The organism is Acinetobacter sp. ME22 (assembly GCF_022012315.1).
GTDB classification, from domain to species: Bacteria; Pseudomonadota; Gammaproteobacteria; order Pseudomonadales; family Moraxellaceae; genus Acinetobacter; species Acinetobacter brisouii_A.
Genome location: NZ_JAKLTL010000002.1, coordinates 346,029 through 403,699, shown reverse-complemented (window position 1 = coordinate 403,699; position 57,671 = coordinate 346,029). Strand labels below are relative to the sequence as shown.

Annotated in this window: 57 protein-coding genes (2 of these 57 cut by a window edge); 21 read left to right on the top strand and 36 right to left on the bottom strand. The window is 41.1% G+C overall.

All coding sequences use genetic code 11. The features are described 5' to 3' along the window. A protein-coding gene (locus LVY74_RS04635; protein WP_237814030.1) for a hypothetical protein crosses the window boundary here: on the bottom strand, positions 1-326 show its 5' portion. The gene continues 43 nt to the left of window position 1, outside the view; only the first 326 of its 369 coding nucleotides appear in the window; the start codon lies at positions 324-326; its stop codon lies off the left edge, out of view. Positions 327-597: 271 nt separating this feature from the next. On the opposite strand from LVY74_RS04635, the gene LVY74_RS04630 reads away from it, so the two are divergent. The 5 genes from LVY74_RS04630 (at position 598) to LVY74_RS04610 (ending at position 4,443) form a co-directional block, all read left to right on the top strand. Then, complete coding sequence (locus LVY74_RS04630) at positions 598-855, top strand: hypothetical protein (protein WP_237814029.1); 258 nt, start codon at positions 598-600, stop codon at positions 853-855. 154 nt (positions 856-1,009) lie between these two features. After that, positions 1,010-1,621 carry a hypothetical protein gene (locus tag LVY74_RS04625; protein WP_237814028.1) on the top strand — a complete coding sequence of 204 codons (612 nt, stop codon included), beginning with the start codon at positions 1,010-1,012 and terminating at the stop codon, positions 1,619-1,621. Between the two features lie 142 nt (positions 1,622-1,763). Continuing rightward, complete coding sequence (locus LVY74_RS04620; RefSeq protein WP_237814027.1) at positions 1,764-2,918, top strand: hypothetical protein; 1,155 nt, start codon at positions 1,764-1,766, stop codon at positions 2,916-2,918. A gap of 24 nt (positions 2,919-2,942) precedes the next feature. Further along, the gene (thiM, locus tag LVY74_RS04615) at positions 2,943-3,761 is read left to right on the top strand and encodes a hydroxyethylthiazole kinase (RefSeq protein ID WP_237814026.1); all 819 of its coding nucleotides are present in this window, start codon (positions 2,943-2,945) and stop codon (positions 3,759-3,761) included. Between the two features lie 61 nt (positions 3,762-3,822). Then, positions 3,823-4,443 (top strand): LysE family translocator, encoded by a 621-nt coding sequence (locus tag LVY74_RS04610; RefSeq protein ID WP_237814025.1) that lies wholly within the window; start codon positions 3,823-3,825, stop codon positions 4,441-4,443. Positions 4,444-4,476: 33 nt separating this feature from the next. On the opposite strand, the gene LVY74_RS04605 is transcribed toward LVY74_RS04610, so the two are convergent. Both LVY74_RS04605 and LVY74_RS04600 read right to left on the bottom strand, forming a co-directional pair. Next, positions 4,477-4,842 carry a 5-carboxymethyl-2-hydroxymuconate Delta-isomerase gene (locus LVY74_RS04605; RefSeq protein ID WP_237814024.1) on the bottom strand — a complete coding sequence of 122 codons (366 nt, stop codon included), beginning with the start codon at positions 4,840-4,842 and terminating at the stop codon, positions 4,477-4,479. Between the two features lie 13 nt (positions 4,843-4,855). Continuing rightward, on the bottom strand, positions 4,856-6,571 hold the full coding sequence (locus tag LVY74_RS04600; RefSeq protein ID WP_237814023.1) for an AAA family ATPase: 1,716 nt from the start codon (positions 6,569-6,571) through the stop codon (positions 4,856-4,858). 308 nt (positions 6,572-6,879) lie between these two features. On the opposite strand from LVY74_RS04600, the gene mdh reads away from it, so the two are divergent. Next, the gene (mdh, locus tag LVY74_RS04595) at positions 6,880-8,052 is read left to right on the top strand and encodes an iron-dependent methanol dehydrogenase (protein WP_151710852.1); all 1,173 of its coding nucleotides are present in this window, start codon (positions 6,880-6,882) and stop codon (positions 8,050-8,052) included. 180 nt (positions 8,053-8,232) lie between these two features. Here the strand turns inward: mdh and LVY74_RS04590 are convergent, their stop codons facing one another. Continuing rightward, positions 8,233-9,414, bottom strand: coding sequence for a helix-turn-helix domain-containing protein (locus LVY74_RS04590; RefSeq protein ID WP_237814022.1), 1,182 nt, complete (start codon positions 9,412-9,414; stop codon positions 8,233-8,235). 147 nt (positions 9,415-9,561) lie between these two features. Here LVY74_RS04590 and exaC point away from each other — a divergent pair, with 147 nt between their 5' ends. Beyond that, positions 9,562-11,073, top strand: a complete 1,512-nt coding sequence (gene exaC / locus LVY74_RS04585; protein ID WP_237814021.1) for an acetaldehyde dehydrogenase ExaC — start codon at positions 9,562-9,564, stop codon at positions 11,071-11,073. A 298-nt stretch (positions 11,074-11,371) separates the two neighbouring features. On the opposite strand, the gene tsx is transcribed toward exaC, so the two are convergent. Further along, positions 11,372-12,223, bottom strand: a complete 852-nt coding sequence (tsx, locus tag LVY74_RS04580) for a nucleoside-specific channel-forming protein Tsx (RefSeq protein WP_237814020.1) — start codon at positions 12,221-12,223, stop codon at positions 11,372-11,374. 325 nt (positions 12,224-12,548) lie between these two features. Here tsx and LVY74_RS04575 point away from each other — a divergent pair, with 325 nt between their 5' ends. The 3 genes from LVY74_RS04575 to LVY74_RS04565 all read left to right on the top strand — a co-directional run bounded on the left by LVY74_RS04575 (position 12,549) and on the right by LVY74_RS04565 (position 15,163). Continuing rightward, positions 12,549-13,451, top strand: a complete 903-nt coding sequence (locus LVY74_RS04575; protein WP_237814019.1) for a 5'-methylthioadenosine/S-adenosylhomocysteine nucleosidase — start codon at positions 12,549-12,551, stop codon at positions 13,449-13,451. 62 nt (positions 13,452-13,513) lie between these two features. Beyond that, entirely contained in the window at positions 13,514-14,293 is a 780-nt protein-coding gene (locus LVY74_RS04570) for a 5'-methylthioadenosine/S-adenosylhomocysteine nucleosidase (RefSeq protein WP_237814110.1), read from the top strand. Between the two features lie 153 nt (positions 14,294-14,446). After that, on the top strand, positions 14,447-15,163 hold the full coding sequence (locus LVY74_RS04565; RefSeq protein ID WP_237814018.1) for a glutamine amidotransferase: 717 nt from the start codon (positions 14,447-14,449) through the stop codon (positions 15,161-15,163). Positions 15,164-15,406: 243 nt separating this feature from the next. On the opposite strand, the gene LVY74_RS04560 is transcribed toward LVY74_RS04565, so the two are convergent. From LVY74_RS04560 to paaA, 16 genes are all read right to left on the bottom strand, one after another. Continuing rightward, a complete protein-coding gene (locus LVY74_RS04560) occupies positions 15,407-15,895 on the bottom strand; it encodes a hypothetical protein (protein ID WP_237814017.1) in 489 nt (162 codons plus the stop codon). A gap of 209 nt (positions 15,896-16,104) precedes the next feature. Further along, positions 16,105-16,767 carry a response regulator transcription factor gene (locus tag LVY74_RS04555; RefSeq protein ID WP_237814016.1) on the bottom strand — a complete coding sequence of 221 codons (663 nt, stop codon included), beginning with the start codon at positions 16,765-16,767 and terminating at the stop codon, positions 16,105-16,107. A 160-nt stretch (positions 16,768-16,927) separates the two neighbouring features. Then, complete coding sequence (locus tag LVY74_RS04550) at positions 16,928-18,340, bottom strand: aldehyde dehydrogenase family protein (RefSeq protein WP_237814109.1); 1,413 nt, start codon at positions 18,338-18,340, stop codon at positions 16,928-16,930. A gap of 33 nt (positions 18,341-18,373) precedes the next feature. Then, positions 18,374-19,972 (bottom strand): GMC family oxidoreductase, encoded by a 1,599-nt coding sequence (locus LVY74_RS04545; RefSeq protein ID WP_237814015.1) that lies wholly within the window; start codon positions 19,970-19,972, stop codon positions 18,374-18,376. A 255-nt stretch (positions 19,973-20,227) separates the two neighbouring features. Then, complete coding sequence (locus LVY74_RS04540) at positions 20,228-20,830, bottom strand: gamma carbonic anhydrase family protein (protein ID WP_237814014.1); 603 nt, start codon at positions 20,828-20,830, stop codon at positions 20,228-20,230. A 15-nt stretch (positions 20,831-20,845) separates the two neighbouring features. Further along, positions 20,846-21,787 (bottom strand): phenylacetic acid degradation operon negative regulatory protein PaaX, encoded by a 942-nt coding sequence (gene paaX / locus LVY74_RS04535; protein WP_237814013.1) that lies wholly within the window; start codon positions 21,785-21,787, stop codon positions 20,846-20,848. Between the two features lie 35 nt (positions 21,788-21,822). Continuing rightward, positions 21,823-23,112, bottom strand: a complete 1,290-nt coding sequence (gene paaK, locus LVY74_RS04530; RefSeq protein WP_237814012.1) for a phenylacetate--CoA ligase PaaK — start codon at positions 23,110-23,112, stop codon at positions 21,823-21,825. A 43-nt stretch (positions 23,113-23,155) separates the two neighbouring features. Continuing rightward, on the bottom strand, positions 23,156-24,373 hold the full coding sequence (gene pcaF, locus LVY74_RS04525) for a 3-oxoadipyl-CoA thiolase (RefSeq protein WP_237814011.1): 1,218 nt from the start codon (positions 24,371-24,373) through the stop codon (positions 23,156-23,158). A 12-nt stretch (positions 24,374-24,385) separates the two neighbouring features. Beyond that, positions 24,386-25,927: a 3-hydroxyacyl-CoA dehydrogenase gene (locus tag LVY74_RS04520; RefSeq protein WP_237814010.1), complete on the bottom strand. Its 1,542-nt coding sequence runs from the start codon at positions 25,925-25,927 to the stop codon at positions 24,386-24,388. Position 25,928: 1 nt separating this feature from the next. Then, positions 25,929-26,720 (bottom strand): 2-(1,2-epoxy-1,2-dihydrophenyl)acetyl-CoA isomerase PaaG, encoded by a 792-nt coding sequence (paaG, locus tag LVY74_RS04515; RefSeq protein WP_237814108.1) that lies wholly within the window; start codon positions 26,718-26,720, stop codon positions 25,929-25,931. 4 nt (positions 26,721-26,724) lie between these two features. Further along, entirely contained in the window at positions 26,725-27,498 is a 774-nt protein-coding gene (locus LVY74_RS04510; RefSeq protein ID WP_237814009.1) for an enoyl-CoA hydratase-related protein, read from the bottom strand. A gap of 11 nt (positions 27,499-27,509) precedes the next feature. Beyond that, positions 27,510-28,571: a 1,2-phenylacetyl-CoA epoxidase subunit PaaE gene (gene paaE, locus LVY74_RS04505; protein ID WP_237814008.1), complete on the bottom strand. Its 1,062-nt coding sequence runs from the start codon at positions 28,569-28,571 to the stop codon at positions 27,510-27,512. A gap of 23 nt (positions 28,572-28,594) precedes the next feature. Next, the gene (paaD, locus tag LVY74_RS04500; protein WP_111891460.1) at positions 28,595-29,095 is read right to left on the bottom strand and encodes a 1,2-phenylacetyl-CoA epoxidase subunit PaaD; all 501 of its coding nucleotides are present in this window, start codon (positions 29,093-29,095) and stop codon (positions 28,595-28,597) included. Between the two features lie 20 nt (positions 29,096-29,115). Further along, complete coding sequence (gene paaC, locus LVY74_RS04495) at positions 29,116-29,868, bottom strand: 1,2-phenylacetyl-CoA epoxidase subunit PaaC (RefSeq protein ID WP_237814007.1); 753 nt, start codon at positions 29,866-29,868, stop codon at positions 29,116-29,118. A gap of 15 nt (positions 29,869-29,883) precedes the next feature. Next, positions 29,884-30,174 (bottom strand): 1,2-phenylacetyl-CoA epoxidase subunit PaaB, encoded by a 291-nt coding sequence (gene paaB, locus LVY74_RS04490; RefSeq protein ID WP_111891464.1) that lies wholly within the window; start codon positions 30,172-30,174, stop codon positions 29,884-29,886. 31 nt (positions 30,175-30,205) lie between these two features. Then, complete coding sequence (gene paaA, locus LVY74_RS04485) at positions 30,206-31,144, bottom strand: 1,2-phenylacetyl-CoA epoxidase subunit PaaA (protein ID WP_237814006.1); 939 nt, start codon at positions 31,142-31,144, stop codon at positions 30,206-30,208. 265 nt (positions 31,145-31,409) lie between these two features. On the opposite strand from paaA, the gene paaZ reads away from it, so the two are divergent. From paaZ to LVY74_RS04470, 3 genes are all read left to right on the top strand, one after another. Beyond that, positions 31,410-33,524, top strand: coding sequence for a phenylacetic acid degradation bifunctional protein PaaZ (gene paaZ, locus LVY74_RS04480; protein ID WP_237814005.1), 2,115 nt, complete (start codon positions 31,410-31,412; stop codon positions 33,522-33,524). 82 nt (positions 33,525-33,606) lie between these two features. Then, positions 33,607-34,311 carry a CoA transferase subunit A gene (locus LVY74_RS04475; protein WP_237814004.1) on the top strand — a complete coding sequence of 235 codons (705 nt, stop codon included), beginning with the start codon at positions 33,607-33,609 and terminating at the stop codon, positions 34,309-34,311. Between the two features lie 12 nt (positions 34,312-34,323). Continuing rightward, a complete protein-coding gene (locus LVY74_RS04470; RefSeq protein ID WP_237814003.1) occupies positions 34,324-34,977 on the top strand; it encodes a CoA transferase subunit B in 654 nt (217 codons plus the stop codon). Between the two features lie 68 nt (positions 34,978-35,045). On the opposite strand, the gene lpxA is transcribed toward LVY74_RS04470, so the two are convergent. The 12 genes from lpxA to rimO form a co-directional block, all read right to left on the bottom strand. Continuing rightward, on the bottom strand, positions 35,046-35,834 hold the full coding sequence (gene lpxA, locus LVY74_RS04465) for an acyl-ACP--UDP-N-acetylglucosamine O-acyltransferase (protein WP_237814002.1): 789 nt from the start codon (positions 35,832-35,834) through the stop codon (positions 35,046-35,048). A 7-nt stretch (positions 35,835-35,841) separates the two neighbouring features. Continuing rightward, positions 35,842-36,318, bottom strand: coding sequence for a 3-hydroxyacyl-ACP dehydratase FabZ (gene fabZ / locus LVY74_RS04460; protein WP_237814001.1), 477 nt, complete (start codon positions 36,316-36,318; stop codon positions 35,842-35,844). Between the two features lie 2 nt (positions 36,319-36,320). Continuing rightward, on the bottom strand, positions 36,321-37,391 hold the full coding sequence (gene lpxD, locus LVY74_RS04455) for a UDP-3-O-(3-hydroxymyristoyl)glucosamine N-acyltransferase (RefSeq protein ID WP_237814000.1): 1,071 nt from the start codon (positions 37,389-37,391) through the stop codon (positions 36,321-36,323). A gap of 3 nt (positions 37,392-37,394) precedes the next feature. Next, complete coding sequence (locus LVY74_RS04450) at positions 37,395-37,883, bottom strand: OmpH family outer membrane protein (RefSeq protein WP_237813999.1); 489 nt, start codon at positions 37,881-37,883, stop codon at positions 37,395-37,397. A 45-nt stretch (positions 37,884-37,928) separates the two neighbouring features. Further along, positions 37,929-40,376, bottom strand: coding sequence for an outer membrane protein assembly factor BamA (gene bamA, locus LVY74_RS04445; RefSeq protein ID WP_237813998.1), 2,448 nt, complete (start codon positions 40,374-40,376; stop codon positions 37,929-37,931). Positions 40,377-40,415: 39 nt separating this feature from the next. Beyond that, positions 40,416-41,771, bottom strand: coding sequence for an RIP metalloprotease RseP (gene rseP / locus LVY74_RS04440; protein WP_151777851.1), 1,356 nt, complete (start codon positions 41,769-41,771; stop codon positions 40,416-40,418). Beyond that, positions 41,771-42,970: a 1-deoxy-D-xylulose-5-phosphate reductoisomerase gene (gene ispC, locus LVY74_RS04435; protein WP_237813997.1), complete on the bottom strand. Its 1,200-nt coding sequence runs from the start codon at positions 42,968-42,970 to the stop codon at positions 41,771-41,773. Before ispC ends, rseP begins: the two co-directional genes overlap by 1 nt. Further along, positions 42,971-43,795, bottom strand: a complete 825-nt coding sequence (locus LVY74_RS04430) for a phosphatidate cytidylyltransferase (RefSeq protein WP_237813996.1) — start codon at positions 43,793-43,795, stop codon at positions 42,971-42,973. Positions 43,796-43,798: 3 nt separating this feature from the next. After that, positions 43,799-44,551, bottom strand: a complete 753-nt coding sequence (gene uppS / locus LVY74_RS04425; protein WP_151777854.1) for a polyprenyl diphosphate synthase — start codon at positions 44,549-44,551, stop codon at positions 43,799-43,801. Between the two features lie 3 nt (positions 44,552-44,554). Then, a complete protein-coding gene (gene frr, locus LVY74_RS04420) occupies positions 44,555-45,109 on the bottom strand; it encodes a ribosome recycling factor (protein ID WP_151710007.1) in 555 nt (184 codons plus the stop codon). A 72-nt stretch (positions 45,110-45,181) separates the two neighbouring features. Beyond that, the gene (gene pyrH, locus LVY74_RS04415; protein WP_151710006.1) at positions 45,182-45,910 is read right to left on the bottom strand and encodes a UMP kinase; all 729 of its coding nucleotides are present in this window, start codon (positions 45,908-45,910) and stop codon (positions 45,182-45,184) included. A 58-nt stretch (positions 45,911-45,968) separates the two neighbouring features. Next, complete coding sequence (gene rimO / locus LVY74_RS04410) at positions 45,969-47,312, bottom strand: 30S ribosomal protein S12 methylthiotransferase RimO (RefSeq protein ID WP_237813995.1); 1,344 nt, start codon at positions 47,310-47,312, stop codon at positions 45,969-45,971. Between the two features lie 360 nt (positions 47,313-47,672). On the opposite strand from rimO, the gene glnL reads away from it, so the two are divergent. From glnL to LVY74_RS04380, 6 genes are all read left to right on the top strand, one after another. After that, the gene (gene glnL / locus LVY74_RS04405) at positions 47,673-48,782 is read left to right on the top strand and encodes a nitrogen regulation protein NR(II) (protein ID WP_151710004.1); all 1,110 of its coding nucleotides are present in this window, start codon (positions 47,673-47,675) and stop codon (positions 48,780-48,782) included. Continuing rightward, entirely contained in the window at positions 48,769-50,262 is a 1,494-nt protein-coding gene (glnG, locus tag LVY74_RS04400; protein ID WP_237813994.1) for a nitrogen regulation protein NR(I), read from the top strand. The genes glnL and glnG overlap by 14 nt, the downstream gene beginning before the upstream one ends. Positions 50,263-50,388: 126 nt before the next feature. After that, on the top strand, positions 50,389-51,168 hold the full coding sequence (locus LVY74_RS04395) for a tetratricopeptide repeat protein (protein WP_237813993.1): 780 nt from the start codon (positions 50,389-50,391) through the stop codon (positions 51,166-51,168). Between the two features lie 96 nt (positions 51,169-51,264). Then, positions 51,265-51,909, top strand: coding sequence for a TetR/AcrR family transcriptional regulator (locus tag LVY74_RS04390; RefSeq protein WP_151710001.1), 645 nt, complete (start codon positions 51,265-51,267; stop codon positions 51,907-51,909). Positions 51,910-52,015: 106 nt separating this feature from the next. After that, complete coding sequence (gene argF / locus LVY74_RS04385; RefSeq protein WP_151710000.1) at positions 52,016-52,936, top strand: ornithine carbamoyltransferase; 921 nt, start codon at positions 52,016-52,018, stop codon at positions 52,934-52,936. Positions 52,937-53,085: 149 nt separating this feature from the next. Continuing rightward, the gene (locus LVY74_RS04380; protein WP_237813992.1) at positions 53,086-53,337 is read left to right on the top strand and encodes a DNA-binding protein; all 252 of its coding nucleotides are present in this window, start codon (positions 53,086-53,088) and stop codon (positions 53,335-53,337) included. A gap of 44 nt (positions 53,338-53,381) precedes the next feature. Here LVY74_RS04380 and LVY74_RS04375 read toward each other — a convergent pair whose 3' ends face one another. Both LVY74_RS04375 and LVY74_RS04370 read right to left on the bottom strand, forming a co-directional pair. After that, on the bottom strand, positions 53,382-54,074 hold the full coding sequence (locus LVY74_RS04375; RefSeq protein ID WP_237813991.1) for an LrgB family protein: 693 nt from the start codon (positions 54,072-54,074) through the stop codon (positions 53,382-53,384). Between the two features lie 12 nt (positions 54,075-54,086). Then, positions 54,087-54,506 carry a CidA/LrgA family protein gene (locus tag LVY74_RS04370; RefSeq protein WP_237814107.1) on the bottom strand — a complete coding sequence of 140 codons (420 nt, stop codon included), beginning with the start codon at positions 54,504-54,506 and terminating at the stop codon, positions 54,087-54,089. 116 nt (positions 54,507-54,622) lie between these two features. Between LVY74_RS04370 and LVY74_RS04365 the strand changes: the two genes are divergently transcribed. Further along, positions 54,623-55,531, top strand: coding sequence for a LysR family transcriptional regulator (locus LVY74_RS04365; RefSeq protein WP_237813990.1), 909 nt, complete (start codon positions 54,623-54,625; stop codon positions 55,529-55,531). On the opposite strand, the gene LVY74_RS04360 is transcribed toward LVY74_RS04365, so the two are convergent. Then, a complete protein-coding gene (locus LVY74_RS04360) occupies positions 55,528-56,142 on the bottom strand; it encodes a superoxide dismutase (protein ID WP_237813989.1) in 615 nt (204 codons plus the stop codon). The genes LVY74_RS04365 and LVY74_RS04360 overlap by 4 nt on opposite strands. A 352-nt stretch (positions 56,143-56,494) precedes the next feature. Between LVY74_RS04360 and LVY74_RS04355 the strand changes: the two genes are divergently transcribed. After that, on the top strand, positions 56,495-57,671 hold the 5' portion of the coding sequence (locus LVY74_RS04355) for a TonB-dependent siderophore receptor (protein ID WP_237813988.1). 1,058 nt of this gene lie beyond the right edge of the window; 1,177 of the gene's 2,235 nt are visible here — the first part of the coding sequence; its start codon is at positions 56,495-56,497; its stop codon lies off the right edge, out of view.

Sequence of the window (57,671 nt, the reverse complement as noted above, 5' to 3'; positions counted from 1 at the left end):
AGTTCAGCAATCCTCACCGCCTTTGCTGCATCTGTTGCTTCTACAGGTTGACGTGATACACGCAATGCCAAAGCCGCATAAAATTGAGCAAGTCCTCGCTGTTCAGGTGTTTGTGCTGTTTTTTGTAATTTATCAGCAGATTGAACCATATCAATAAATTCTTGACCATTTTGACGTTGAGCCATCACTTGAGTCGCAATTTCTGCTTTTTCCTGACAACTTTTTCCAATATTTTGTTTCAATTCCACATTCAATTCAGCATAACTACTTTTACAACACAGCATAATTGCCAATCCCCAAATGATTTTTTTTAAAGTAGCCAACATACATTTAATCCTATTCTTTTGTTTAGCTTGTGGTTGCCTATCATAAGGTATATTTATATTTTTTTGATTATCATATTTTAACCAATTGAAATTTATATTAATTTAAAAACCAAATGGTATATACATTGCAATGACATATTCATTTACATTTTATAAAAAAGCTTAATTATTGTTCTTTTTAAGTTTTTCCTGATCGTACATTTTTACACAATCTAGCTTAAATAATTTATGGCAAAGTAGAGTGAAGTTGTTTGCAAGGAGGTCAGTCTATATGACAATTAAAGATCAAATTTACCGTGCAGAAAATTTAAAAGCGCTTCATTGCCTGCACCAAGCAGGAATACAACATCGCGTCATTGCTCTATTCATGACCAGTGAAGGATTACCCTTGAGTGAACAAGATGTTACCTTTCTCATTAATTTGTACGATGACTGTGGCAAAGTCAAAGTCCCTCAGAAAAAAATTCAAGCCATGATTATTGCCAAAAAACTCGGGCAACATGATGACACACTTCCCTGCCCTGTCTAAATCACCAGCCAGTCCTTGACTGGCTTTTTTGATTTCACTTCAATGATCCATACTCAATCTTGATTCACAATCCCTGATTGATTAAAATCTTCATACTTTATTCACAATCAATCTAAGATTAAGATTTTTATAAAAATCTTATAAGAAATACTCAATGATAAAAATGATCTTTTCAAAAAAGCAAATCGTTGGAATTATAGGCACACTCTTGACCATGATTGGCGTGTTTCTACCAGCTTTTAGTATGAATACTTTTGACGATTTAACTTTATTCAATCACGGCAAAGGCGATGGTGTTATCATTTTAGGGGTATGCATCTTTGCACTTATCCTGCTTTTATTTCGTAAATTTATTGCTTTTATATTGGTAACACTGATTTCTTCTACCATTATTGGAATGAAACTATATAAATTCGATCATCTTGTTCATGATATAAAACGAGATACGATACAAGCACTTAATGGAAACCCCTTTGAAATATATGGCATTTCTATCATTAATTCGGCTCAATTAAGATATGGCTGGATGATCTTATGTGCAGGGTGCTGTATTTCACTCGGTACAATTTTTATTCGCAATAAAAAACAGCGTACTGCGCCCCAATTATCTGATACAAATATACCTAATCAAAGTATCGTTCATGCTGCTTTTGAAATGAATGCACAACCCTACAACGAAACGAAAGCCTGCCCATATTGTGCTCAGTCGATCCGTATTACTGCTATCAAATGTAAATACTGTGAAAAAATGCTTGAAGAAACCTAAAACGATTGAACGCTCTTACAAAGCATCATTCAGCTAGCCCCAAAAGCTGACTTTCAGTATTTACTGGCAGGCTTTTGCAGATATTTTTCTGTATAAGCGGTGTATAATTTCGGGTTCAGCCTTTCCAAATGGATAAATTGCCTTGTTCCAGATCTTAAATAAACAGCTAGATGCCAGTACACTGTGCCCTTTATGTCAAGCTGCAATGTTTTGGGTTGAAGCGGAACAATTTGATCAGGACGTTCAATTCCATCAATGTAGTCATTGTGAACATCGGGTTTTTCCAACAGGAAAATTTAGTTGCCAGTGCCCACGTTGCCTGCAACAGCGTAAAAAAATTCTCAAAGAAACACGCCAGCAAGAACATCAAAAATATCGAAAAAAAGAAGTATTAGCGCCTTCGCTAGAACAACTCAGCTTTTTACAGAAACTATTCCTACTTGCTTTGCTTGATGATCAAGTTCGTGAAGATTCTCAGCATGATGAATACATTCATTGGGAAAAAATTAAGTTTTTTAATATTTCACCTAACTATCATTTTCAGCATCAATTGGTCAAACAGCTCCAAAAAGAACAAATATTGATGACGACAACAGCTATTGATGAACCCACAACCTTTTATATCAATGTTCGTTTAGATGGTTATAGTGAACCCAGTTTATTTAGTATTGTGCAGCAATTGCGGCATTGGTTCTATTTCAACTTAACGCTTGGGATTCCTTTTAAAAGCGGTGAAGAAGTTAAAGCTGTCTTATATGAAATGCTGTATCAAGAGATTATTCAGTTTATTCAGTCCATCTGTAAAATGTGGCAAGTGCAATTCAGTTCACATGCCTCATTCCAACAGCTTTGTTATCGACTATTAGATCACCTTTCTGTCGAACAGATTTTTTACTTGGCACATACTGCATTACTTTATTTATATGAACAAAAAGCACTTGCTGCGCGTAATGATGGATTTATCAATACGCATCGTTTAAAAAAGACCATGTTGCAGTATCGGGAGCGTGCTATTGCAGAAAAGTGGGAAACACCAAGCTTTATGCGTCCAGAGCATTTAGCTCTGAGTAAAATGAGTCAAATTTTATATTATCGTTTTCTCAACTACGATCAACGAATTTTCAACCAACCTGTTTGGCATCTTTGGAAAAAAATTCAGCCCCGACTCAATTTTTATTCAGATAAGCGCTGTATGCATTGTGGCTCTAATGAACTTGATGTCGAATATGATGCTGGGGATTATGTCACGCTGACCTGTCGTAAATGCCAGCATCAAGATCACTATTTCACACATTAAAACTCAGTATTTACAGGATTTTTTATGCTTGAACGCACCTTACTGATTGAACAGATCACAGACGCTTGGCAGAAATTACAACAAACTGCCCCACTGGTTCAGTGCATGACCAATCAAGTTGCCAGTAATTATGCTGCAAATGTTTTACTTGCCTGTGGCGCATCCCCTGCAATGATTGACAATCCATTTGAAGCAGAAAGTTTTACTCAAATTAGTTCAGCACTCAGCATTAACTTGGGCACACCGACTGAGCAACAAATGCAAGCCATGCAAATTTCAGCACAAACGGCGCAAGCACATCAAAAACCGTGGGTGCTCGACCCTGTCGGTTATAGCCCGATTTTAAAATGGCGCAGTGATATGACAGATACGCTGCTGAAGTGTCATCCAACCGTGATTCGTGGCAATGCGTCTGAAATCAGTACCTTGGCAGGAAACCAAAGTTCATCTAAAGGTGTGGACAGTACGCTCAGTAGTGATGCGGTTTATACGCAAGCTCAAAATCTTTTACAACACTGTGACTGCGTTGCCATTTCGGGTGCAAGTGACTACATTTTGAGTCATGAAAGCACTCAAGTGATTAAAATCAATGGTGGTTCAGCCCTACAACCCAAAGTAACAGCAACAGGTTGTGCTTTAGGCGCACTGATTGCAGCTTATTGTTCAGTCACTTCACCAATGCTTGCTTGTGTTGCTGCACATGTCCATTTTGCGATTGCAGGTCAATTAGCAGCTGAACGCGCACCGCTTATTGGACAATTTGCTGTCGCATTTCTAGATGAGCTGTTTAGTTTAAATGCTGAAAAAATTGCTAAATATGCTGATATTGAGTTGTTAAGCTAGAAAACTGAACCATTCTCAGTATTTGTGTGTAGAATTTGGGCAAAATAACAGGAACAATAAAATGCCCTCATTCCAATTAGTCAGTACATTTCTTGTCACCACATTAATTTTTGCCTATTTACCTGGCCCCGCGATGTTGTATACAGCCGCGCAAACGCTGGCTCGCGGACGTAAGGCTGGGCTTATGGCATCTCTCGGGATTCATTTGGGTGGTTATACCCATATCGTGATTGCTGCAACAGGTCTAACGGTTTTATTTCATGCGATTCCAATCGCTTATACGCTAGTCAAAATTGGTGGTGCGTTGTGGCTGATTTGGCTTGGATTAAAAATGCTACTTGCTCGCAGTTCAAAATCATCTTCAGATTTACAGGGAAATCAGCAACAACGTGCTTTTTCTGAAAGCATTTGGGTTGAAATCCTCAATCCCAAAACGGCTATTTTTTATCTCGCCTTTTTGCCGCAATTTATTGATACGCAGGCAACATTTCCAATCTGGTTACAATTTTTGATTCTTGGAACAATCGTCAATTTGGCTTTTAGTTCAGCCGATGTGGTTTGTGTATTTTGTGCAGATTTCATTCTGAAAAAATTTAAAACATCTTCACGTAGTCAACAGATTTTTCGCTATTTAAGCGGCAGCATTTTGATTGTTTTAGGCTTGCGGTTAGCACGAGATTAAAAAAGGGTGAAATCTATTCACCCTTTTTCGTGATTAGTATTCAACAATTTGCTTTGCATATTGATTTTTTGGCATTTCCAAAATTTCAGCACAGACCTGTACCGATAAAGTATAAGCTTCATAATCTTTAAAACTCAGCAAGGCTTGTAGCAAAATCTGACTCAGATGTTGCTTCTGCTCTTCAGTTCGCCCACTCAACACTGACAGTTGCGCATGAATATAGCCTTGTGAATCATCATTATCACCGATCACAAAAACCTCATCTTTGTGAATACGTGATTTAATATCTTTGGCTTCAAACAAACCTGTTTGAATCAGTTGATGATTGACATGTTTAAGCAGTTTTTCTTGGCTTAAGTTATGAATATTGCGTGAATATCCGATCACTAAATGTGGCATATGCTTGTCCTTATTATTCAATAAACAATAACGCTAATCTCACTTGATCATAGCCCATTTTGGGTTGTGTTGCTTCAACGATTGGACGTAACTTAATCGAACCATCATCATTAAAATTTTCAGAACGTTGTCCTTTTTTCAAGCGTTTATAAATTTTACGGACTTGTTCGACCACTTCATCACCAGGATGTGCCACTGAAATATCTAAACCTTGTTCTTTATGTAAACGTGCCAAGTGGTTAATAATCGTGGCAGGCGTTAAACCACGTTCTTGTGCAATATCTGAAATATCATAACCATTTTCAAACAGCTCTTTGGTTTCTTCCAAAGTACTGGTCGCATAATTATTTTTATCCCCATTCTTTGCAAACTTACGTTCATTACGTGCGATTTCACTCGGATTGAGCGTGCCGCCACAGTGACGAATAAAGGCTTGATGCTGCGCAGCTAAATCCGTATTGGCAAAATGCTGCTCTGCTTCTTCAGAGAGTTCCTGAAAACGCCGATCTGCTTTAATCGCCAAACGATCCAACTCCAAAGCTTGATCATTAAACCCAGTTAAACGTAAGCCTTCAAGGGATTTTAAACGGGACAATGCCACATAGCCTTGACCCTTTTCAAAGGTATGACTCAAGTTAATTTCAGCAGCTTCCAAAGTCATACCCTGACTTTTGTGAATGGTGATTGCCCATGCTAAACGCAGTGGAATTTGCTGAAAACTGGCGATAATTTTACCCGCATCATTTTCAACAGACCATGTTTCAGGCTCAACCAGTAAAACAGAACCATCGGTTAATTGAACTTTTGGCAGCAATCCATGTTCATCATCTTCCTCAAAGCCAATGACTTCGCCCAAGCTTCCATTGATGTAACCCATGTCAAAATTATTTTTAACAAACATCACCTTAGCGTGTTTTTTTAAGGTTAATTCTTCTGGTGCACGTACTGAAGATTTCAGTGTTTCGAGGAGTTTTTCATTACCATCAAGTACTGCATTGAACTGATGGCTTTCTCCGTCAATCGCATTTAAATGTTGAAAATTCAAATGATCAACGTCCATATTGTGCGTATACAAACGGGTAAACGTCTCGCCAATATCTTTCTTACGAACACTGGTTAACGCATCAAAGTGCTGGTTTTGTAAATTTTGTGCACGAATCGCGTTTAAAATTTGGTTTAGAGTTTCATCATCTTGGCGGTGCTGCTCGGTTAAGTAACAAATTCGAAATTTTGCTTCAACCCAAGCCTCTGACATAAAACAGAATTTATCTCGATTGCGTTCTTCATTTTTGCCTACAGGTGGCAACTGGAAAAAGTCACCCGCAACAACGATCTGTATCCCCCCAAAGGCTTGATCATTTTCTTTAAAATATTTCAAAACCTGATTGACCAAATTGAGCTGTTTGGCATGCAGCATCGAAATTTCATCAATAATCAACACTTGGGTATTTTCCAAATGCTCTTTGAGATATTTACGCTCTTTCATGCGTTTTAAGTCATCATCACTTAGGCTATCTTTAATGCCAATGCCTGCCCAAGTATGAATTGTCATACCATTCATATGCGTTGCTGCAATCCCTGTTGAAGCCGTAATTGCAACGGGCACTTTTCTTATTTTAAGATATTGAATATATTGATTAAGTGTATAGGTTTTACCTGCACCTGCTGAACCTGTTAGAAAAACATTTTCGCCTGCTTTTAAAAGTTTCAGTGCCGTTTCTTGTTTCATAAGCCTATCAAAATTCCAACAATCTGATATAGCTTAACCAGTTTCCAAACATAAGGGAAATTTCCCGTTTGACCAACCCAATTATTACTTTAAAAATCCACTAAAAATCTGAGTTTTTTAGTCAGTTTTTTTAATTTAAAATAAATATTCTCATTTAATTACAATATCTTAATCAAAAAACTGTTTTTAAAAAAAGTTGGTAGGTATTTGGTAGGTAGGAAATTTTTAAGGAGCTAACAATACTAAGCTCATGGTGAACATGATCGCCTAGAAAAACACAATGGAATAATGGAAGAAGGAATCGCTCCATGGCTTTTAAAAATATTGCTGACCAAACTAACGGTTTTTACATCCCTTGCGTATCTTTATTTGGACCAGGTTGTGCTAAAGAAATTGGCACAAAAGCTCAAAACCTAGGTGCAAAAAAAGCATTAATCGTAACTGACCAAGGTTTATTTAAGTTTGGTGTAGCTGACACGATTGCTCAATATTTAACAGACGCTGGCGTAGAAAGCCACATCTTCCCAGGTGCAGAACCAAACCCAACAGACATTAACGTTCACAACGGTGTAAAAGAATACACTGACAATGGTTGTGACTTTATTGTGTCATTAGGTGGTGGCTCTTCACACGACTGTGCTAAAGGTATTGGTCTTGTTACAGCGGGTGGCGGTCATATCCGTGACTACGAAGGTATCGACAAAAGTACTGTTCCAATGACTCCGCTTATTGCAGTCAACACAACAGCAGGTACTGCTTCAGAAATGACTCGTTTCTGTATCATTACCAACACTGATACTCACGTTAAAATGGCGATCGTTGACTGGCGTTGTACTCCACTTATCGCGATTGACGATCCTAAGTTAATGCTAGCAAAACCAGCAAGCTTAACTGCTGCAACAGGTATGGATGCATTGACTCACGCTGTTGAAGCTTATGTGTCTACTGCTGCAAACCCAATTACTGACGCTTGTGCTGAAAAAGCAATTGCAATGATTAGCGAATGGTTAAGCCCTGCTGTTGCAAATGGTCAAAACCTTGAAGCGCGTGATGCAATGAGCTATGCACAATACCTTGCTGGTATGGCATTCAACAACGCATCTTTAGGATATGTGCATGCAATGGCTCACCAATTAGGTGGTTTCTACAACCTACCTCACGGTGTATGTAATGCGGTACTTCTACCACACGTTTGTGAATTCAACCTAATTGCTTGCCCTGATCGTTATGCACGTATCGCGCAATTAATGGGTGTAAATACTCATGGTTTAACTGTTACTGAAGCTGCGAATGCTGCAATTGCTGCAATCCGTCAATTATCTGCATCAATCGGTATTCCTTCAGGTTTAACTGAACTTGGCGTAAAAACTGAAGATCTTGCGATTATGGCTGAAAATGCTCAGAAAGATGCGTGTATGTTGACTAACCCACGTAAAGCAACACATGCTCAAGTAGTTGATATCTTTAAAGCTGCTTTGTAATTTTGATGATTTAAATCATAGGCTGTAAGTTTTCTCCATGTAGGCTTCTCACAAGGTTCACTTTGTGAGAAGTTTTTTTATTGTTATTTTTAGGCAAAATAAAAATGCGATGCAAAACGCAACACATAAATATTATAATTTTTATGACTACAATCAGTTTTTTATATTTTTTAATTTAAATTAAGCATCCTTATATTTTTCCAATACTTGATGTGCTGGATGTGACTCAGGTAGCAATTCAATTAAGCGCTCCACTGCATCAATCGCATCAGGCACATGTGCAATATGTTTCAGCAACGTATCAGTATTTTTTGCTTTAAAAATTGCATCACTTAAACGCGACTCTAAACAATCCCGCCAAGCACATAAAAATGGACTTTCAGTTTTTGCTAAGAATACGCCTGTATACAAGCGTAAAGCCGATTCTAAATAACCCGCGTCGAGCGCCTGCTCTGCTTGTAAGAAATCTGCCTCAACTTGCGCAAGCAAGCGATATGGACGCGATCCGAGCATGCCACCAAGTAAATCGCGCAACTGAGACATCTCGGCTTTGAGCGTCCCCATACTGACCTTACGTTCGCCATACAAAGCATTATGCAATTTATCTAGATTTACACCCTGCGGACAGAGTGCCAAAATGGTCATAATTTCAAACTGCCGCGGTGTCAGCACCAAGACCTTACCATTAAACAAGACCTGTGAAACTGAAAACGCACGAATATATAAGCGATGCTTTTGCTGCTCAAGAAGTGCAGATTGAATAATCGAAGCACAACGTTCAACAGCGAGCACACCTAAAGTATTATGATTTTTCCAAGTGGTTGATAAATCAACAACTCCCAAGAGCTGATGTGAATATGGATCAACGATTGGTGTCGCATAGCATACCCAATCATGCACCGATTCCATGTAGTGCTCACTTGAGAACACACAACATGACTGCTGAGTTTTCAAAGAAAGTGCTAATGCATTTGTCCCTACTGCATCTTCACTCCATTTACCACCAGACACAAAATGTACCTGCTCGGCTTGATCCTGCATTTCACGACTTGCTGCTGTCCAAACAATGGTACTACCAACATCACCAATCGCCAGCACCATTGAAGATTGCTGTGCAACATGGCGTAATTCAGCCTCACAACGCTGTAAAGCCGAAGTTAAGGTCGTCATACCCTTAAATGAGGTATTTTCAACCAGTGGCGCAGCCGTGCGCTCTCTAGGAATGCACGCAGAAATGCTTCGTTGCCAAGAGCTCATAATGCTCTGACCGATTTCTTGAGCTTGTTGAGGTGACCATGTGAGGCTCTGCCTTAACTGCTCAATCGCACCGCGATGGTGCGATAAGTCTTTCTTCGTAAACATTTGTATATCCCTTGTATGTTTGGAATATTCCAACCTTTTTCCAACCTAATTTATGATTATTATTATATCCGTAATGTACCAGAAGTACTTTATCAGAAGCAGTATGCTTTTGTTAGATGATATAAAATAAAGCAAAGGAATTTTCACATGCGCTATATTGATCCTAATCAACCTGGTTCAAAAGTTCAATTTAAATCTCAGTATGAAAATTTTATTGGTGGTGAGTGGGTCCCACCTGTAAAAGGCGTGTATTTTGAAAATAGTTCTCCAGTCGATGGTAAAGTTTTCACAACTGTTGCACGTTCAACTGTTGAAGATGTTGAGCTTGCGTTAGATGCTGCACATAAAGCAAAAGCTTCATGGAACAAATCATCTCCTACAACTCGTTCTAACTTGTTGCTTAAAATTGCAGATCGTTTAGAAGAAAATCTTGAAGTTCTTGCAGTAGCAGAAACTTGGGACAACGGTAAGCCAATTCGTGAAACATTGGCAGCAGATATTCCACTTGCAATTGACCATTTCCGTTATTTTGCAGGCTGTATTCGTGCACAAGAAGGTGGCATTTCTGAGATCGACGAAGATACCATCGCTTACCACTTCCATGAGCCACTCGGTGTTGTTGGTCAAATCATTCCTTGGAACTTCCCAATCTTGATGGCAGCATGGAAAATTGCACCAGCATTGGCGGCAGGTAACTGTATCGTCATGAAACCTGCTGAGCAAACACCTGCAAGTATTTTGGTTCTTATTGAATTGATCCAAGATATTCTTCCACCAGGTATCCTGAACATCGTGAGCGGTTTTGGTGCAGAAGTGGGTCGTCCACTCGCAACTAGCCCACGTATTGCAAAAATTGCATTCACAGGTTCTACTGCTGTAGGTCAATTGATCATGCAGTACGCAACTGAAAATATCATTCCTGTAACGCTTGAACTTGGCGGTAAATCACCAAACATCTTCTTTGAAGACGTTATGGATCAAGAAGATGACTACCTAGACAAAGCACTTGAAGGTTTTGCAATGTTCGCATTGAACCAAGGTGAAATTTGTACCTGTCCTTCTCGTGCACTTGTTCAAGAAAGCATCGCTGACAAATTCTTGGAAAAAGCAATCGAACGTGTAAAACGTATCAAAACTGGTCATCCACTTGATACAGATACCATGATCGGTGCTCAAGCTTCTGTTCAACAGCAAAACAAAATTTTGGGTTGCATCGAAACAGGTCGCAGCGAAGGTGCTCAATTGTTGACAGGTGGTTCTCCTCGTCATGATGTTGAAGGTGGTTTCTATATTGAACCAACAATCTTCAAAGGCGACAACAGCATGAAGATCTTCCAAGAAGAAATCTTCGGACCTGTATTGTCTGTAACTACTTTCAAAGACTTTGATGATGCAATGAAAATTGCAAACGACACCATCTATGGTCTAGGTGCAGGTGTATGGTCTCGTTCAGCGCACACTTCTTACCGCGCGGGTCGTGCAATTGAAGCGGGTCGTGTATGGACAAACTGTTACCACATCTACCCTGCTCACGCAGCGTTTGGTGGTTACAAACGTTCAGGTATCGGTCGTGAAAACCATAAAGACATGTTGAACCATTATCAACAAACTAAAAACTTGTTGGTGAGCTACTCAACTAAAGCGTTAGGTTTCTTCTAATTTAGCCTTTTGTAGCGTATTGCTACACTCTACAGCGAACCCTCGTTCGCTGTATTTTTTATTCAAAGCTGACCTAGATACATGCAATCATGGATTGTTTGATTTAGGTCAGCTTTTTTATTTGAAAAAACAAACCAACCAAAGATGATCATACATAACTCATTTTCTGACTCTTTATTTACAAGCGTTAGATTCATAGAACATCTTCAAGCACAAATCACATTGTAACCATGCTTCAAAGCAATAAAAAAACTGCAAGGAAAACCATGCAGTTTTAATCTAAAATCTAGCAATCTAACTAAAACTGATAACCTGCTGCGACATAGTAAGCCCATCCTGTGTTTTTAAGATGTGTTCCCCATGAAGTTGTTGCGCCATCATCCCATTGACCGCCATTATGGAAATAACGTGCCGCACCAAAGAAACGCAAATGTTTCATATTATATGAAAAGACATGTGTCGATACAAAAGCCTCATTGGTACGATAACTTCCCTCAGTCTCATCACCCAACTTTGAACCAAAATCATAGTTACTGAAGGTGAAGTAGTTTAAAGTTGCCCCATTTTCAAATGTATGTAACGGATAGAAAAATTGTACCTGTAAACGCCCACCATCATCAGATGAGTAGGCATTAGCTGCGCCATAGTTTTCCCATTGCTGTTTCGCATAGAGATTTACATTCATACCCAATTTAGTATGCGTATCGATTGATGTACCGACACCATAATATAAGGTATTTTGACGTGTATCAGAGGTTGTTCCTGCATCTACAATCCAGTCAGCAGTCAAGAACCAGTCTTTAAAAGGTCCTACAGATAAATCTTTCCCTGTTAAACGATTAAAAGAGAGTTTTGGCTCCTGTTCCGAAAATAGTTTAGAACTGTCTTTATCCCAAACCCCTTTTACATTACGGTTACCACCAAAATATTTGGGCGCATCAAAATAGCCATATAAATCTATAGGCCCTTTTTGACCAAAATACTCAAGCTCAAGGTAACCATTTTCGGCTGGGTTTGGCCCAAACATGGTGTTATTACTATAGATTCCCCAAAGTGTGGTATTCACAAAATCTCCAGCATTGACAGCTTGTGTCCCACATACAGTCAATGTGGCAAGAACTGCACAACTCAGCGCCTTAATTGAACCCATACAAATCACTCCTCTGTATTTAATCTATTCAAAATATTTTTAAATCATGCCAATTCAAATCAAGTGCATGTAATACAAAGATATTTTTAATAGCAATTTATATGCCACGTTGTTATAAAAATCGTATGTATAATTGAATTGCAATTCATTCTTATTATTTTCTTAAAACCTCAGCATCTATGATGAGTGAAAATCTGTCTCAATATGAATTTATTCAATAAAAATTAAAATATGAGAGATTAAGAATAATTTAGATTATTTTTTAGACTCAAACTTTGGCATATGACTTGCTTAGTCATAAGACTTTATAAATCTGGATGTTTTGATGAAAAAGCTACTGATTACTTTATTTCTATCGTTAATGTTCAACACTTACACTTTCGCAGCAGCTAAAGTCGATACTTTACCTCGTATTGCAATTATTTGCGCATTCCAACCTGAGATTCCCGAATTACGGGCAGCATTAAAACATGCAAAAGTACACACGATTCATCGCACACAATTTATTACAGGGCAACTTGGTGACAAAAATGTTGTGTTGTTCTTGTCAGGCATGTCTATGGTCAATGCTGCCATGAGCACTCAAATGGCACTAGATAACTTTAATGTAAAAAACATCGTATTTTCAGGGATTGCTGGTGGTGTTAACCCCGCATTGAATATTGGTGATGTTACAGTACCAGATCAATGGGCAGAGTATTTAGAATCCATTATGGCACGTGAAGTCAATGGTACATTTAAGGCTCCGAGCTTTCTTACGACGCCCTATCCAAACTTTGGCATGATGTTCCCTCAAAATGTTCAAATTGCCAATGGCGACAAAGCACCTGAAGAAAAATTCTGGTTTCAAGTCGATTCACATATGATGTCGCAAGCAAAACAAATCTTAAGTCAAAGTAAAATCACACAATGTACAGAAGATAAACAATGCTTAACTCATGCACCTAAAGTGGTATTTGGTGGCAATGGGGTTTCAGGTCAATCCTTTGTCGACAACACTCAACTACGCCAATTTGTGTTTAATACCTTTCATGCGAATGTTGTCGATATGGAATCTGCGGCTGTAGGACATGTTGCATATACCAACAATAAGCCATTTATTGTATTCCGCGCGCTTTCTGACTTGGCAGGTGGCGGTGAAGGTGAAAATGAAGAAGGGACATTTATGGCGCTTGCTGCTAAAAACTCAGCTCAACTGGTCATTCAATACGTTAAAAATTTTAAATAATTTTCCTCTTTTGGACATAAAAAATGAAATTAATACAACCTAGCCTTTTTGCTGCAAGCCTAATGTTGGCAACACAAATTTATGCTCAAGCCCCGATTGTCATTCAGGGTGCTTTAGACATAGAAACTGATCACATGGTGAGTAAACTCACTCATGTAAAAACCAAAACCTATGGTGGATGGCAATTTTGGGAAGGTCAATACAAAGGTTACCCTATCGTGATTTCTCGTACGCGTATGGGAATGACCGATGCAGCAGCAGCGACAACGCTCGCAATTGAACACTACCACCCTGCTGCCATTATCAACCAAGGCACAGCAGGTGGACATGATCCTGAGCTTAAAGTTTTTGATATTGTTCTAGGGAAACAATCAGAAAATATTGGTGCGTTCATTACACCTAAAAAAGCATTGGGTGAAGGGTCTAATTCTTTGGCTTGGAATAAGCCCTTTAATGTTCTACCCAATGATAACTCCGATGCCGAGGCAACTCGCCACCTTACTTTTGCAGGTGACGCTCAACTGATTCAAGCAGCAAATAGCATCAAAACTACATATACCAAAGGACATGTTGTTGAAGGTGTTATTGGCTCAGCAGATACATGGAACAATGAGTTAGACCGCATTAAGTTTTTCCATGACAACTACAAAACGTCTGTAGAAGAAATGGAAACTGCTTCAGCAGCACAAGTTGCATCATTTTATAAAGTTCCATTCCTCGGTATTCGAATTTTATCGAATAATGCCACCAATAATGGTGGATACAATCCCAATACAGGCGAAGCATGCCAAGATTATGCTTTAGATGTTGCAACAACTTATTTAGCAACACAAAAGAAATAATCTTTCTTTCAGAGCTGATGAGTCATCGTGATTCATCAGCCAGTTAAATGACTGACTTTTGATTAACTTACTCTTCTTTTTTTGTAAGTTATGCTTGCCATCTCAATTTAAAAAATGAAATGCTGTGAACCAATAAAGTGATGTGTGAATAAAATGACTCTAATTAACCCCCAGTTGCCCGAAACAGTTTATGCCATCCAGCATCTTGCCTTTGAAGATTTAGGTGCTCTAGAGGATGTCTTCTATCAATATGGTTATCGCGTACGTTACTTTGATGCTGGCGTAGATGATTTAACAACAGCACTTGCTTACGATGGCTTAGTTGTGATTTTAGGTGGGCCGATTGGTGTCTATGAGCAAGATGATTATCCATTTTTAATTGATGAAATCTCAGGACTCAGAGAGCGCCTTGCAGCCAACAAACCAACATTGGGAATCTGTTTAGGCGCACAACTGATTGCTCATGCTCTAGGTGCTTCTGTTTATGCTGGACATACGAAGGAAATTGGCTGGAGTTCTCTCACTTTATCTCAAGCTGCCAATAATCTATTAACAACACTGGGAGATACGGCTGTTTTACATTGGCATGGGGATACCTTTGACTTACCCGCCCAAGCTGAACTGCTAGCAAGCTCTGCGCTTTACCCAAACCAAGCATTTAAAATTGGACAGAACATTTTAGCTTTGCAGTTTCATATTGAGGTGGCAGAAGAAGATTTAGAAAAATGGCTAATTGGTCATACCTGTGAGCTACGCAAAGCCAATATCAATATTCCATTGTTACGAGAGGACAATCAAAACTATGCTCCTGCACTCATGTCAAAATCAGCAGGTGTGTTAAAAGATTACCTTATCCATTTGACTCTATAAAAACACAAGGGAGAACATGGCACATTATTCTCCCTCTATTTTTACAATTTATCTGCTCTACAGCCTATGTATATCGTAACAACAATCATCTTAAGCTTGCTAGGTTACTATCTGTATCAATATAAACTCAATGACCCTACTAATGACTGGATCGAATACCTGCTTTATCTACTGCTGATCATGATTTGTGTAATCCTCTGCAAAGTATTTAAACAAATCTGATATTTTGTTGATGACAGCCACTCAAAAAATACGGATATAGTTGATAGCACTAGATGCAAAAATATCGGGTAAATCCATCAAAACACTTGATAAATGCGACGCCAAAAAGCCGACAAAAAAGCCATAAACCAAAGTTTGAGTATTTAAGAGATCTCGGCTAATTTTGATTTTAAGCAGTGGGACACGATAAAAAATGTGTTGAATTGTTTTAGGGTTAGATAATGCCAATGCAATACAGAACCAGCCAATATAACTTAAGGTTGGTGCTTGATCAAACATTAGCCATGAGTAACTCTTTAAGTCATAATCATAAGACAACCATGTTGCATGATTTGAGTACAAATAAGTTATGATTTTAACAGGTAATAATCCCAGATCTAACCACCAAAAAAACCATAAAAAGTTTTTCAGTACAAAAAAACTAAACCCAACTTCATTAAAAATATAATCAATATTTTGCTTATGCTCATCCATCGTAATTTTTGTTGGTTTGTCTTTAGGTGCAGACATTTAGATCTCTCAAAATCTTCATTTTGATCAGTTTAAAGCATCTTATAGATTGATGTGTATATCCAGCATGAAATCTTATAGTCAAATGATTAACTTTCGTTAAATTTAAGCCAGTCTTACTTGCTAGATGATGATACGAGCCCGCCGCACAACACAATTTCACAGGCAGACAAATCTATCACTAAAATCCAAATCTTGATTTGGTCAAGTTAACTCAGATGCATGATTTTACTAATTAGCTCTTGTTTACTACCGACATGCATTTTCTGGAAAATATGCTGAATATGGGTTTTAATGGTCGGTAAACTCACAAAAAGCTCATCTGCAATACTCTGATTTTTCTTGCCTTGCATGATCAGCTCAATGACTTGCTGCTCTTTTTTGGTAAATTCCTGAACAATTCGCTGACACAAACTTTTTTGTGGGCTTTCAAAGGTTTGTGAAAAATGATAATTCGCCAGTGAATAGAAACTTTGCAAAAGTTGCAATTCTTGGACAGAAAACGGCTTTTGATTGACTCGAATCAAACTCAACCCTTTCACAGGAACTTGGTTAATCTTAAAAAACAGCTCAACATTGTCCACCAATTGGCTTTCGTTTAAGAATTCTTGATATTCGGCAGTGATCGGCTGCTGACTCAGCACCACCATATTGTCTTTGTGTGCGTAATGGCGACCAAAAAACAGAGGATCATGCAAATAATCCTTATTCAGGTATGAATCAACCGTTGTTTTAGGAAGATTCTGATAATAATAAGAATGTGCAAAAGAAGGCGATGCCATCTCATAGGAAAAGAAGCTGTCCACAGGCATGACCTGTGCAATAGAGGTCGTAAAGTTGTCCACAAAAGCGACCCAATGTCGAAAATCCATGATAATCCCTCATCTGAAGTTTCAAGTGGGTAAGTTAACGCACACATCCTGATCCAATTAATCCTAAACGAAATCAAGATGTGCGTTGCAGCATGTTCAATTCATGCCCATGCTGAACGATCAGTCAAACATCATACTTCAACTAATCAAAAAAAATCTGCTAATTTTTTGGAATATGAATCGCCTGTTTATGGGTAAATTCCAGCAAACCATCTAGACTAAATGAACAACCCAAGCCTGACTGTTTCCAGCCACCAAACTCGGCATAAGGAGAAACGTCAGAATGGCTATTGATCCAGACTGTTCCTGTTTGTAACTGGCTGGCTATGGCAGCAGCCTGTTCAATGTTACTCGACCAGACTGATCCACCCAGACCATAACTCGATTGATTGGCACGTACAATCACGTCATCCAAATCTGAGAATTTTACAATTGGCAAAATTGGCCCAAACTGTTCAGTCGCAAAAATTTCACTGTCTTCAGACATATCTGTCAAAATCAGTGGACGTAAGAAGTAGCCTTTTTCAGGCACAGTAATTTGCTGTTTATTGGCAATCTTTGCACCATCTGCCAAGGCTTTTTCCAGTAAACCTTGTACTTTTCGGTACTGATTGACATTTTGCACAGGGCCTAGCGTGGTTTCAGGGTTTAAACCATCTCCCAAAATTTGGCTGTCGGCAATTTCCGCCAATTTTGCTACAAGACGATCATAGACACTTTCATGCGCATACACCCGTTTAATACAGGCACAGGTTTGCCCTGCATTGAAAAATGCACTCATAAAAATTTTCGGTGCAATTTCGTCAACATCCACATCATCTAGTACCAATGCGGCATCATTACCACCCAGTTCAAGTACCACATGACGGAGCTGCTCAACTGAAGCCGCCAAGATCTTTTTACCTACAGGCGTTGAACCTGTAAAGGTGACCTTGGCAACATCAACATGGTTGGTCAGTTGCGACCCGACCTCACCTGCCCCTAGCAACAAATTACAGACCCCTTTAGGCACATGGCGGTTAATAATCTCGACCAGCCGAATGGTACTTAACGGCGTAAATTCTGAAGGTTTGTTAATGACACAGTTCTTGGTTTTCAGTGCAGGAATCATATGCCACACCGCAATCATAAATGGCCAGTTCCACGGTGTAACCGAAGCGACAACACCGAGTGGACGATGATAAACCTGCATATGTTTGCCATTTTCATCGGTATGTTTTAATACTGGAATCTCAAGCTGATTGGTGATCTTCGTCCAGTACACTGCCAGATCCACTTCAAGTTCTGCCAAGAACAAAGGTTTGCCCTGTTCCTGTGTAATGAGTCGGGCAATATTTTCCTTATCTGCCTCGATATCATTGGCAATCTGCTCGAGCATTCGGCTGATTTCAACATCACTGGTGTTCTGCCAAGTTTGAAAGGCGGTAACTGCGCCACTGACAGCATCATCTACCTGTTGAGCACTGGCAGAAGCACAGCTTGCAATTACATCTAATGTCGCAGGATTCAGTACATCAAATGACTTCTCCAAACCTTGTATGTGTTGTCCCTGATAAATCATCGTATTGAGCATATATTCATCCTCTAAAAAGCTCATGTGTCCCGCTTAGGTTTGTTGAATCAATAAATCGACAGCACGTTCTGCTACGGCAATGGTCGGTGCATTGGTATTGCCACTCGGTACAGATGGAAAAACCGAACAATCAATGACGCGTAAATTGTTGATACCATGTACTTTCAGGTCTAAATCAACCACCGAATCCTGTTCATGTTGTCCCATACGGCATGTGCCCACAGGGTGATAGGTGGTTTTACAAGTACTACGCACAAATTCTTCGATCGCTTGGGTGTCGTTACGATCGGCTGTCGGTGAAAACACATCATCGACATACTTCGACAAGGCAGGCATTTTCATTAAGTCCATACCGAATTGCGTCGCCCGAATCATGCCTGCCACATCATAATCGTCATGTAACAAATTACCTTGTACTTTCACCATATCTTCAGGATTTTTGCTACTTAGGCATACTTTGCCACGTGAGCGTGGGCGCAAATGACAGTTTTTAAATGTAATACCATGGGTCTTGCCCTGACCTAAACCGCTTGGATCATCCCATGTATCCAGTCCAGGTAAAAAATGTGCCTGAATGTCTGGACGGCCTTCATTGTTGGTGTCGATAAATGCGCCCGCTTCTAAAATATTGGAAGACACCACACCTTTTTTAAACATCAACCATTGCAGACCATTCTCGAGTTTTTTAAAACCCAGATCTTCACCATACAGTGAAATAGGTTGTTTGATGGTGGCATTGACCGAGACATGCATGTGGTCATGGTAGTTATGCCCGACAGGCAGATTTTTAATGGTTGGAATACCAACAGACTGTAGATGCTGCTGTGGTCCAATCCCTGAAAGCATCAGAATTTTCGGAGATCCCAAAGAACCTGAACTGACCACCACAGTTTTACGGGCTTTAAAGGTTTGCTCAGTGCCATTGATGATGCATTTCACCCCAACAGCGCGATCATTTTCCACAAGCACCTGCGCAACCAGAGCATTCAACTGTACGGTTAAATTGGGGTTATCTTTGACTCGATTCAAATAGGTTTTTGAAGTACTGGCGCGCTCTCCTTTATGAGTCGTGGTTTGGAAGAATCCAACACCCTGCTGAGACTTTCCGTTGAAGTCGGTGACATAATTCAAACCCAGTTCTTGCCCCGCCTGAATAAAAGCGCGACTGAGTGGATGGCGATAGTGGTTATCGCTGACATGTAAAGGCCCTTGTGTACCGTGATATTCGCCTGACAAGGTTTCATTATTTTCGGCTTTTTTAAAATACGGCAAGATCGAAGAAAATCCCCAACCCTCACAGCCATATTTTTGTTCCCACTCATCGTAGTCTTCCTTGTGACCACGCAAATAAATCATGCCATTGACCGAACTACTTCCGCCCAAAACTTTCCCTTGAGCACAGGACATCCGACGATTATAGGTACTCGGGTCTGGCTCAGTAGTGTATTGCCAAGTTTTGGTGGCAATCACCTGCTGTACACCCGCAGGCATACGAATAAAAATACTGTTGTCATTTCCGCCTGCTTCAAGCAACAAGACCGTTCCTTTTTTATGTTCAAGCAAGCGTGAAGTCACAACGCATCCTGCTGAACCTGCACCACACACAATGTAATCAAACTCATTTTGACTCATTCCATCACTCCGTGATTTTTATGATACATTTTATTAATTAAAATATATATTTCATATCATATAATCAAGAACAAAAAAATCAACAGTTATTTTGCATAATTTTTACGCAAAATAAAATCAATAAATTTATCAGTTTAATGAAAACTTATGCTGAATTCATGGCAAATATAGCCATCAAAAGTTTAAAAAATTCAAATAGAATACACAGTGTTAAATAAAACACATTATTATATTTTTAATAATAAAACGTATCGTTTATTTTTGTTTTGTGTGATGCTCTGCCTGAAAATCCAAGTAGGATTTACGAGGTAGTAGCAAGTCTTGCTCATTCAATGGTGTAACCTCTTGCAGGCTACGCAAACAGCGCTGAGTCAACTCGATATATTGTTGTGTTCCTTGGGTTTTCCATGCAATCTCTTCAGCTCTTAATTCCCGAATAATTTTTGCAGGGCTGCCCAATGCCAAGCTGTTGGCAGGAATCTTGGTCTTTGCCGTTACGGTACTGTTCGCACCAATAATCGCATTTTCACCAATTTCACAGTCATCAAGAATCACACTGTTCATGCCAATCATGGCATTTTTTCCGACTTTACAACCATGCAAGATCGCGGCATGTCCAATATGCCCCATGTCGTCAACCACGGTCACACTTTGCGGAAAGCCATGAATCACACAGTTGTCCTGCACATTGGCATGGTAACCAATGCGGATACCGCCAAAATCAGCTCTTAGGACTGCCAAAGGCCCAATATATACCCCTGCATCCACCACCACATCGCCAATCAACACAGCAGTTGGGTGCACAAATGCCTGACGGTGAACCACAGGCATTACCCCGTCAATTGAATAACATGGCATATCTGGTCATCCTTTTTATGATGCGGCAGCAAGTTCCAAACCACCAAAACGCTTGTAAAAATTGGAATGAATCGCAGGTAGTGAACCTTCGGCAGTTTTGGCAATCGACAGAAAATATTCATCGGCCTGTTCAAAGATGCGCTTGTAAATATTTACGCTTAAATTGCGGGCATTCACCGCAGGCCAGTCGGCAGGCAATAGCTCGAGCGGCAAAGACGGATCTTTGAGCAAAATACGACGATAATGATGAATCAATAAAATACGCAGTAAAAATGCCTGCTGCGGACTGATCTCTTCCTGTTCCTGATTCAGCAAGGCTGCAATTTCTCTAAACTGTTCCAAGAATCTCAAATAGCGCTGTTTGATCTCGTCAATCGGCCAGTTCACTTCCAGCATACGCGCCACTGTATCGGAAGAACCTGCCCATAGATCAAGGGTTTGCGCTTTAAATACCACCACCTGATCCATCATGTTCAATTCAATCAGCAGTTTTTGTAGCTTAGCTTGATCAAAGCCTGGATAGGCCATCACATTGGTCGCAATACTGGAAAAACCGAGCCATTCCAGTTCTTTTTTCAATGTGACTTTATTTTCCATCTCTACTGAACTGAGCAAAATCAGATCCCAATAGTGATCCCAATCACGCATTTGATGGTTATAAATACGCTGCTCTGCCTGCACATACACTTTACGGCTGGCATCGGTAATCCGATAAAAACTGGTACGACCCACCTTTTGTGAGTCGAGCCATTCATTTTTTACCAAACGAAATACGGCTGTACGTACCGCACGATCATTAAACCCAAAAGGTTCAACCAGTTGAATCAGGCTCGCCAGACTAATGTTGCCGCCCCGATGCAAAATTGAATCCCCATAAATACTCGACACCAAAGAGGTCGCACTAAGGGGTTCTTGTTCAATCAAATACTGAATAATGTGCTGAATACGTACGCTCATATCTCTCTAACTTTTAAATATGCAGGTTGTCCTGCTTAGGCGATCTTTCTTAAGTCAATGACGCGTTTTGCCTTGCCTTCCGATCTCGGCAGCATCGCTTCAGCCAGAATTTCAACCGTTACAGAGACACCAACCATGGTCTTGATTTTGTGCTGTAACTCTTGTGCGAGCTGTAACGCGGCGGTTTGCGTATATTGACTCATTTCCGTTCGGATATGCAATGTATCCATATGCCCTTTCTTGGACACATGAATTTCATAATTTGGAATCAGTTGTGGAATTTTAAGAATCTGCTCCTCAATCTGGGTCGGAAAAACATTAACCCCGCGAATAATCAGCATGTCATCACTGCGTCCAACTACTTTTTGCATACGACGCATGGCACAGTGCTGCCCCGCCATCAGATAGGTCAAATCACGGGTACGGTAACGAATCACAGGCATACCCTGTTTGGTGATGGTGGTAAACACTAGCTCACCAATTTCACCATCAGGCAGGACTTCACCTGTTTCAGGATGGATAATTTCAGGATAGAAATGATCTTCCCAAATGGTTAAACCCGTCGTGTCATCTGCGGCCTGCATAGCAACTCCAGGCCCCATCACTTCAGACAATCCATAAATATCCAGTGCCTTGATATTCAAACGGGTTTCAATTTCACGGCGCATTTCTTCTGTCCAAGGTTCTGCACCAAAAATTCCGACTTTCAAGGAAGTTTCTTTGGCTGTACCGCATTGCTTCTCTAACTGTTCAATAATATTGACACAATAAGATGGTGTAACCATTAAGGCAGTCGGCTTAAAATCCTGAATCAGTTGAATCTGTTTTTCAGTCTGCCCGCCTGACATCGGAATGACTGTTGCACCGAGTCGCTCCACACCATAATGCGCCCCTAAACCACCCGTAAATAAACCGTAGCCATACGCCACTTGCACCGTATCCGAATGATCTAACCCTGCAACACGCAAACACCGTGCCATAAGGTCTGCCCATGTCTGAATGTCTTGCTGGGTGTAACCGACGACCGTAGGTTTGCCTGTCGTACCCGATGAAGCATGCAGCCTGACAATATCCTGTTGTGGGACAGCAAACATGCCAAATGGATAATTTTCGCGTAGATCCTGCTTGGTGGTAAATGGAAACTTGGCCAAATCTGCCAGTGTGTGCAGATCATCGGGGTGCACCCCCGCCGCATCAAACTTCTGCCGATATACAGCACTGTTTTGATAAGCGTGATGCAGCGTTTGCTTGAGACGCTCAAATTGCAACTGACGTAATGTTTCAAGTGGCAAGTTTTCATGAATATCCGTATGTTGAACCTGCATTATGACTCTCCCTGAGTATTTTTATTTTATTGTTTAATGGTCTTTAAACTGCACTGAGATTTTCCAGAATCAGTGCGACACCCTGTCCTACACCGACACACATGCTACACAAGGCGTAACGTCCTTGACGCTGTTTCAGTTCATGGGTTGCGGTAATCACTAAGCGCGTACCACTCATGCCCAGTGGATGCCCCAACGCAATCGCACCACCATTTGGATTCACGCGTGCATCATCATCACTTAACCCCAACTCTCGCAGTACTGCCAACGACTGCGAAGCAAAGGCTTCATTGAGTTCGATCACATCCATTTGTTCTAGGCTCAGCCCTGTTTGCTTCAAGACTTTGTGAATGGCAGGCACAGGGCCAATACCCATATATTTCGGCTCAACCCCAGCACTGGCATAACCCACCACGCGTGCCAAAGGCTGTAACTGATGCTGTTCAGCAAATGTCTGACTGGTCATCAGTACACATGCCGCGCCATCGTTCACACCCGAAGCATTTCCAGCGGTGACTGTTCCACCTTGGGTACGAAACGGCGCTTTGAGTTTTGCCAAGGCATCCAAGGTTGTGTCTGGGCGCAAATGCTCATCTTGCGTGATCTGCGTGACCTGTTTTTTACGGTTGGTAATGTCCACAGGCATAATTTCGATATCGAAACGTTTTGCCTGCTGGGCTTCTGCGGCTTTTTGCTGACTGCGTAGCGCAAACGCATCCTGATCGGCACGGCTAATCTGATATTTTTCTGCCACGTTTTCAGCCGTTTCAGGCATGCTGTCGATCCCAAAATTTGCCTGCATTTTCTTATTCACAAAACGCCAGCCAATGGTGGTGTCATAGATTTCAGGGGTACGGGCAAAGGCTTCTTGCGATTTAGACTGCACAAAAGGCGCACGGCTCATGGATTCAACCCCACCTGCCAGCATAAATTCTGCTTCACCCGCCTTAACACTGCGCGCTGCCAGTCCAACTGCATCCAAGCCTGAAGCACATAAACGATTGACGGTCACCGCAGGTACACTTTCAGGCAGTCCCGCCAACAGTGCTGCCATGCGCGCCACATTACGGTTATCTTCTCCCGCTTGGTTGGCACAGCCCAAAATCACTTCATCGAGTTGTTCCCACGGCAAATTGGGATGTTTATTTTTTAAATACTGAATGGGCAAGGTCGCCAAATCATCGGCACGTACTGAACTCAGCGCGCCTGCATAACGACCAATTGGAGTACGGATCAGATCACAGATTACAACATTGTGCATAGTTCATTCCTTTTATACTGACGCGGGCAAAACTGCCAAATGTGAAAATTGCTGTTGTTGAGCCAATAACTGTTTGAGATAAACACTCGGGCGATATTTTTCTTCGCCATAAAATTCATACAGATTTTGCAAGGTCTTTAAAATGTGAGCCGTACCGATTTGCTGTAACCATTCAAATGGACCATGCGGATAATTCACGCCATATTTCATGGCATTATCAATATCTTCAGGGCTGGCAACCGCTTGCTGCACCGCTTCACAGGCTTCATTAATTAACAAGGCAATGACGCGTAGACTCAGCAAAGCTGGATGATCTTTCAGCCAAACGACGACAACGCCTAAACCTGCAAAAAAGTCTGCAACTTTCGCCAAATCTTCAGGCTGGCAAGACAGGTTATGGCTCAGTGCAATCGCTTCAGCGCTCTGCCAGTTGGCATGCCAGTCCATAACCACAGTTTTTTGCTGTGGATCGCTGAAATTCACAGCTTCACCGTGACTCAACATCACGGCAATATCATCAATCCACAACACACTGTGTTTGGCTGCGACGTGTCGAAGCTCATAAGTCGCCTGTATCCGTTCCACAAATGCAGACTGATTGTTCCAAGACCCTGCCAAAGTTGCATCATCCCATTCGACAGAGGTGCTTTTTGCCAAACTTGGCTGATAACGCGCTCGGCTTGTATCGTTATAGTTATAAAATCCCTGACCTGTTTTACGACCATAACAGCCTGCATCGACCAATTGCTGTTGCACCAGACTCGGACGATAGCGTGGTTCATAGAAAAATTGCTGATACACCGTTTGAGTGACTGAAAAGTTGACGTCTTGCCCGATCAGATCAGTCAGTTCACAAGGCCCCATGGCAAAACCACCACACTGACGCAACAGATAATCCAACTGTTCAGGCGAAACCACTTGCTCTTGCAAGGCACGAAAGCCTTCCGAGTAAAATGGGCGAGCAATACGATTGACAATAAAACCTGGGGTAGACTGGGCTAAAACAGGGACTTTGCGCCACTTCAACATCAACTGCTGTAATGCCTGACACAATTGCTCAGGAGTTTTTAAACCCTGAATAATCTCCACTAGTTTCATGATCGGTGCAGGATTAAAGAAATGCAGTCCCACGACACGCTCAGGTTGTGGCACTTGTGAAGCAATTGCGGTAATCGAAATCGACGAGGTATTGCTGGCTAAAATGGTATCGGTTGGGCAAATCTCGGCAAGTTGCTGAAACAGAGCTTGTTTAACCTTCTGTTTTTCGACAATTGCTTCAATCACCAAATCTACAGTTTTCAGTTCTTCCATAGCATTGGCAATAACCAGACGTGACCATGCTTGCTCAAGCTGTTCAGTAGTCAGTTTTTGTTTGGCAACCAGCTTTTCCAAAGTCGTGCGTAGTGCTGTAACCGCTTGCTGAGCTTTCACCTGATCGGTATCGTACAAATAAGTGTGATGACCATGACAAATGGCAAGCTGCACAATGCCCATGCCCATTGTCCCTGAACCAATGACCGCGATACGAGCATTGGACAAATCCCGATTCGTCATATCAGCACCCCGTATAGTTGGGTTCACGTTTTTGCATAAAAGCTTGTACACCTTCACGATAATCGTCCGAACGCCCTGCGATACGCTGTAAGTCACGCTCTAAAGTGAGTTGCTGTTCAAACGTGTTATGACTGGACTGGTGAATGGCTTTTTTGATTAAAGACAGCCCAAATGTCGGTTGTTTTGCCAGACGCTCCGCCAGTGCTGTGACTTTATCTTGAAGTTCAGCATCTTCTGCCACATCCCAAATCATGCCGAGTTGTTTGGCATCTTCAGCAGACAATTTATCGCCCAGTAACGCCAATCCCATCGCCCGTGCGTGTCCAACTGCGCGTGGTAGAAACCATGTCCCACCCGAATCGGGCACTAAACCTAGACGGCAAAATGCCTGAATAAAACTGGCAGATTTGGCTGCGATTACCAAATCACATGCCAAAGCAATATTTGCCCCTGCACCTGCGGCGACACCGTTCACTGCGCAAATCACAGGCTTGGGCATATTCACCAAGGTTTTAATCAGCGGGTTATAAAATTTCTCAATCGAAACACCCAAATCTGGCGCAGCCGCATCGGGATCGACCACACGATCACTCAAATCCTGCCCTGCACAAAAACCTCGACCTTCTCCACTAATCACCACGCAGCGGATTTCAGGATTGACTGTCCAGTTTTTTAAGACTTCCGCAACTTCCTGATGCATCGCCACATTAAAACTGTTGAGCTGTTTTGGACGGTTCAGGGTCAGATAACCCACCTGATTGTGTTCTTTAACTAAAATATGCTGATAATCCATCATCTTATTGTCCTTTAAATACGGGTTTTCTTTTTTCAAAAAATGCACTGATGCCTTCTTGGCGGTCTTGGGTAGCAGCCAGCCAGACAAAACTTTGCCGCTCCAGTTTTAAGCCCTGGCTCAAACTGGTTTCATGAATATTTTTGATAGATTGTTTAATGACACGTAATGCCAGTGGTGCCTGTCGAGCAATTTTTCCTGCCAGTTCCACCGCGTATTGCACCGTTAGTGCTGTAGGTGAAACCTGACTACAAATCCCGTGCTGTAAGGCTTGCTCGGCACTGAGCATTTCACCTGTCATCGCCCAGCGCATTGCCAGTTGCTGTCCGACCAAACGGGCTAAACGCTGCGTACCGCCCGCACCAGGCAACATGCCCAAACCAATTTCAGGCAAGGCAAATTTGGCATTTTCCCCGCAAAGGACGATGTCAGCATGCAGTACCAATTCAAAACCTGCGCCTAGCGCATAGCCATTTACCGCTACAATCAAAGGCTTGGAAAAACTGTCAATTTTTTGCCAAAGCTGTGGGCGCTCATCGAGCTGCAAATTCACCACATCCAAATCGGCAAGTTCTGCCAAATCTGCACCTGCTGCAAAACAGGAAGCATGCCCCGTAATAACCACTACGCCGACATCTGGGTTTTGCTCAGCCTGTTGCAACAGCTCGACCAAATGGCGCAAGGTGGCATTGTTAAGGGCATTACGTTTTTCAAGCCGATTCAAACTCAGTAGCAATACTTTTTCAGCAGGATAACTTTGCGTGATCAGTTCTTGCATCGTCATTCTCCTTACTCGTCAAAACTCAGGCGAACATCGGCCGTTTTTGGCAATGCCTGACAGCTCAAGACATAGCCTTTTGCTACTTCTTCATCTTCAAGGCTATAGTTGATCAGCATATCCACTTCACCTTGCAAGACCTTACAACGGCAGGTCGCACACACCCCACCCTTACAGGCATATGGCAAGTCTGCACCCGCACGCAATGCTGCATCTAAAATGCTGTCATCTTGCTGCCCGACATCAATGCGCAGTTCACGACCATCCAGCACGATACTGACCTGAGCCTCCTGACGATCGGCCTGCTGTTCTGCCGTACGGCGTTTGATTTCGCCTGTATTAAAGCGTTCGGTGTGAATACGGGTTCTGTCGATGCCCAATTCAGGCAACACAACTTCTACAGCCTGCATCATTTCTTCAGGGCCGCAGGCAAAGCAGTGATCAAAAATCGGTTCAAGCACCTCATGACCAAACAGTTGTTGCAACTTGGCAACATCAATCCGCCCGTTCATCAACTCGCTTTCATTCATCTCGCGAGAAAAAATATTGATGAGCTGAAAACGGGTTTTGAACTGGTCTTTCAAATCCATAATCTGTTCAGCGAACATGGTCTGCTTCCATGAACGGTTGCCATACAACAAGGTAAAACTGGCTTCAGGCTGTTCAAACAACACATGTTTGATGATCGACAGAATTGGCGTAATGCCGCTGCCTGCAGCCACACCTAAATAATGTCGACCACCCTGCTTGGCCGCTTTCTGGAAAAACACCCCTTGAGGTGGCATGACTTCCAAGATATCGCCCACCTGCAAATGCTCATTTGCCCATGTGGAAAATTGTCCCTGATCAATTTTTTTCACCGCGATACTGATATCTTCGGTAGCAGCATGACTGCAAATCGAATAACAACGGCGAATTTCACCTTGCTCTGTAAGATGACGAATGGTCAGATGTTGCCCTGCCTGAAAATCAAACTGGGACTGCACTTCATTGGGTACATCAAAGGCAATACAAATCGCCTGATCGGTCTGCGGTGTAATGGTTTTTACTTTTAATGGAATAAATGTGTTCATGGCTGATTTCCTTATCTTCAGGCTCAAATGCACTTAAAATAGTCAAAAGGTTCGAGGCAATTTCGACATTGGTACAGTGCCTTACAGGCAGTTGAACTAAACTCACTGAGCAAGCGGGTATTGCGACTCTGACAATGCGGACAAGCCACACCATCAACCAATGCCACATGTGTCCCGCAGTGTTCAGCCTGACCTTGTGGCGGAGCAATCCCATAAGCCTGCAACTTTTGCTTGCCCTGCTCAGACATCCAGTCCGTTGTCCAAGCCTCCGACAAATCCAGCAAAACCTGTACGGGTTCAAAACCCTGTTCATTCAGTGCCTGCTGAATCTGCTGTTTGAGCAAATCTGTTGCCGGGCAACCACTATAGGTTGGGGTTAAGCGCACCAGAATTTCATTTGCGGCATTCAGCTCCACCCCACGAATCATTCCCAGATCAATCACCGATAACACTGGAATTTCTGGGTCGCTAACACTCTCCAAAATCTGCCAGCACTGCTCAATACAATGTTGAATACGTTGCATGCCTTATCTCCCTGATTCGACTACCACACCATGTTGGGATAAGCGCGTTGTATTGATTGCATTTCTGCAAGCAAATAGCCCAAATGCTCAGTATGTAAACCTTGTTTAGCACCACGACGATATGCAGTTTCAGGGGCTTGTAAGCCAAAGCGTTGCAACTCTGCAGCAACTTGTTCATCCCAAAGAGTTTTATTCGATGCAAGATCAGGAATCACGCCTGTATCGACCAGCATCTGCTCTTCTGTGGTCAACTCAAAAAGCTCCGCACTAAAACGCCATAACTGATTCAGCGCTTGTTGCATGCGCTGATGGGCTTCTTCTGTGCTTAAGCTCAAGCGTTCCATCCAGCCTGTTGAAAAACGTAGGTGATATTTAATTTCTTTTAATGACTTGGTTGCCAATGCTGCGACTTCGGCATGTTGCGACTGTGCCAACGTGCTCATTAACAGTACATGGTAATGGTCGATTAACCATTGACGGACAATGGTCTGGGCAAAGTCACCATTCGGCTGTTCACATAGCAGTAAATTCAGGAATTCGCGTTCTTGACGAAAATACGCCAGTTGGTCTTCATCTTGTGGCGGGTTTTGTTGTTGTCCTGCCAACGTCAAGAAATTACGCGCCTGTCCCAGCAAGTCCAATCCAATATTGGCCAGTGCGATATCCACTTCCAGTTCAGGTGCATGCCCACACCACTGTGCCAAACGCTGTGCCAGTACCAGTTGACTGTCGCCAATATGCAGCAAGAATTTTGATAATGCTAAATTCGTCATTTTGATCATCCTTGCTTACATGTGCTCAATGCCATCTGGAATGTGATAAAAGGTCGGATGGCGATAGACCTTATCCAATGACGGATCGAAAAATTCTGGCTTTTCATCAGGCTGAGAGGATTTGATCAGTTCAGAACGCACCACCCAAATGCTGATACCTTCATTACGACGCGTATAAACATCTCGGGCATGTTGCAGCGCCATTTCATCATCCGCTGCACGTAAGCTCCCGACATGGCGATGACTTAGACCCTGTTTGCTACGAATAAATACTTCATAGAGTGACCAGTGATTTTTCTGTTGCATGATTGATATCCTTATTCAAAAATCCGTATGGTTAAGCCACTTTGCTCTGAGCGACTGTTTGTTTTTGTGCATACACTGCGGCAGCATCTCGCACCCACTGACCGTCTTCCCATGCTTTACGACGTGCTTCGATACGTTCGTGATTACATGGACCCTGCCCTTGGATCACCGCCATAAACTCATCCCAGTTAATTTCGCCGAAGCTGTAATGGCCTGTGCTCTCATGCCATTGCAAATCTGGATCAGGTACGGTCAAGCCAAGCTGTAATACTTGCAGTACGGTGTTATCGACAAATTTCTGACGCAGTTCATCATTACTAAAGCGTTTAATCTTCCATGCCATGCTTTGCGCACTGTTCGGGGAGTGATCATCACTTGGACCAAACATCATCAGCGCCGGCCACCAGAAACGATTGACTGCATCTTGTGCCATCTGTTTTTGCTGCTCACTGCCTTGTGCTAGCGCCATCATGGCTTCAAAACCCTGACGCTGATGGAAGCTTTCTTCTTTACAAATACGCACCATAGCGCGGGCATAAGGACCATAAGAGGTACGGCACAATGCCACCTGATTGACAATTGCTGCGCCATCAACCAACCAGCCAATCGCTGCAACATCCGCCCATGACAATGTTGGATAGTTAAAGATGGAGGAATATTTCATTTTCCCTGCAATCAGTTTTTCCATCATGTCATCGCGGTCTGCACCCAGCGTTTCAGCCGCACTGTACAAATACAAACCGTGCCCTGCTTCATCCTGCACTTTGGCAAGAAGCACGGCTTTACGTTTCAAAGTTGGTGCTCGAGTAATCCAGTTCCCCTCAGGCAACATACCAATGACTTCAGAATGTCCATGCTGCCCGATCTGACGAATCAAAGTCTTACGATAGGCATCGGGCATGTCATCTTTGGCTTCTATAGCAATATCCTGTTCGATACAGGCATTAAATTTCTGATACTTATTTTCCACAGCAGCAATCCTTTTTGCTTCACATCCATGTTTCTATTTTTTGATACAACAATCGTTATGTCAATATATTTTTATGTATCACTTTTTAAAAATTATTCATTATTTAAAATATACTTATTAAATACAATAATTTAAACCAAAGTACAAAATCATATTTGTACAAAAATAATTAAAATTCGGTTGACAATTGAAATTTTTTAAAAGAAATTATGAATCATATTTTTTAATTAATTTTATTTTACGTATCATAAAATGGAGTTTTAAGATGCTAGATATCGACACCACCAATCCAGCCGAGCCCAATTCATCAGCCACCTCAACATCTGCTGAACAGCAAATTCCAAATCTGGCATCTTTTGCGTATGGGACATGGCATCATGCAACCCAGGATTTTCGTGAGGTCTATCATGCGATTAGTGGCGAGCCAATCTATCGGGTCAGCAGCCACGGCATTGACATGGCAAAAGCTGTTCACTATGCCAAACAGCATGGTGCTGAACTTGCGAACTGGACATTTCATCAGCGCGCTAACACCCTCAAACAAATTGCTCAAGCACTACTTGAACGCAAAGAAGAATTTTATGCATTGGCAACTGCAACAGGTGCGACGCGTAAAGATGCATGGGTCGATATTGAAGGTGGGATTCAGACTTTATTTGCCTACTCAAGCTTGGTTCGTCGTGAACTGAATGATGAAAAAATCATTACTGAAGATGCATGGATTCCACTCTCAAAACACGGCAGCTTTGGTGCAAAACATATTTTGTCTGCCAAAGCAGGTGTTGCCGTACATATCAATGCTTTCAACTTCCCGATTTGGGGCATGTTAGAAAAAATTGCACCAACGCTTTTGGCAGGTGTGCCTTGCATCGTGAAACCTGCAACAGATGGTGCGCAATTAACCCAAGCTGTAGTTCATGCCATTTTGGATACCCAGCTTTTACCACAAGGTGCTTTACAACTCATCTGTGGACAAACCTATGATTTGTTTGAGCAACTCTCAGCACAAGATTGCGTTACCTTGACAGGTTCAGCCGATACAGGGCAAAAATTACGTCAGCACCCGCACTTAAACCGCCATTCAATTCCATTTAGCATGGAAGCCGACTCGGTCAACAGTGCTATTTTAAGTCCCGAAGCCAATGAAACTACCATTGAGCTTTTTGTACGCGAAGTCTTCCGAGAAATGATCAGCAAAGCAGGCCAAAAATGTACTGCGATTCGTCGTGCCTTTGTTCCTGAAAACCTGCTCGATACCGTTCAGACCCAATTGATCAACAAACTCAAAAAAGTAGTCGTTGGTGATCCTGCTCGAAGCGATACCACCATGGGAGCATTGGCAAGCCTAAAACAAAAACAAGATGTTGCCCACAAAGTTAAACTACTGGCGCAAGAAGCCGAGATTGTATTTGGTGGTAACACCGATTTTGAATTTAATGCTGACTTCCCAGAACGAGGTGCATTTTTTCCACCAACCCTGCTCCGCTGCACAGCGCCAGATCAGGCTTCAATTATCCATCAAATTGAAGCATTTGGCCCTGTTTGTACCCTCATGCCTTATCAATCCATTGAACAACTCTCCCATCTAGTTGCACGCGGCGAAGGTAGTCTGGTTGCTTCAATCGTTAAAAATTGCGATGAAAATATCGAAACACTGGTACAAAAAATTGCACCTTGGCATGGTCGCCTACACATTTTAGATGAAGAATCTGCCAAAGAAAGCACAGGTCATGGTTCTCCTTTACCTCACTTGGTTCATGGCGGACCTGGTCGTGCAGGTGGTGGTGAAGAATTGGGAGGTATTCGCGCAGTTAAACACTACATGCAACGTACCGCTATTCAAGGCTCACCCAACAGTCTAACTCAAGTCACACATGCATGGACTGCAGGCGCAAGTGTTCGTGAAGACCGTGTTCATCCTTTCAAGAAAGATTTTGATGAACTGGTAATTGGTGAACGTCTACTTACCGCACGCCGCACTGTGACTGAATCTGACCTTGTGAATTTTGCCTGCCTAAGCGGCGATCATTTCTATGCACATACTGATAAGATCGCTGCCGCCAACTCTTTCTTTGGAGAACGTGTAGCACATGGCTATTTTATTATCTCGGCTGCCGCAGGTTTATTTGTCGATGCTGCCGAAGGACCAGTGATCGCCAACTATGGCATGGACAATTTACGCTTTGTCGAACCTGTTAAAATTGGTGACTCAATTCAGGTCGAACTCACCTGCAAACAAAAGACGCCAAAACCACAAAAAGACCCGACACAACCTGCACATGGCGTTGTAGTATGGGACATTAAAGTGAAAAATCAGCGTCAGGAATTAGTCGCAACTTACGATATTCTCACTTTGGTTGCTCGTGCAGCAGAGCACTAAGTATGATCATGCTGATGTTGTTTGTTCAGCATCAGCATCTCGCAACACTCATGGATATTTGAAACTATACAATGGAACTGCAATGAACAAGATCTATCCCGATAGTCAATCGGCAATTTTCGATATTATTCAAGACAATATGATACTCGCTGTGGGCGGCTTCGGGTTATGCGGCATTCCAGAAATGCTGATTGAAACTGTGCGTGATTCCAATGCCCAAAATCTGACGTGTATCAGTAACAATGCAGGCATTGATGGCATTGGTCTAAGCCTGTTACTTGAATCTCGTCAGGTTAAAAAAATGATTTCCTCATATATTGGTGGCAACAAGGAATTTGAACGCCAATATTTAGCAGGCGAGCTAGAAGTCGAGCTCACCCCACAAGGCACAATGGCAGAAAAAATGCGTGCTGCTGGTGCTGGTATTCCTGCATTTTATACCCGTACTGGTGTGGGTACAGTCGTACAAGAAGGCAAAGAAGTCCGTAATTTTGATGGCAAAGACTATCTGCTTGAAATGGCGCTGCATGCAGATATTGCCCTCGTTAAAGCTTATAAGGCAGACAAAGCAGGCAATCTGGTTTTTCGTAAGACTGCTCGAAATATTAACCCAGACTGTGCCGTTGCAGGAAAAATCACTATAGCCGAAGTCGAACATCTAGTAGAAATTGGTGATCTAGATCCCGATGAAATTCATCTTCCTGGAATTTATATTGACCGTATTGTGGTGAATGCCAACCCAACGAAACATATTGAAATTCGTACCGTTAAAACAGAAACTGCATAATGGAGCACCCTCATGGCTTGGACGCGTGAACAAATGGCTCAACGAGCCGCACAAGAATTACATGATGGCTTTTATGTCAACCTAGGCATCGGGCTACCGACATTGGTTGCAAATTACATTCCAGAAGATATCCATGTCTGGTTACAGTCAGAAAATGGTTTACTCGGTATTGGTGAGTTTCCACGAGAAGATGAAGTCGACGCTGACCTGATCAATGCAGGTAAACAAACCATCACCACCAAAAAAGGCGCTTCATTGTTTTGTAGTTCAGAATCATTTGCCATGATTCGTGGTGGGCATATTGATATTGCTATTTTAGGTGCGATGCAAGTTTCAGCGACAGGTGATATTGCCAACTGGATGATCCCTGGACAAAAAGTCAAAGGTATGGGCGGTGCAATGGATCTGGTTGCAGGTGCAAAGAAAATTGTGGTGTTAATGGAACATTGCAGCAAATCTGGTGAAGCCAAGATTTTGAATCAATGCAGTTTGCCACTCACAGGTTTAGGCGTAGTTTCTCGCGTCATTACTGACCTTGGCGTATTTGATATTACACCAGAAGGCTTAAAGCTGATTGAAATGGCAGATCAAGTCGAGTTTGATGAAGTGCAGCAAAAAACAGGTACGCCTATTATTAATCAACACCATTATTTAGAAACTGCTTAACCAGTAAACGTATAATTTATCCATAAAAAAAGATGCCATCAGGCATCTTTTTTTACACAATATTTTGCTTAACGCAAAATACCGCGCTCAGACTGTTCTAAAGAATCAATCAACAACTGAACTTCAGCAACTTCTGGCAAAATTTCTGCACGAATACGCTCAATGGCTTCAACTGTTGTCAAACTTTCTTTATAAATAAGCTTGAATGCTTCACGTAAGCCTTGAATCACTTGTCTTGACCAACCTTTACGACGCATTCCCTCAATATTCAAACCAAAAGCATGTGCGGGGTTTCCTGAAGCCATCACATAAGCAGGCACATCTTTAACAATCAAAGATGCCGCACCAATCATGCTGTAAGAATCAATCTTACAGAATTGATGGATTCCAGAGTTACCACCGACCACAACATAACTTCCAACATGAACGTGACCTGCCACGCCCACATTATTGGCAAAAATATTGTGATCACCAATCTGACAATCATGAGCAATATGTGTATTGACCATCAACAGGTTATGACTACCGATTTTGGTCAAACTATGGTCTTGCACCGTACCACGATGCAGACTGCAATGCTCACGAATCACATTGTGATCACCAATTTCTAACCACGTTTCCTCGCCCTTATATTTCAGGTCTTGGCAAACTTCGCCAATGCTTGCAAACTGGAAGATCTCATTGTGTTCACCAATACGAGTATATCCGCCAATCACGACATGTGAATGAAGCTTAGTCCCTGCACCAATAGTGACTTGTGGACCAATCACACAGTAAGGACCAATTTCAACATCAGATGCAATTACTGCAGATGAATCAATAATAGCGGTTGGGTGGATATATTCTTTATTGCTCATGCCTGCTCTAGATTCTTTGATGAGAGATAATAATTTCAGCAGTCGTTGCCACAATGCCATCTACGCTAGCAGTACAATTATATTTGTAAATACCGCGTTTTTGCATCACAAGCTCAGATTTCAGTACCAACTGATCTCCTGCAACAACTTGCTTCTTGAAGCGAATTTTCTCTGCACCTGCAAAAAGGAACAAAGAACCTGGTTGTGGTTTTTCGCCATTCATCACGAAACCCAACACGCCAGAAACTTGCGCCAATGCCTCAATAATTAAGACACCTGGCATAATTGGATATTCTGGAAAATGCCCTTGAAGAAATTCTTCATTAATCGACACATTTTTATAACCAACGATGCTGTTTTCGGTAATTTCTGTCACACGGTCAACCAATAAAAATGGGTAACGATGTGGCAAATATTCACGAATTTGCTGAATATTCATTGGTAATTCTGGTTTATACAAATCTTGCTTTTGTGACTCTGTCATATTCATTTACGCATATTAAAAGTTGATTCAAGTGACTCAATACGAGTTTGTATATGATCAAGTTGTTTGACAATTTGGGTCAATGGCACATCTGCTAATTGTCTGAGGCGAACAACTGTACGACGCCAGTGTTTCGTTTCAAATAAACCAATTCCTGAAGAATATGAGCCAGCCTCAAAAATACTTTTTGTGACCATTGACATTGCTGTTAATGTCACGTTATCAGCAATTTTTAAGTGCCCTGCTACCCCACAAGCGCCTGCAAGTATACAGTTTTTGCCAATCGTTACGCTACCAGCAATGCCTGTTTTTGCAGCAATCGCAGTATTTTCACCAATATGGACGTTATGCGCAATTTGCACAAGATTATCCACAATGACCCCATCTTCCAAAATTGTGTCATCTAATGCGCCACGGTCAATACTACAATTTGAGCCAATCCGTACATTATTGCCAATTTTGACCGAACCGAGCTGAGCAATACGATGCCATTTACCTTGATAAGGTGCAAAGCCGAAACCTTCACTACCAATCACCGTATTGGCATGAACACGCACGTTATGACCGAGTTTTGCAAAACCTGTAATTGTCACATGGGAGTCGATAAAGCATTTCTTACCAATTTCTACACCATCATCAATTTTGGCATGTGACTCAATAAAAGTGTCATCGCCGATTACACAGTCTTCACCAATCACAACATAGTGACCAATATAAGCTGTATCAGAAACAATCGCTGAAGGATGGATTTGGGCAGTACTTTCAATACCTACATCTGTTTTTTTAATTTCAAACACATGAGTCAGAATTGCGAAAGCAAGGTACGGATTATCAACAATAATCAAATTTTGATGATTCGTGAGTTTTTCTTGTAATTCACGTGTTGCTATCAGAATTGCAGCCTGAGATACGACTGCTTGTTCTAGATATTTCTCTCCATTCACGAAAGAAATATGCTGTGATGTTGCTTGCTCTAAACTAGACAAACCTGAAACTTTCGTTTCAGGCTGTCCAATCCATTCACCATGAACTAAAGATGCAAGATCTTTAAGTGTATATGAACGCTGAATCATTGATTATTTCATCGCATTAACCTTTTGAATCATTTTATCAGTTAAGTCGTTCTTTGCGTCATAGGCAAGTGCTGAGTTTTTATTCAAAACAAAGTCTAAATTGTTTTCTTTACGCAATTGTTCAGCAGCTTGTTGAACACGAGTGGTAAATGTTTGACCTGTTGCTTGAGACGTTGACTGTACACGTTGCTGAATATTTTGTTCTAAAGAATTAATTTCTTTTACTTTCGCTTCGTACTGAGTTTTCAACTGTTGTACTTCAGCAGGTTTAGCCGTTGCTGCTTTGTTTTGTAAGTCTTGAATATCTTTATTCAATTGCTCAACTCGTGCAGCCGAAGGTTTCACCGCTTGCTGCAAGCTATCATTCTGCTGTTTCAAATATGTACTATTTTCTACAACACGTTGCATATCAACTACTGCAAAGCCTGCGGCATGTGCCATATTTGTAAAACCAAAACCTGCCATTACCAATGCTAGTGCTAACTTTTTCATTTATATATCCTTAAGTCATTTATCTATATGTATACGAGGTCAAACTTAGAAAGTTCGACCAATCTGGAATTGAACTGCTTGAGTTTGGTCATCATCTTTCTTATTCAGCGGGAATGCATAACTAATTGAAAGTGGACCAATCATGGTATTCCATGTCAAACCGAAACCAACACTATAACGTAAGTTACCAAAATCTAGACCATAATTATCTTTACAGTATTGCTTACCATTAACTAATGTTGATCCGTCATAAAAATTACCAACATCATTACATTCGGTATCAAATACATTACCACCTTCGGCAAACAAGACAGGGCGAACATTACGTGCCCAATCTCCTTTTGATGGAACAGGCAAGATCAGCTCTGCACCGAACTGCACAAGTGCATTACCACCTGTAGAGTCCTTACTACTATCTGTAGTTTTATTGGCACTATAATATAAGCCTGGATATGTTGGCCCTAAGGTATTGTCCTCATAGCCACGTACTGAACCCCAACCACCTGCATAATAATTTTTCCAGAATGGTAAGTCATGACCATAACCTAGCTTACCATAGCTATGAATACCCCAACCTTTCTCGCCAATTGGGAAAAATGCCTGTGCGCTATAAGTCAGCTTTTGGTATTCAGCATCACTACCTGGTAGAGCCACTTCTAAGTTCAAGCTATGCAATTGACCTGAAGTTGGTAACATTGGGCGGTTTAAGGTATTAAATGACCAACCCAAATTCACTAAATAGTTAAGATATGAGCCTTTAAACTCACTGTCATAAGTATTTCCTGAAGAGTCGGTTGCAGTCGCCTTAACACTGCCGCCATGACTTAACAAATAGTCTCGAAATGCTACAGAGCCGTAAACATCTGTTGAAATGTCTGTATTTTCAATTCCTAATGAACCACTTACACTTTGATTCTCATCAATTGGGTAAGATAGGCTTGCATTTGCACCCAATGTTTTTGAGTAATAATCACTGACATGATAGTCTTGATATGGTTTTGTTTCTTTATAATAAACATTATAACCCGCACTAATTCCATCAATGGTGAAATATGGATCGGTGACTGCCAAATTATAATAGGTTGAATATTGTGACTTGGTAAAATCAAAACCAACACTCTTACCAGTCCCTAAGAAGTTTGATTGGCTAATACCTGCCTGATAAGTGATACCACCACTTTGCGAATAACCTAGCGCCAAAGTACTTGTACCCGAATGTTGCTCCTCAACATTAACATCTAAATCAATTTGGTCTGGAACATTTGGAATACGAACAGGTTTGACATCCACTGTTTTAAAATAACCTGTACGTTCCAAACGGACTTTTGACAAATCAATTTTCTCATTGCTTGCTAAAGCACCTTCCATTTGGCGCATTTCACGACGCAATACCTGATCATCAGTTTTGGTATTCCCCGTGAAGTTAATACGGCGAATTGTCACTTGTTGACCTGGATTGATGTAATAATTTAGATCAACTATCTTCTTATCATTATCAATCTGTGGGACGACATTCACTTCAGCAAAGTAATAACCTGCATTGCCATATTTACGTAGCAACATGTTTTTAACAGCATCTACTTTAGCTTGAGAATAGGTATCGCCATCTTTATAAATTTGCAGTGTTTTTAATTCTTCAGGTTTAAATAAGGTATCACCTAAGAATTTGGTTTCACCGACTTTAAACTGTTGACCTTCAGTAATTGCGACTTCAACGAAAATATTTTTCTTGTCATCACTAATATTCAGATTAGATGAATTGACCGCAAAGTTGACATAACCCGCATTCATATAAAGTGCACGTAATGCTTCCAAGCTTGAAGCCATACGTTCTTTGGCATAACGGTCATTTCGAGTAACAATCGATGACCAACTACTTTCTTTTAATGCAAATGCCTGTTTAATTTCATCATCACTAAAAACTGTATTGCCAATTACACTAATATTAACAACTTTTGCGGCTTTACCTTCATTAAAATTAATCGTTAGGTCAACACGGTTATTTGGACGCGGCGTTGTTTCAACTTTAATATCAGCATTATAACGACCTTGCTGATTGTACTGTTGCTCTAGTTCAGTTTCCAAGTTCTGTAAAGTTGACTTTTTCAGAACCTCACCTTCAGCAACACCCATTTTCTTTAAGCCATCTTGCAATGCTTCTTTAGGAATAAGTTTATTGCCTTTAAATTCAACCTTAGAAATGATTGGGCGCTCAACAACATTAAACACCAAGGTATTTCCTTGTTGGGTCGCTTTAATGTCATCAAATAAACCTGAATCATATAAAGTATGGATTGCATTATTCAGCATCGCGTCATTAACACGATCACCGCTTTTTATTGGCAACATACTATAGACATTGGCAGGAGTTAAGCGAACTAAGCCTTCGATTTTGACATCTTGAGCAATAAATTCATCCGCAGCATAAACTTGTTGTACCGCTGCCATTGCACTAACCAGTGCCAAAGGCATTAAAAAATGTGTGTGACGCATGCCTATTTTTCCGCTAAGTTGAATATTCCATCAATTCTGTTATAAACGCATAAAATCATTAAATAAAGCAAGGATCATCATACTCCCCAGCAATACCATCCCGATTTTAAAACCAATCATTTGTATTTGTTCAGAAACAGGTTTACCTCGAATTGCTTCAATAAAGTAATAAACTAAATGCCCACCATCAAGCATTGGGATGGGTAACAAGTTTAAAATACCCAAGCTGACACTCATTAATGCCATAAATGAAATAAAGGTTTGCCACCCCATTTCGGCACTTTGCCCAGCAACTTTTGCAATCGTGATTGGACCTGATAAATTTTCCAAACCAATTAAACCACGAACCATTTTGGTCATTGAGTTTAAAATCATACTGGAAATTTCACCTGTCTTTTGTACCGCTTTTCCAAACGCTTGTACAGGCGTATATTGAATTGTTTGCTTATATTGATCAGGAACATGGACTTGTTTGGACTGAGTTTGAACTCCCAACATTCCTGTCATATTCCCCATATTGTCACGCTTACCTTGAGGCATGACCTGCAAGTGCACAATCTTGTTTAAGCGCTCAACATCAATTTTGAGTAATTTCTCTGGAGACTTCTGAACAATATCAACAACATCAAACCAGTCAGGAGTTTTAACACCATTGATTGCTATAATTCTGTCACCTTTTTGTAGTCCTTGACGAATTGCTGCACCATCGGGCACAAGTTGATCAATCACAGGGTCAATTTTTGGGCGATAAGGCAAGAAACCCAATGTATCTAAAGCAGACTGACTTTGATCTTTTAAAAAATGTTGGATCGGTAAATTAAAATTTTTAAGTTGTCCTTGATGCTCTGCTTGAACCTGAATTTGCCCAGTTTCCCCAGCACGATCCACTAAAGCAAAGTTTAAGGTTTCCCAACTTGGCGTACTTTTTCCATCAATAGCAACAACTTTATCACCAGTTTGCAATCCAGCAACCGCAGCTGGTGTATTTGGCATAACTTTACCAATACGTGTATTGAGTTGCTCTTGTTTAGGTAAAAATAGAATCCAAAATAATAAAATAGCAAAAATTAAATTGATTAATGGACCAGCAGCAACAATCGCAATACGTTTCCAAGGGGCTTGACGATTAAAGGCATAAGGAAGATCTTCTCCTTTTACATCACCTTCACGTTCATCCAGCATTTTGACATAACCACCTAAGGGCAAAGCCGATAAACGATATTGAATCCCTGACTTTTTGGATGTCCAATTAAATACTGTCGGTCCAAAACCAATTGAGTAAATCAAAACTTTAACACCAAGTTTACGTGCAACCCAATAGTGACCAAATTCATGAATGGCAATCAGTGGCCCAAGCAATAAAACTGCTGCAACCACCATAAATAAAATACTCATTATTTTAGCCCTAAAGCACTCACTCGCTGAGTTGCTATATTACGGGCAAATTGATCTGCTTGTAAAATAGTCTCCAACGAATTTGCAGGCATATTCTCCACTGTATTTAATGTGTGTTCGACGATTTCAGGAATCGCTGTAAATTTGATTTTTTCCTGTAAAAAAGCTGCAACTGCTATTTCATTTGCAGCATTTAAGATAGCAGGTGCAACACCACCCGCTTGCATCGCATAGCGAGCCAAACTTAAGGCAGGAAATTTGACTGTATCTGGTTGCTGAAAATTAAGCTGTTGATGTGCAAATACATCCAATGCATCTACAGGTGTAGAAATACGATTTGGCCATGCCAATGCATGTGCAATTGGCGTACACATATCAGGATTTCCCATTTGAGCCAAAGTCGAACCATCCACATACTGAACCATAGAGTGAATAATACTTTGTGGATGAATCACAACTGTAACAAAATGTTCTAAAATTGAAAACAAATGGCATGCTTCGATCAATTCCAAACCTTTATTCATTAAAGTTGCTGAATCAACTGAAATTTTTTGACCCATCGACCAATTCGGATGTTTACAAGCTTGTGCAGGCGTTACTGTTTGTAATTGTTCTAATGATGTATTTAAAAATGGTCCACCCGATGCCGTGAGCAAAATCCGTGAAACGCCCTGCTTCGGTTGCCCTGTTCGCTCTGACTGACAGTACCCATTTGGCAAACATTGAAAAATTGCATTATGTTCAGAATCAACAGGCAACAATAATGCCTGATGCTGCTCTGCGGCTCGCATCATAATGTCGCCTGACATCACCAATGCTTCTTTATTGGCAAGGAGGACACGTTTACCCGCTTTAACCGCAGCTAGGGTTGGCAATAATCCTGCCGCCCCGACTATAGCTGCCATCACAATATCAACTTGCGAATGTTCAGCAACAGCAACCAAACCAGATTCATCGGTTAAGATCTCAGTATGATCAATCTGATGCTGTTTAAACAAGTCCGCAAGCCGATCTTGCTGTGTGGATGGTACGACCACAATTTGAGGTCTAAACTGTTTGCATATTTCGACGAGTTTTTCCAGTCGACTATACGCTGTCACTGCAAAAACTGAATATTGCTCTGAATGTTGCTGCAATACCTTTAATGTACTTTCACCAATTGAGCCTGTTGCACCCAATATACAAACAGATTGAGACATTTATAGATCTACGCCAATAAATTTTAATAAATAAAGTCCTGTTGCAAAAATCGGAGCTGCTGCTAGCAATGAATCAATTCGATCCAACACTCCACCATGCCCAGGAAGAATTCTTCCAGAGTCTTTAACGCCTGCTCGGCGTTTGATCATCGATTCAAATAAATCGCCTTGCACTGAGCCAAGCACTGTAAAGATAGAAAGAATCAAGAATAAAATATGTTGTGATAAAGTTAAGTTCAAATAATGACTTTGTACAATGACAACAATAACACCTGAAGTAATTAAACCACCAAACAGACCTTCTACAGACTTATTGGGACTTACATTCGGTGCCATTTTACGACGACCCAGTTTTCGCCCTACAAAGTAAGCACCACTATCTGCCCCCCAAACCAACAGGAACAAATACATCAACCACCATGGAGAGTGCTTCCAAACTGAGAATATTGCACTCACCGCAGCTGAAACCAAAATCAGACCTAACAGATTTAAGCTCTTATTGTACCAGCTATCATATTCAGGAAAGTTTTTCACCCAATACACACTGGTAATCCACACCAAAATCGATGCGACCCAAAACAGTAAAGTAATATCGTGAGAAAATAAGGCAACTACAGATACAATCAGTACAATACACGTATATCCCCAGACAAAGAATGGTCGTATTGATGCATCCTGCTTTGGCATTAACTTGTACCACTCATACCCTGCAATCGTTGCAGCGATCACCATCAGTGTCTGCATTGGGTAAGATGAGGTTGTAGCAAACATACAACTTAAAACGATTGCTACCAAGACCAATGCGGTTTTAATCCGCTCAAACATGTATTATTTCTCGGTGTTCTCTTGTTGGATTTGCTCAGAGGTTTTACCAAAACGGCGCTCACGCTCTGCAAATACCTTAAAGGCTTGATTGAGTTCTTGTACAGAAAACTCAGGCCATAGTGTTTTTGTAAAATAAAGCTCTGCATACGCCGATTGCCATAACAGAAAATTAGAGATGCGATAATCTCCACCTGTACGAATCAGCAAATCTACCGCAGGCAAATCTCCAAGATGAATGTATTGACCAAACAATGTCGGATTAATCTGATCAACCGTAATTTTCTGATCAAGCACATCTTGAGCGATACGTTTGGCTGAGTCTGCAATATCCCACATTCCCCCATAACTAATCGCAATGGTTAAGGTCATCTGTGTGAAATGGGCAGTCTGTTGTTCAGCCGTATCTAGAAGCTCTTGTAAATGTACTGGAAGGCGAGAACGCTCTCCAATAAAACGCAACGCAATTTCAAATTTGATCATGCGTGGAATTTGTTCGTGGACTGTTTGCTCAAGCAGATGCATGAGCAAGTCCACTTCAGGTTGCGGACGATTCCAGTTTTCACTTGAAAAAGCAAAAACTGTTAACGCCTGAACACCGAGTTCGCGACAGCGCTCCACAATTGGATCGAGTGAATTCTTCCCTTCTCTATGTCCTGCTCCTTTTTCGAGGTGCATTTTTTTAGCAAAGCGATTGTTGCCATCCATAATGATGGCAACGTGCTCAGGAAGATGGTGAATGCCGTCTAAACTCGTCATCCATTAAACCTTCATTAACTCTTCTTCTTTCGCAGCCAAACGTTTATCAACTTCAGCTACATATTTGTCAGTGATTTTTTGTACGTCTTCACTCGCACGGCGTTCATCATCTTCAGAAATGTCTTTTTCTTTCAACAATGCTTTTAGATCACCCAAAACATCACGGCGAATGTTACGAATCGCAACTTTGGCATTTTCAGCTTCAGAGCGTGCAACTTTTTGCATATCACGGCGTGTTTCTTCAGTCAGTGCTGGAAGTGGAACACGAATCGCATCAGCAGTGATTGGGTTTAAGCCCAAATCGCTTTCACGAATTGCTTTATCAATCGCAGAAACCATAGTACGTTCAAATGGCTGAACAATCAGTGTACGCGAATCTTCAATACCCACGTTTGCAACTTGGTTTAATGGCACATCAGAACCATAGTAAGGAACCATAACACCATTCAAGATTGATGGATGCGCACGACCAGTACGAACTTTTGCAAATCCTTGCTCTAAGGATTCGATTGATTTTTGCATTCGCTGTTCGCTGTCTTTTTTAAGATCGTTAATCATATGATCTTCCTTACTTTCTCAAGATATAGATAAAATTAGCGCTAGTATAAAGAGCTTTCTCTGTTACGTATATTACTTCGTAACAAGAGTTCCCTCTTTTTCACCCATCACCACTGAAAGCAGCGCACCTGATTTATTCATGTCAAACACTTGCAACGGCACATTATGATCACGGCATAAACAAATCGCGGTCAAATCCATCACACCTAACTTTTCATCTAAAATTTGATCAAAAGTTAGACGATCATATTTCACAGCATCGTCATATTTGCTTGGATCTTTATTGTAAACACCATCAACTTTTGTTGCTTTTAAGATAAGATTGGCTTCGATTTCAATACCACGCAAACACGCTGCTGTATCGGTGGTAAAGAATGGATTACCTGTACCTGCGACAAACACACAGACTTCGCCTTGGCTCAAGTGACGAATCGCATCGCGACTTGAATAAGACTCAACGACCGTCCCAATCGGCAATGCTGACATTAAACGGGTTTTAATATTACGACGCACCAATGCATCACGCATTGCCAAACCGTTCATGACCGTTGCAAGCATCCCCATTTGGTCACCTGTTACGCGACCCACCAAACCATCTTTTTGCAACTGACTACCGCGATAGAGATTACCACCGCCAACCACGATACCCACTTGCACACCCAAACCAACCAAATGTGCAATAGAAAGTGACATTTGATCTAGAACTTGAGCATCGATCCCCATTTCACGGTTACCTGATAATGCTTCACCAGATAACTTCAGTAGAATACGTGAGTAACGAGGGCTATTTGTTTCTGCCATGACTGTGCTCCGAAGGCGTTTTCATTCGAATAAAGTTAAATTTGTGCGTATTGGTTGATTAATTTGCTTTAATTTTAATCAATTTAGCAAATAGATCATATTCATCTGCATCGGTAATTTCGACCTCTAGCAAGTCACCCGCTTTAATTTTTGATTTATCAATGTCTTCAACAAAAACATTACCATCAATTTCTGGGGCATCTGCATAAGAGCGAGCAACTGCAACTGGATATTCATCTTCCAAACCATCAACCAATACCGTCATGGTTTGACCAATACGTTGCTGCAATTTTGCTGCTGAAATCGCTTGCTGTACCTGCATAAAGCGTTCATAACGCTCTTGTTTAATTTCTTCAGGCACGTGGTCTGGCAAATCGTTTGCCGTTGCACCTTCTACAGGTGAGTAGGTAAAACATCCAACGCGATCGAGTTGAGCTTCTTGCAACCAGTCGAGTAACATTTGGAAGTCTTCTTCGGTTTCACCTGGGAAGCCAACCACGAATGTTGAACGAATCACCAATTCAGGGCATTTTTCACGCCAAATTTTTAAACGCTCCAGTGTATTTTCACTGTGCGCTGGACGTTTCATAAGTTTTAAAATGCGCGGACTTGCATGTTGGAATGGAATATCCAAGTATGGCAGGATTTTACCTTGCGCCATCAAGTCAATTACAGCATCAACATGTGGATACGGGTAAACGTAGTGTAAACGCACCCAGATCCCCAACAGACCCAATGCTTCACACATGTCATAGAATTTAGTTTTTACAGGCTGACCGTTCCAGAAATCCAGCTTGTATTTGGTATCGACACCGTAAGCAGAGGTATCTTGCGAGATCACAAGCACTTCTTTAACGCCTGCACGTTTTAATGCAGCTGCTTCTTCAAGTACAGAACCAACTGGACGAGATACTAGATCACCACGCATGCTTGGAATAATACAGAAGGTACAACGGTGGTTACAGCCTTCAGATATTTTCAAATATGCATAATGCTTTGGCGTTAAACGCACGCCCTGTTCAGGAACCAAGTCAATAAATGGATTATGTTTTGGTGGTGCAGGGACATATTCATGTACAGCTTCCATGACATCCTGATAGGCTGCCGCGCCTGTCACTTTCAAGACATTTGGATGCATCTGACGAATTTTGTCTTCATCTTTCCCCAAGCAGCCTGTCACAATCACGCGACCATTTTCACTCATGGCTTCGCCAATCGCATCTAACGACTCTTGTACCGCAGACTCGATAAAACCGCAGGTATTTACAACAACAAGGTCAGCACCATCATAATCTGATGCAACCTGATAACCCTCAGTACGCAACTGGGTTAATATACGCTCAGAATCGACCAATGCCTTAGGACAACCTAAAGAAACAAAACCGACTTTGGGGGATTTCATGCAACAACACTCCACTAGAATGCGCGTATTGTATGACTTTTCCCTGCATAAGCATAGGTATAAACGGTAATGTTTCGGTCACGCACCAAAATATCGCTCAAGAATTAACAAAACAAATAAATAGCACCAATATAGTGCTAAAAACTCCTCATTTTGATACTGTTTTAGTGATTAAACGCGAAAGATTACTTTTAGAACAGGCAATAGACACTTTTTGCCTAAAAACAAGTCACTTTCTAAAGTTGGCTTACATTTTGCTTTAATCAAGCTACTTTTAATTTTAGAAAATGTTCCATAACAGGGAGCAACCACAATGAAAAAGATGCCATTGCGCTATTTTACATCAGGAAGATTACGCTAATGGATCCTACTCCAGCGATTGATTATCGTCTATTGGTTGATAATTTAACCACAGCGATCTTATTGGTTGATAAAAATCTAAATATTTTTTACCTCAATTCATCGTGTGAAGCACTATTTGACATGAGTCTTTTACGTGCTTCAGGTATGCCTGCCATTCAACTGCTTCAAGCACCGAATGACAGTTTTGATACCCGTGAAGCTTTGTTCAACACTTTAAATACAGGACAAGCTTACACACGTCGTGAAGCCATTATTAATGTCAATTTTAAAGACATTCATGTGGATTATTCAGTTTCACAGCTCAATGCGGGTCGCCCATATCATCCTTTACTGTTGATTGAACTTAATCCAATTGATCGAATGCTTAAAATCTCTAAAGAAGAAAACCTGATTCAGCAACACCAAGTCACTCGACAGCTGATTCGCGGTGTTGCTCATGAGATTAAAAATCCACTGGGTGGAATTCGTGGTGCGACACAACTTTTGGCTCGTAGCTTAAATGATCCAAAATATAATGAATTCACTGACATTATTATTAATGAAGTCGACCGACTCAGAACTTTGGCGGATACCATGCTTGGTTCACGCCAGTTACCAAGTTATGTCGATGTCAATGTACATGAACCGTTAGAGCGTGTTCGCTCACTGATTACCAATCAGACCAAAAAGAAAATCAAAATTACCCGTGATTACGACCTGTCCCTACCCGATGTCAAAGCAGATCGTGATCAACTGATTCAGGTGATGCTCAATATCAGTGTCAACGCAGTTCAAGCGATGCTTGAGCACAAGGATTTTTTCCAAGAGCACAAGCCTGAGCTGATTTTACGCACCCGCATTCAACGCCTCGTCACCATTAACGGCATTTTGCACCGTTCGGCGGTACGAATTGATATTGAAGATAATGGGCCTGGTATTCCAGAAGAAATTTTAGAGTCTGTGTTTTACCCACTTGTCACAGGTCGTGCCAATGGCACAGGACTTGGTCTGAGTATTGCACAAAATATTATGCACCAGCACAATGGCATGATTGTCTGCCATTCTGTCGCTGGTAAAACCGTTTTTAGCTTATATTTACCTTGGGAGTCGCAACATGTCGCGAAATAAAATTTGGGTCATTGATGATGATCGCGCCATGCGCTGGGTGCTGGAAAAAACATTCAAAGAAGAAGGTTTTGATGTCACCAGCTTTGAGGAAGCTCAAAGCGCTTTAGACCAACTTCTTCACGAAGCACCAGATGTCATTTTAACTGACATCCGTATGCCTGGAATTGATGGTTTAACCTTTTTAGGCAAGGTAAAAAGCAGCTACCCTGACTTACCTGTGATTATTATGACAGCACATTCTGATTTAGAATCTGCTGTATCAAGCTATCAAACAGGTGCTTTTGAGTATTTACCAAAACCATTTGATATTGATGAAGCACTGGCTCTAGTTAATCGCGCCATTCTGCATATTACCAAGTTACAACAACAAGAATCTGCTAACAAAACCAGCTCGCCGATTCATTCAACCGAAATTATTGGTGAATCTCCTGCCATGCAGGAAGTTTTCCGTGCGATTGGTCGTTTATCTCAATCGCATATTACGGTGTTGATTAATGGTGAATCAGGTACAGGGAAAGAGTTAGTCGCTCACGCACTGCATCGCCACTCACCACGTAAAAGCAAACCGTTTATTGCCCTCAACATGGCTGCGATTCCAAAAGATTTGATTGAAACCGAATTGTTTGGTCATGAAAAAGGTGCTTTCACAGGGGCAAACACCCAACGTCAAGGTCGCTTTGAGCAAGCCAATGGCGGTACATTGTTCCTCGATGAAATTGGCGATATGCCATTTGAAACGCAAACCCGTTTATTGCGTGTATTGGCAGATGGCGAATTTTATCGCGTTGGTGGACATATTCCTGTTAAGGTTGATGTGCGTATTGTCGCGGCAACACACCAAGATTTGGAAAAACTGGTCAATGAAGGTCGGTTCCGTGAAGACTTGTATCACCGTCTTAACGTCATTCGTATTCATATTCCAAAATTGGCGCACCGCAGTGAAGACATTCCAATGTTGGCACAGCATTTCTTGGCTCAAGCAGGTAAAGAACTTGGTGTAAGTCCTAAAATCTTACGTCCAGAAACCATTAGTTACATGCAGCAATTGCCTTGGCAAGGCAACGTTCGTCAGCTAGAAAACACGTGCCGCTGGCTTACTGTCATGATCACAGGCCGTGAAGTGTATCCTGAAGATCTTCCAAATGAGCTGAAGCAGATTCCGATTCAAAAATCTGGCGATACTGGCAATGTTGCAGCAACACCTGAACGTGTCAGTATTCAGCATTGGGATGAATTGTTAGCACAATGGGCAGTGCAAAAATTACGCAATGGTGAAATGAAAATTTTAGACATTGCGACACCAATGTTCGAACGCACGCTGATTAACGCGGCTTTACAACAAACGCGTGGTCGTAAACGCCATGCAGCCGAGCTTCTGGGTTGGGGTCGTAATACGCTGACACGTAAACTCAAAGAACTGGGTATGGATTCAACAGATGACGATGAAGAAGAAGATCAAAAGCTCTCTACGCTTGACTAAGCGACATTAAAAATTAGTAAAAAGGGTCATGCAAAGCATGGCCTTTTTTTATTGTGTAGCAACGATTGTACTTTTCCACCCAATCATGATATAAATGATAATCATTATCTTTTATATCATAACATCATGTGGTCTTCTTTTCGTTTACAAAAAAATCATCAAGCAAGTGAACAAAGTTTTCTTTACCAACATGCCTGTCAAAGTATCGATGCAGGAGATACAAAACAAGCATTGGCTGCTTTAAATAAGATGCAACGGAAAAATCCAAATGACCCTCGTTATATGTATGGTTTAGGAAAGCTCTATACTCAACAACAGCAGCGTTGTTTAGCTTACCACTGGTATTTAAAGTCAGCTGAAAAGCAGTACCCTGATGCCTTTCACGCTTTAGGTCAGATTGAGTTTGAACGACAAAACTTACATCTGGCACAGCATTATCTACAGCAGGCAGCCCAACTGAGCAGCTCGCTGCCCTATTTACTACTTGGTAAAATTTATCAACAACAATTTAACTACCAACACGCCATAAAAATGCTACAGAAAGCTGTTTCCTATCAACAATTTGATGCCCTACTCCACTTGGGTCAAATTTATTTAAAACTTAAAGATTTTAAAAATGCAAAAAGATGTTTCAGTGATGCTTTCCATCATGATGTCGCATATAGCGCACATGCACTTGCAGAATATTACCAAACCCTCCATGAGTATTCACATGCAAAAAGTTGGTACACCTATTCATTTCAAACCGATAACAATTTGACTTCATTAGAACATTTAGGCTTAGTCTTTTGTGCAGAAAATCAAATTGTCTATGGTGAAACACTCATTCAGATTGCAGATAAACTCTATGAACAACAAGCGCTCAGCCCTTATGAACAATCACTTTTACAACAAATTTTAGGCTAGTTTGTATTCGGCGAATGATTGTAGCGCATAGCTTTGCGCCATTTTCAGCAAGATTTGCTATACTTGAAGATCACTCGTGATTCTTTAATTATTTCTATGTCAGATCAACTTCACTGCTACTGCAATGTGCCTCCACAAACCAAACGTGGGTTTGAGCGACACCTTGCCTTTGTAATATCTGCTACAGAACTATTTTTAGACAAAGGATATGATGCTGTTTCTTTAGATGACATTGTTCAACATGCTGGAGGGTCTAAAGCCTCTTTATATAAATACTTTGGCAACAAAGAAGGTTTATTTAAAGCGATTTGTGATTATCGTCGTGATATTTTTTTTAAAGAGCTATTTTTAAAAATAACACTTCAAACGAGTGATTTAAGAAATTTATTGATCAGTATCTTACAAAATTTCTATCAACATATTTTAAAGCCTGAAAATCGAAAATTTGTCCGACTACTGTTTGAGCAAACCAAACACAATCCTGAGCTTGCTGTGTATTTATATGAAGAATGCCCTGAAAAAATTCTACTTAAGGTCAGTCATCGTCTGCAACAAGCTCATGAACAAGGTCAGATTGTCTGTGAGCGACCAATCAACTCCGCACAAATGTATTTAGGCATACTGTGGCATTTTGAGTGGCAAGTGCTAATGGGTGTTGACCCTAAAGAGAGCCTCGAAGAAATTAACGACTATATTGAATATAGCGTCGATCATTTTCTGAAAGCCTTGCAATATCGATAAGTCTTTGGAAAAACAGACCGCTTGTAGTATAGTAACCGATTACTTTTTCCTTAACGAACAACTAATTGTTGATGCCATCGCGATTCAACAATTATGTGGAGTAACCATGGCTCTACGGCATTTCCTTACCTTACGTGATCTTTCTACAGCAGAACTTCATCGCATTATTGCACGCGCTCAAGAGCTTAAGCGCTTGCAACATGAAAATACCGTTTACCAACCTTTCGTTGGTAAAGTTCTCGGCATGATCTTTGAAAAATCAAGCACCCGTACCCGTGTTTCATTTGAAGCAGGAATGAGCCAATTTGGCGGAAGTGCAATTTTCTTATCATCACGCGACACGCAACTTGGTCGTGGTGAACCGATTGAAGATTCGGCACGTGTGATTTCAAGCATGCTTGATATTGTGATGATCCGTACTTTTGGACATGACATCGTAGAGCGATTTGCATCTTACTCTAAAGTTCCTGTGATTAATGCATTGACCGATGACCACCACCCTTGCCAACTTCTTGCCGATGTTCAAACCTATGTTGAACACCGTGGCAGTATTGAAGGTAAAACAGTCGCGTGGATTGGTGACGGCAACAATATGTGTAATTCATATATTGAAGCGGCGCACATGTGGGGCTTTAAGCTAAAAATTGCTGCACCAAAAGGCTATGAGCCAAAAGCTGAGTTTTTGTCTGAATTTGCACACTGTGCAGAACTCGTAGACTCAGCTGAAGATGCTGCTGTGAATGCCGATCTTATTGTGACTGACGTCTGGGCTTCAATGGGTCAGGAAGAAGAACAGAAAATTCGTGAAAAAGCATTTGCAGATTATCAAGTCAATGAGCACCTTATGAGTCTTGCTCATCCTGACTGCTTATTTATGCACTGTCTACCTGCTCACCGCGGTGAAGAAATTTCTGAAAACATGCTTGACCATAAAAATGCTGTGGTTTGGGATGAAGCAGAAAACCGTCTACATGCACAAAAAGCCTTAATGGAATTTTTGTTGCTTGAAAATCTTAAGAAAGACTAATTCCTTAAAGCCTCTTCGGAGGCTTTTTTTATGCCAGATTCATTTAAACAAACACGAAAATGTTGACATGAAATGGTGTATAAATTTAAGGATTTTGTTGAATTTTGCTAATAAAGCTTGCCTCTAAATGTTTGATAGATATCCTATAGATGTCTTTTGACTATGTACCAAACAATATGAAAACTGAAAACTTTGTTCTGATTGGACAAGCTTTATTTGGTGAATCTTGGCAAAGCCAAGTTGCCGATTTTTTAAATATTGATACGAATGATATTCAAGATTGGATTCGTTCCGATCGGATTCCCAATTGGGTCAATGATGATTTGATTAAACTCGCGGATATGCGCCTTGAACAAATACATCATGTTATTCATTTATTAAATAACAAATCTGTTGCTTGAATCTAAAAAAGAGGCTTTAAAAAGCCTCTTTTTTCATCTAAATTCTAAAAATATGCAAACCATAAATGAATCGCTGTAGGCCCAACCAGTACCATCAAAATTCCTGCAATCACCATGGTCAAACTGGCAATCACACCTTCTTCACTATCGCGTTGTTGAGCACGTGCTGTACCAAAACCATGTGCCGCATTCCCAAATGCTGCACCATTGGCGATATTGGAACGGATTTTAGTGACTGCCAAGACAAAGTCACCACACACCATCCCAAACAACCCTGTGATGATGGTAAACAAAGATACCAATGTTGCTGACCCATGAATATTTTCTGCAAACGTCATCGCAAAGGGGGTAGAAATTGAACGAGCCATTAAACTATTGGTCACTTCAGGGCTAAACTTAAACATTTGCGCCAGTTGATAGGCACTCACCACACCAACGGTCATACCCACCACAATTGCCAATGACAAAACACTTAAATGCTGACGAATCGTTTCACGATAGCGATAGATTGGCACAGCAAAAGCAACGGTTGCAGGTCCTAACAAATTAACAATCCACTGTGTATCTTCTTGATAAGTCTGGTAAGAAATCCCAAAAATCATCATCAATACAATTGTTAATACTGGAACCAGAATTGCAGGAGAAAACCATAGTTTTGGATAACGGCGATAGACTTGTTTTGTTGCGATATAAGCAACCAATGTCCAGATTAGACATGCACCCGCCCAAAGATTCATGATCATTTCTCCTTAACGCACACTGTGCTGCAAGCGTTTACGGACATGCCAATATTTTTTCAGGCGATAGGTATAGTGAATCGTTAAACTGGTACTTAACATCACCAACATGGTACCCAAGCCAATACTCACAACAATTTGCCAACCTTCACTCAAAAATAACTGCTTGTACTGAACGACTGCCACCACAATCGGTACAAAAAACAGTACCAATTCAGCCAATACCGCATTCGCACCTAAAGCCACCTGTTCAAGCTTAACCCAACCCGCAAACAGACAAGCCAATAATAAAAACATGCCTAAAATACCTGAGGAAATTGGCAAACTCAGTTTTTGATGGATGAGGTCTCCACACCACCAAAAAATGGCTAAAACGCCGAGTTGTAACAAAAGTTTGAACAGTTGTTTACCCATATTCAGCTTTGTGTTCATCACAATTTAAAACAGCATTTTGCTTTCGATAGAATCATGTTAAATGTAAATCTGCATACCAAATATGAATTATTTAATTTAAAATTATGCCAATTTGGAATAATAAAGATCAATCCATGCTGTCTTTCAAATTACTGCGCTGTTTTGTGACTTTAGTCAAAACTAAAAGCTTTACCCAAACTGCGGATGAATTGCATCTGACCCAGCCAACCATCAGTAAAATGCTGCAACAACTTGAAGATCAGCTCAATGTTCAACTCTTGTTGAAAGCCGAATTTGGGCGAAAACGACAAGTTGAACTGACCGAAATTGGTGAACGGATTTATCATCATGCTTTGGATTTGTTACAAACCCAGCAGAATATCTTTCAGGAAATTGAAAACTATCAATCTCTAAAAACTGGCACACTCAGATTGGGCGTGCCGCCCCTTGGCGCACAACTGCTCACGCCTGCGCTTTTTGACTATCATCAACAGTGGTCAAAAATCGAATTGTCTTTTTTAGAGGTCGGTTCGCGTGGTATCGAACAAGCTCTGTTAAATAACGAACTCGATGTCGGCGTATTACTTCAGCCCTTCGATACCGACATTTTTAATGCCGTTGAACTGTGTGATTATCCTCTAATGGTGTTATTACGGCGTGATTCACTTTGGGCAAAGCGCTCATCTATTCGTTTAGAAGAATTACAACAACAGGCTTTTTTGATGTTTCCTGAGAATTTTTCTCTCAATAGCATCATTATGAATGCCTGTGCACACATTGGTTTTGAACCGAATATTGTCTGTAAAACCAGTCAGTGGAATCTACTGGCTGACATGGTTTTACAGCGCATGGGGATTGCTCTTTTACCGCAGTACTATACCAATATGCTAGATGCTCAATTATTTGCCGCGATTCCATTACAACAGCCAGATATTCGTTGGCATTTATTTATGGCATGGAAAAAAAATTATGCCATTTCTCCTGCGGTACAAGCGTGGATCAAAATCATGCATCAGCACTTTCCACACCAAAGACCTGATTAGGCGTTCAGCGCAGCCTGATAACGGCGGGCAACTTCATTCCAGTCAACCACTTCATAAAATGCCGCAATATATTCAGGTCTGCGGTTTTGATATTTGAGGTAATACGCATGCTCCCAAACATCTAAACCTAATATTGGCGTATTCCCCCACATCAAAGGTGAATCCTGATTGGCACTACTTTCGACAATCAGTTTTTTTTCTGGTGTAACCGATAACCATGCCCAACCACTACCAAAACGTGTCAGCGCAGCTTTGGTAAATGCTTCTTTGAAGGCTTCCAAACCACCAATATCACGCTGAATTGCTTGCGCTAATTCAGCTTGTGGCTCTCCTCCTCCCTGTGGACTCATCACTGTCCAAAACAAACTATGGTTCGCATGTCCACCTGCATTATTGATGACTGTTGCCTTTAACTGCTCAGGAACACGCTCAACTTGAGCAACCAGTGCTTCAACCGCTAATTTTTCCCAATCTGTTCCTGCAAGTGCAGCATTAATATTGTTGATATAGGTTTGATGATGTTTGGTGTGATGAATTTGCATTGTTTGAGTATCAATATGCGGTTCGAGTGCATCATAAGCGTATGCTAATTCAGGTAATGTATAAGCCATTCTTTCAAATCCAAATATTGAATGATAATTATTTACAATAAGAGCCCGATATATACCCGATTTTCCTCGACCTGAATAGTCCTGATTTAAGTGAATGTATTCAATAAAAATGACTTTTCTTCATATTTTCATCATGCTTTACACTTTGAAAGTAAGGATAAATTCTTACTATTTATATAAATTAAAGCTTAATAAAAAAATATAAATATTTATATAACAAATAATTAACTAAAAATTAAATCTACATAAACGATTATTTAAAACATCAAATTTATAATCAATAATGATAATGATTTTTATTTAGTTTATTATTGTTTTGTTTTTTTGTAACACAATCATAGCGATGACAATTATGCAGCAACAGACTTTTAAATTCCGTCATCAGGAATTAGTTTTGGGGATTCGCCAAATTCTATTATTGGGAGTGTCAGCATCACTTCTATCCGCTACTGCATTTGCCAGTGAGGAAAATACGCTTCCAACCATTACAGCGCATGCAAATCAAGATGCAACCACAAGTTATACCGTTAAAAAAAGTAAAAATGCCACCAAACTGAATTTAGCCCTGAAAGATACACCGCAGTCTGTCAGTGTCATTACCAGTCAGCAAATTGAGGATGCCAATCTCACTTCAGTGGAAGATGTACTCAATCAAACCCCTGGTGTTTCTATGCAACGTTATGGCGCAAAAGGGGCTGTTGGAAATGGTGGGGAATATACTTTTTACTACGCTCGTGGTAAGCAAATCATTAACTATCAAGTCGATGGCGTAATGACCTCCCCTTCGCTAGACAGTAAAAATGGTTCAGTGATCAGTAGCTTAGATCCTGCTATCTATGAAAATGTAACTGTTGTCAAAGGTGCAACAGGTTTAACCAATGGCGCAGGCTACCCAAGTGCAAGCGTCAATTTTAATCGTAAGCATGCCAATAGTACCGAGCCAAAAGGTGAAATCAAAGTCAGCGCAGGCTCATGGAATACCTACCGCACCCAAATTGATGTGCAAGACAAACTGAACCAGTCAGGCAGTGTTCGCGGTCGTGCAGTTGCTGTATATGGTCAAGGGGATTCATGGCAAGACTGGGGTGACAATCGCTCAGCAACTTTATATGGGATTGTCGATGCTGATTTATCGGATCAAACCACTGTTTCAGTGGGTGGCATGCTCAGCCGCAACAAAATTACAGGGCAAGGTGTTCATGGTTTAGATATGTATGGGGCTGATGGCAGCATTAATCCCTACAGTCCAAGTTTTAACTCCAGTGCGCGTTGGGCATATAGCAAAGTGGACACGTTGAATGCTTTTGCTCAACTCAAACATCAATTTGATAATGGTTGGAACTTGCAAGCCAACTATAGCTATACCGAACAAGATATCAAATCTTTGTTTGGTGTCATTGGTGTTGCTTCCGCTAACTACACCACCAATGTTGCTTCTCTTGCAGCAACCCAAAATAACTTTAACCCGAAAGAACATAGCCTTGATGTTTCAGCATCGGGACCATATCGACTGTTAGGACGTGAACATG

Bases quoted from the DNA above. Each gene is read 5' to 3' on its own strand.
- ispC (WP_237813997.1), bottom strand. From the start codon at position 42,970: ATGTCTCAATCTGTTTGTATATTGGGTGCAACAGGCTCAATTGGTGAA.
- LVY74_RS04375 (WP_237813991.1), bottom strand. From the start codon at position 54,074: ATGAATCTTTGGGCGGGTGCATGTCTAATCTGGACATTGGTTGCTTAT.
- tsx (WP_237814020.1), bottom strand. From the start codon at position 12,223: ATGGGTTCAATTAAGGCGCTGAGTTGTGCAGTTCTTGCCACATTGACT.
- paaE (WP_237814008.1), bottom strand. From the start codon at position 28,571: ATGAACACATTTATTCCATTAAAAGTAAAAACCATTACACCGCAGACC.
- LVY74_RS04475 (WP_237814004.1), top strand. From the start codon at position 33,607: ATGAACAAGATCTATCCCGATAGTCAATCGGCAATTTTCGATATTATT.
- LVY74_RS04395 (WP_237813993.1), top strand. From the start codon at position 50,389: ATGTGGTCTTCTTTTCGTTTACAAAAAAATCATCAAGCAAGTGAACAA.
- thiM (WP_237814026.1), top strand. From the start codon at position 2,943: ATGCTTGAACGCACCTTACTGATTGAACAGATCACAGACGCTTGGCAG.
- paaD (WP_111891460.1), bottom strand. From the start codon at position 29,095: ATGCAACGTATTCAACATTGTATTGAGCAGTGCTGGCAGATTTTGGAG.
- LVY74_RS04565 (WP_237814018.1), top strand. From the start codon at position 14,447: ATGACTCTAATTAACCCCCAGTTGCCCGAAACAGTTTATGCCATCCAG.
- LVY74_RS04555 (WP_237814016.1), bottom strand. From the start codon at position 16,767: ATGGATTTTCGACATTGGGTCGCTTTTGTGGACAACTTTACGACCTCT.
- lpxD (WP_237814000.1), bottom strand. From the start codon at position 37,391: ATGATTCAGCGTTCATATACACTTAAAGATCTTGCATCTTTAGTTCAT.
- paaX (WP_237814013.1), bottom strand. From the start codon at position 21,787: ATGAGCGTACGTATTCAGCACATTATTCAGTATTTGATTGAACAAGAA.
- LVY74_RS04625 (WP_237814028.1), top strand. From the start codon at position 1,010: ATGATAAAAATGATCTTTTCAAAAAAGCAAATCGTTGGAATTATAGGC.
- paaB (WP_111891464.1), bottom strand. From the start codon at position 30,174: ATGCAACAGAAAAATCACTGGTCACTCTATGAAGTATTTATTCGTAGC.
- LVY74_RS04545 (WP_237814015.1), bottom strand. From the start codon at position 19,972: ATGAGTCAAAATGAGTTTGATTACATTGTGTGTGGTGCAGGTTCAGCA.
- LVY74_RS04390 (WP_151710001.1), top strand. From the start codon at position 51,265: ATGTCAGATCAACTTCACTGCTACTGCAATGTGCCTCCACAAACCAAA.
- mdh (WP_151710852.1), top strand. From the start codon at position 6,880: ATGGCTTTTAAAAATATTGCTGACCAAACTAACGGTTTTTACATCCCT.
- LVY74_RS04605 (WP_237814024.1), bottom strand. From the start codon at position 4,842: ATGCCACATTTAGTGATCGGATATTCACGCAATATTCATAACTTAAGC.
- LVY74_RS04510 (WP_237814009.1), bottom strand. From the start codon at position 27,498: ATGCAAGAACTGATCACGCAAAGTTATCCTGCTGAAAAAGTATTGCTA.
- frr (WP_151710007.1), bottom strand. From the start codon at position 45,109: ATGATTAACGATCTTAAAAAAGACAGCGAACAGCGAATGCAAAAATCA.
- pyrH (WP_151710006.1), bottom strand. From the start codon at position 45,910: ATGGCAGAAACAAATAGCCCTCGTTACTCACGTATTCTACTGAAGTTA.
- pcaF (WP_237814011.1), bottom strand. From the start codon at position 24,373: ATGCACAATGTTGTAATCTGTGATCTGATCCGTACTCCAATTGGTCGT.
- paaG (WP_237814108.1), bottom strand. From the start codon at position 26,720: ATGGATTATCAGCATATTTTAGTTAAAGAACACAATCAGGTGGGTTAT.
- LVY74_RS04360 (WP_237813989.1), bottom strand. From the start codon at position 56,142: ATGGCTTATACATTACCTGAATTAGCATACGCTTATGATGCACTCGAA.
- fabZ (WP_237814001.1), bottom strand. From the start codon at position 36,318: ATGACAGAGTCACAAAAGCAAGATTTGTATAAACCAGAATTACCAATG.
- LVY74_RS04570 (WP_237814110.1), top strand. From the start codon at position 13,514: ATGTTGGCAACACAAATTTATGCTCAAGCCCCGATTGTCATTCAGGGT.
- bamA (WP_237813998.1), bottom strand. From the start codon at position 40,376: ATGCGTCACACACATTTTTTAATGCCTTTGGCACTGGTTAGTGCAATG.
- LVY74_RS04600 (WP_237814023.1), bottom strand. From the start codon at position 6,571: ATGAAACAAGAAACGGCACTGAAACTTTTAAAAGCAGGCGAAAATGTT.
- LVY74_RS04610 (WP_237814025.1), top strand. From the start codon at position 3,823: ATGCCCTCATTCCAATTAGTCAGTACATTTCTTGTCACCACATTAATT.
- LVY74_RS04560 (WP_237814017.1), bottom strand. From the start codon at position 15,895: ATGTCTGCACCTAAAGACAAACCAACAAAAATTACGATGGATGAGCAT.
- LVY74_RS04550 (WP_237814109.1), bottom strand. From the start codon at position 18,340: ATGCTCAATACGATGATTTATCAGGGACAACACATACAAGGTTTGGAG.
- paaZ (WP_237814005.1), top strand. From the start codon at position 31,410: ATGCTAGATATCGACACCACCAATCCAGCCGAGCCCAATTCATCAGCC.
- rseP (WP_151777851.1), bottom strand. From the start codon at position 41,771: ATGAGTATTTTATTTATGGTGGTTGCAGCAGTTTTATTGCTTGGGCCA.
- uppS (WP_151777854.1), bottom strand. From the start codon at position 44,551: ATGACGAGTTTAGACGGCATTCACCATCTTCCTGAGCACGTTGCCATC.
- LVY74_RS04370 (WP_237814107.1), bottom strand. From the start codon at position 54,506: ATGAACACAAAGCTGAATATGGGTAAACAACTGTTCAAACTTTTGTTA.
- LVY74_RS04540 (WP_237814014.1), bottom strand. From the start codon at position 20,830: ATGCCATGTTATTCAATTGACGGGGTAATGCCTGTGGTTCACCGTCAG.
- exaC (WP_237814021.1), top strand. From the start codon at position 9,562: ATGCGCTATATTGATCCTAATCAACCTGGTTCAAAAGTTCAATTTAAA.
- paaC (WP_237814007.1), bottom strand. From the start codon at position 29,868: ATGACGAATTTAGCATTATCAAAATTCTTGCTGCATATTGGCGACAGT.
- LVY74_RS04430 (WP_237813996.1), bottom strand. From the start codon at position 43,795: ATGTTTGAGCGGATTAAAACCGCATTGGTCTTGGTAGCAATCGTTTTA.
- LVY74_RS04630 (WP_237814029.1), top strand. From the start codon at position 598: ATGACAATTAAAGATCAAATTTACCGTGCAGAAAATTTAAAAGCGCTT.
- argF (WP_151710000.1), top strand. From the start codon at position 52,016: ATGGCTCTACGGCATTTCCTTACCTTACGTGATCTTTCTACAGCAGAA.
- lpxA (WP_237814002.1), bottom strand. From the start codon at position 35,834: ATGAGCAATAAAGAATATATCCACCCAACCGCTATTATTGATTCATCT.
- LVY74_RS04575 (WP_237814019.1), top strand. From the start codon at position 12,549: ATGAAAAAGCTACTGATTACTTTATTTCTATCGTTAATGTTCAACACT.
- rimO (WP_237813995.1), bottom strand. From the start codon at position 47,312: ATGAAATCCCCCAAAGTCGGTTTTGTTTCTTTAGGTTGTCCTAAGGCA.
- LVY74_RS04590 (WP_237814022.1), bottom strand. From the start codon at position 9,414: ATGTTTACGAAGAAAGACTTATCGCACCATCGCGGTGCGATTGAGCAG.
- LVY74_RS04365 (WP_237813990.1), top strand. From the start codon at position 54,623: ATGCTGTCTTTCAAATTACTGCGCTGTTTTGTGACTTTAGTCAAAACT.
- LVY74_RS04380 (WP_237813992.1), top strand. From the start codon at position 53,086: ATGTCTTTTGACTATGTACCAAACAATATGAAAACTGAAAACTTTGTT.
- glnL (WP_151710004.1), top strand. From the start codon at position 47,673: ATGGATCCTACTCCAGCGATTGATTATCGTCTATTGGTTGATAATTTA.
- LVY74_RS04470 (WP_237814003.1), top strand. From the start codon at position 34,324: ATGGCTTGGACGCGTGAACAAATGGCTCAACGAGCCGCACAAGAATTA.
- LVY74_RS04520 (WP_237814010.1), bottom strand. From the start codon at position 25,927: ATGACGAATCGGGATTTGTCCAATGCTCGTATCGCGGTCATTGGTTCA.
- LVY74_RS04450 (WP_237813999.1), bottom strand. From the start codon at position 37,883: ATGAAAAAGTTAGCACTAGCATTGGTAATGGCAGGTTTTGGTTTTACA.
- glnG (WP_237813994.1), top strand. From the start codon at position 48,769: ATGTCGCGAAATAAAATTTGGGTCATTGATGATGATCGCGCCATGCGC.
- paaK (WP_237814012.1), bottom strand. From the start codon at position 23,112: ATGCAGGTTCAACATACGGATATTCATGAAAACTTGCCACTTGAAACA.